Raw genomic sequence first — 43,942 nt, forward strand, 5'->3', positions numbered from 1 at the left:
TCTCGCGCAGGTTCGTCACCATGCTCTTCATGGCGATGCCCAGCGTGTCCTTGTCGGAGAGCGGCGCGACGTCGGTAGACAGGTCGCCGAGCGCGATCTCGTCGGCGGCGTGTGCGCTGCGGCGCAGATTGACTGTCATCATCTTGACGGTATCCGCGAGGTCGCGGATCTCGTCGTTAGAGCGGATTTCGACGGTCTGCTCCAGGTTGCCGAGGGCGACGGCGTCCGCGACCTGCTTGATCTTGCGCAGGCCGGAATTGATGTTGAGGGCCAGCCAGAAAGCCGCGCCGACAGCGGCCGCAAGGGCAACACCGGCAATGAGCAGCATCCAGAAGCTGGTATCGCCATAGAGCGCATCGGTGTCCCTGTCCGCCTTGACCATGGCCTCCTGCTGGATCTTGACCAGGCGCGAGATCGACTGGCTCAAATCACCATAGACTGCGCGGATTTCGCCGTTCGACAAGGCCGTGGCGGCAGGCCGGTCGCCCTGCTCGAGCAAGCTGTCGACTTTCTCCGACTGCGACCGGAAGATCTTGCTCTGATCGATGACAGCAAGCCAAACGGGGCGGCCAGCTTCACTTGCCATGGCCAGTCCTTCACTCGCTCTGTCAACTGCCGCGCCAGCGCTTTCAGCGGAGAGCTGAAGAAACTTGCGCACCTCTTGCCGATCGTCGGTCAGCAGAGCATTCTTCTGCGCCCGAATACTTTCAAGGGCAAGGACGTTGACCTGATAGGCAAGATCGAGCCGTTTTGCGGGACGGTTGATCACCTCCGTGATGGCCGAATTAAGAAGGTTGAGGCTATGAATGCCATAGACAGAAACACCTGCCATAAAGGCGATGATGATGCCGAAAGACAGGGCAAGTTTCAGCTTTATGCTCATACGCATCCTGGGTGTCCTCTAGACGTTGCGGCGTTTTACTGATCGCCCGTTGCCCACACGATAACGAGTTTTTGGGGTTATTTCCGCTGCACTCAAATATCCAGCAGATAGAATTTGAATTTTCGGCAAAATGTTTAAATAACGGTGCACGCCGAAATCGCAAAACCGTGTGCCGGGTACAAGTCACACATGTTTTTGCGCGTCGATAGAGGTCCTAGACCACGGTGAGACTGTGAAAAATTCGAGAGGCAGCAAGAAATAGCTACCTAGAACGACCGATCCGTCAGAAGAAAAAAACGTATTTTACTTAATTAGATAATTAAAGGTATCTTCTGGGATGCTGAGGCCTGGGGCGAGCCAAGGGCGGTCGGGCGTCGAACAAGGCGTGTTTTCACGCTCGGGCCTCCGGCGCTTTTGAAAGCAAGATGTTTGATCGTGCATTTGGAGAACCGACCGACGGGCAAGAAAAGCCGCTTGACGGAAAGGAGACAGGAGCGGGCAGAGACGGGCGCATGTCGTGCAAAGACACAGCCTCGTCCTGGCCAGCCCCGGCCTACCGCTTCCAGACTTTAAGCAGCATGTCCACAAACCTTTCTGCGGCCGGGGACAAGGGCGCGCTGCGGCGGCGGACGATGCCGATGGTGCGGGTCACCACGGGGTCGATGATTGGCCGCGTCACCAGAAAGGGATGCTCCTCCTGCGGCGTCGCCAGCCGGGGCAGGACGGAGATGCCGAGACCGGCCTCGACGAGGCCGAGCGAGGTGTTGAGGTGGGTGACCTCGTAAAACCAGTTGAGGCGGAGATTGTGTTTGGCCAGTGCCCCGTCGAGCAGCGCGCGGTTGCCGCTTGAGCGGTCGACGACCACGAGGGGATGGCCATCGAGCTGGCGCCAGTGGATCTCGTCATATTGCGCCAGCGGATGATCGCGGCGCATGGCCAGCACGAAGGGATCGTCCAGCAGCGGCTCGAAGGACAGGTCCGGATCGGAATTGCCCATCAGGTTGATGCCGAACTCCACCTCGCCGCGCGCGACCGCCTGCAGCCCCTCATTGGCCGTGAGGTCGCGGATGCGCAGGCGGATATGCGGATAATCCTCGCCGAAGCGCTTGATGACCGTCGGCAGGAAGTAGAAGGCGGCCGTGGGCACGCAGGCCATGGTGATCAACCCGCGGCGCTGCGATCCCCCGTCCTTCAGCGCAAACAGCGAACCGTCGAACTCCTCCAGCATGCGGCGCACCAGCGGCAGCAGTTCCTGTCCCGTCGCCGTGGCCGCCACGTGGCGCGTGGTGCGGTCCAGCAGCGGCGCGCCGATGGCGTTTTCCAGCTTCTGGATCCGCCGCGTCAGCGCCGGCTGGGAAATGTTGAGTGCCTCAGCCGCTCGGTGGAAGCTCTCGAGATCGACCACCGCCTGAAAAGCGCGCAGATCGAAGATCTCACAATTGATGCTCATTTCGCAATAAAACCTCCGAAAATTGCATTTCACAAATAAACCGTCATTGCTCATAGTGCAACAACTGATCCGATTGATCCAGAATTTGCATTACTTGAGGGGTTGATGATGAACGATCTGACACGCATACCCTGTGTCCTGATGCGCGGCGGCACGTCCCGCGGGCCGTTCTTCCTGGAACGCGACCTGCCGGCCGACCGCGCGGCGCGCGATGCGGCGCTGCTGTCGATCATGGGCTCGGGCCATCCGCTGCAGATCGACGGCATCGGCGGCGGCAATCCGGTGACGTCAAAGGTGGCCATCATCGGCCCCGCCACCGTGCCGGGTGCGGATGTCGATTATCTCTTCGCCCAGGTGCGCACCGACCGTCAGACCGTGGATTATTCGCCCAATTGCGGGAACATGCTCGCCGCCGTCGGCCCCTTCGCCATCGAAGCCGGCCTTGTGAAGGCGCAGACCGCCAGCACGCTGGTGCGCATCCACAATGTCAACACCGGCAAGATCATCGAGGCCAAGGTGCCGACGCGTCTCGGCGAAGTGATCTATCTCGGCGACGCCTCGATCGACGGCGTTCCGGGCCTTGCCGCCCCGATCGCGCTGACCTTTCTCGATGCGGCAGGCGCCAAGACCGGCAAGCTGTTTCCCACCGGCAGGCCGATTGATGTAATCGACGGCATCGAGGTGACGGCGATCGACTGCGCCATCCCGATGGTTCTGATGCGCGCCGAGAGCCTTGGCGTAACGGGCTATGAAGAGCCGGCGGCGCTGACGGCGAACCGCGACCTGATCGCCCGCCTCGCCGCCATCCGCATCGAGGCCGGCCGACAGATGGGCATGGGCGATGTTTCCGACATGGTCATCCCGAAACCTGTTATCATTTCGCCGGCTCGCAAGGGCGGCACGCTGTCCGTGCGCTATTTCATGCCCAATGACTGCCATCCCGCGCTGGCCACCACAGGCGCCGTGGGCATTGCGACAGCTGCCGCGACTGTCGGCACGGTCGCAGCATTCCCCGCCGGACCGGCCGCCCTGCCCGCGCTGATACGCATCGAACATCCGAGCGGGCGAATCGACGTGCAGCTGGAAAAGCGGAACGGCACCACCGTCGCCGGTCTGGTGCGGACCGCCCGGCGTCTTTTTGAAGGCTATGCTTTCGCCAAGCCAAACGAGCGCGTGGAACACGCGGCTTAAAACGCTCCGGGGAGGACCGGAGCCATAAAGGAGGAGATTTCATGCGCAATCTGTTGATGGCAACCGTATTCGGCCTGGCCATGGCCACAGCAGCCCAGGCAGAGCCCGTGCGAATGAGCGTCGGCTCGTACAATCTGAACAACCTGCCCTTCCCCGTTGCCGAAAGCCTCGGCTTCTACAAGGAAGAAGGGCTTGACGTGACCATCGAGAACTTTGCCCAAGGCGGATCGAAGGTTCTGCAGGCGCTGGTCGCCGGCTCCACCGATGTCGCGGTCGGCTTCTACGATCACACGATCCAGATGCAGTCGCAGGGCAAGCACGTCATCGGCTTCGTCCAGCTCGCCCGCAATTCCGGCCTGGTGCTGGCGGGCAAGAACGACACGGATTTCGACCCGGCAAAGCCGGAGACGATCAAGGGCAAGAGCGTCGGCATCACCGCGCCGGGCTCTTCCTCGGATTTCTTCATCCGCTATTATCTCAAGCAGCATGGCCTGACGGACAATGACATCTCGATCATCGGCGTCGGCTCGGGCGCTGCGGCCGTCGCAGCGCTGCAGCAGGGCAAGATCGACCTGCTCGTCAATTACGACCCGGCGGCCACGATCGTTGTGGAGCGCGGCCTCGGCAAGATCCTGATCGATGCCCGCAGCGACGAGGGCGCCAAGGCGGTCTATGGCGGCATCTACCCGACCTCGGTGCTCTATGCCAACCAGGACTTCATCGACAAGCATCCCGAGGTCATCCAGAAGGTGACCAATGCCACGCTGAAGGCCCTGCATTGGATGAAGGCGCATTCGGCCGAAGAGATCGTCGCCAGGCTTCCGGATGACTTCGTCTCCGGCGACAAGAAGACCTACATCAAGGCCGTGGACAACGCCAAGGCGATCTTCTCCGAAGACGGCAAGTTCGTTCCCGCCGATCTGGAAACGCCGCTCGCCGTGCTCAAGAGCTTCAACGACAGCGTCGCGAAGGCCACGGTCGATCTCAACACGACCTACACGAACAAGTTCGTCGAAGCCTCAAAGCAGACGGTCCAGAACTAAGGAGAGCCGACATGTCCATTGCAGCAAGGAAAATCTCCGCCGTGTCACAGACCAGCCTGCCGCCGATGGTCGCCATCGACAATGTGACCATGGCGTTCGGCTCCTTCGTGGCGGTCGAGAACGTCAATCTGAAGGTCGGCAACGGCGAGTTCCTGTCGATCGTCGGCCCGACCGGGTGCGGCAAATCGACCATTCTCAACGCCATTGCCGGCCTCTTGAAGCCGGCAAAGGGCGCGGTGTCGATCGATGGCGCCACCGTTGGCGGCGTGCAGAACACTATCGGCTATCTCTTCCAGCAGGATGCGCTGCTTCCCTGGAAGACGGCCTATCAGAATGTCGAGCTCGGGCTGATGTTTCGCGGCGTTGCCGCCGAGGAACGCCGGGCCAAGGTGATGGCCTGGCTGGAAAAGGTCGGCCTGAAGGGCTTCGAGAGCCGCTTTCCGCACCAGCTCTCCGGCGGCCAGCGCAAGCGCGTGCAGATGGCGCAGGCGCTGATCACCGAGCCGAAGGTAATCCTGATGGACGAGCCCTTCTCCGCGCTCGACATTCACACGCGCCACCTCATGCAGAACGAGCTTCTGCGCCTCTGGCAGGAGGACCGCCGCGCCGTGGTGATGATCACGCATGATCTGGAAGAGGCGATCGCGCTTGGCGACCGCGTCGCCGTTCTCGCCGCCGGCCCGCGCAGCCGCGTCATCGAAAGCTTCCCCGTCGATCTCGAGCGCCCGCGCAACGTCTCGGAAATCAAACTCGATCCGAAGTTCATGACCCTTTACCGCGACATCTGGGCGTCGCTCCGGGGCGAAGTGGAGAAGTCCTATGCAAGCCGTTAATGTTCGTCTCATCCAGATCGCGCTGCTCGCGCTGATCCTCGGCAGCTGGCAGATCGGTGTCACCTCAGGCGTCATCGACCGCTTCTTCTTCCCGGCGCCGCTCGATATCGTTCAGCAGGTCATCAGCTGGGTGGCCGATCCCAGCTTCTACAAGCATGTGGGCATCACGCTCAGCGAAACCGTGCTCGGCTATGTCATCGGCACCGGGCTTGGCGTTGCCGCCGGCGTCTGGCTCGGCCTCAGCCCCTATGTCGCCCGCGTGCTGGACCCGTTCATCAAGGCCGTGAACGCCATTCCCCGCGTCGTTCTCGCCCCGATCTTCGTGCTGTGGCTTGGCCTCGGCCTCTGGTCCAAGGTGGCGCTCGCCGTCACGCTGGTCTTCTTCGTCACCTTCTTCAATGCCATGCAGGGCGTGCGGGAAGTCAATCCGGTGGTGCTTTCCAACACCCGCATCCTCGGGGCAAGCCGCTCGGACCTGCTGCGCCACGTCTATTTCCCGGCGGCCGCAAGCTGGATCCTCTCCTCGCTGCGCACCTCGGTCGGCTTTGCCGTGGTGGGCGCCATCATCGGCGAATATCTCGGTGCATCGGCCGGCCTTGGCTATCTGATCGCCCGTTCGGAAGGCAATTTCGATGCCGTCGGCGTCTTCGCCGGGATCATCATCCTCGCCCTGTTCGTTCTGATCATCGACCTTCTGCTCGACGTGGCGGAAAAGCGGCTGATCACCTGGCGGCCGAAGGCTGGCGAGGAACGTCCGGCCTGACGCAGAGGACCATTTGAACACGATGCCATGGGCGGCCGAGAGGCCGCCCATTTTGCGTTGAGGTGCGCCCAGGCACAGGTGGCGAAGGACGCCGCAGCTGAAGTGCCCGACAACCCGAAATTGGAACGATCCAATTTTATACGAACAGAGGGCTGCAGGCCTGCGCATTTAACACTTATTTTTCGTCATAAATATCAGGCTTATATGCCAAAATTTTGTAGATGCGCCGAGATCGGTGCATTTTCCCGCTTGTGTTTTTGGAACGTTCCAATAAAGATCGGCGCCAAGGGAAGCGCGGGAGAACAGGGTGGGAAACGTGAGGGTCACGGTCGTCGACATTGCCAAGGCGGCGGGCGTCTCGAAGTCCACCGTGTCGCTGGTTCTGCAGGGCTCGCCGCTGGTCAACGAGGCGACGCGCGCCAAGGTGACGGCGGTCATGCGCGAGCTCGGCTATGTCTATAATCGCGGCGCCGCCAATCTGCGCCAATCGGGGGCGAACTCGAAGATCATCGGCGTTGTCGTCAACGATCTGACGAACGGCTTCTTCGCGGAACTGGCGGTGGGCGTTGACATGGTGGTGCAGTCGGCCGGCTTCGTGCAGTTCCTCGCCAATACCAGCGAGAATCTCGACCGCCAGCGCGAGGTGATCGCCTCGATGCGCGAACACGGAATTTCCGGCCTGATCGTCTCGCCGGCGCGCGGAACCAAGGCGTCCGATCTCAAGCCGCTGGTTGCGGCCGGCATCCCGGTGGTCGTCGCGGTTCGCCAGGTGCCGGGGGCGAAAGTGTCGTCGATCGTCTCGGACAATCATGACGGTCTCTTTGCCGCCGTGCGCCATCTGGTCGCGCTGGGTCACCGGCGCATCGCCTTTCTCGGCGGCTTCCGCGACACGGCCGTGTTCATGGAGCGCCTGCAGGGCTATCGCGATGCCATGGCCGGCTGTGATCTGACGCCGGATGAGGCGCTGGTGATCGATGCCGGACCCTCGCGGGCCGGCGGGTTCGATGCCATCGGCCGGGCGCTGGCGCTCGCAGACCCGCCGACGGCGGCCGTCTGCTTCAACGACGCGGTGGCCTTCGGCGCCTGCGACGGATTGAGGGCGGCCGGCATCGAGCCGGGCAAGAATTTCGCGCTGATCGGCTTCGACGATGTGATCGAGGCGAAGACGGCTGTGCCGGCGCTGACGACCATCTCGGTCGATCCGCAGGGCATGGGCCGGCGGGCGGCACAGCTGCTTTTGAAGCAGATCAGCGCCGGCAAGCCGGAGGCGGAAGCCATCGTCGCCTCCGTGCGCCTGGTGGTGCGCGAAAGCTGCGGCGCGCCGGCAAGGCCTGAAACGGCGCAGGCACCGCAGGCAGGATAGAACGACGCAACCGAGGGTCCATCATCCCTGCGGCACGATCCAGTGCAAAGACGAAAGCCAGTGCATCGCATGCGATGTTTTTGATGTCGAATGGAAAGCTTGGAATGACCATGAGCAAGCACATCACGCCGGCTGAGGCCGCCGCGCTCATTCCGGACGGGGCGGTGGTCTCCGTCTCCTCCTCCAGCGGGCTCGGCTGCCCCGACCTGATGCTGAAGGCGATTGGCGCGCGCTTCGAGGAGACCGGCCACCCGCGCGAGATCACCACGCTGCATCCGATCGCTGCCGGCGACATGAGCGGCATCAAAGGCGTCGACCATATCGCCCGCAAGGGACTTCTCAAGAAGATCCTCGGCGGCTCCTATCCGTCGGGCCCCTCCACCGCCGAGCCGCCGCTGATCTGGCAGATGATCACCGGCAACGAAATCCCGGCCTATAACATCCCCTCCGGCATCCTCTTCGACATGCACCGCGAGGCGGCGGCCAAGCGTCCGGGTGTGCTGACCAAGGTCGGCCTCGACACCTTTGTCGATCCTGCCCGCCAGGGCTGCGCCATGAACGGGCGCGGGGCAGAAGAGCCCGTGGTCAAGCGCGTGACCTTCGAGGGCGAGGATTACCTGTTCTTCCCGGCCATCGTGCCCGAGGTCGCCATCATCCGCGCCACCACGGCGGACGAGCGCGGCAACCTGACCTATGAGCATGAAGGCGCCTATCTCGGCGGCCTCGACCAGGCGCTCGCCGCGCGCAACAATGGCGGCATCGTCATCGCCCAGGTCAAGCGCATCACCAAGCAGGGTTCGCTGAAGCCGCATGACGTGCGCGTGCCCGGCATGCTGGTCGATTACATCGTCACCGATCCCGAACAGAAGCAGACCACCCAGACGCTCTACGATCCGGCGATCTCCGGCGAGATCTTCCATCCGCTCGATGGCTTCAGCCTTCCGGAGTTCAACATTCAGAAGGTCATCGCGCGGCGGGTGGCGCAGGAGCTTCAGGCCGGCAGCTGCGTCAATCTCGGCTTCGGCATCTCGGCCAATGTGCCGCGCATTCTCATGGAGGAAGGCCTTCACGGATCGATCACCTGGGTGATCGAACAGGGCGCGGTCGGCGGCGTGCCCCTGCTCGACTTCGCCTTCGGCTGCGCTTCCAATGCCGACGCCTATATGCCCTCGCCCTATCAGTTCACCTATTTCCAGGGCGGCGGCTTCGATGCCTCGCTGCTCTCCTTCCTGGAGATCGGCCGCGACGGCTCGGTCAATGTCTCCAAGCTCTCCTTCCGGCCGCATGTGACGGCCGGCGCCGGCGGCTTTGTCGACATCACCGCGCGGGCCCGCAAGATCGTCTTCTCCGGCATGTTCAATGCCGGCGCCAGGCTCGCCATTGCCGATGGCCGGCTGGTGATCGAGAAGGAAGGCAAGCTGAAGAAGCTGGTCGAAGCGGTCGAGCATGTCACCTTCTCCGGCCGGCGGGCGATCGAGCAGGGCCAGGACATCACCTATGTCACCGAGCGCTGCGTGATGAAGCTGACGCCCGAGGGCATCACGTTGACGGAGATCGCGCCCGGCATCGACCTGCAGCGCGATGTTCTCGACCAGTCGGAATTCCCGCTCCTGGTCGCGGACGACCTCAAGGTGATGGATGCGCGCCTCTTCGCCGAGGCGCCGCTCGGCCTGTCGCTGCCGCAAAAGCCGGCGCGCCGTCTGGCCCGGACCGAGCAGCGGGCTCTCGGGGAGGCCGTCCATGCCTAGCGGAAGCGTCGATATCGCCATTGACGGCGCGGTCGCCGTCCTGACCCTTTGCCGGCCGGACAAGCTGAACGCGCTCGACATCGACATGCTCAAGGCGCTGCATTCGGCGGCGGACGCCGTCGAGGCCGATGCGCGGGTGCGGGTCGCCATTCTCACCGGTGCGGGCAAGGGCTTTTCCGCCGGCGGCGACATCAAGGCCTGGGGCGGCATGCGGCCGGAGGAATTCGGCCATGCCTGGGTGCGCCATGGCCACCGCGTGTTCGAGCGGCTGGCAACGCTGCGCATGCCGCTGATCGCCGCGCTGAACGGCCATGCGCTGGGTGGCGGGCTGGAACTGGCCGGGATCGCCGATCTGCGCATCGCCGAGGAGCAGATCAGGATCGGCCTGCCGGAAACGGGGCTGGGCATGGTGCCCGGTTGGTCCGGCACGCAGAGGCTTGTCAGGCGTTTCGGCGCGCAGGTCGTCAGGCGCATGGCGCTGGGCGGCGAGGTCTTCACGGCGCGCGAGGCCTGCGCGCTGGGGATCGTCGATTCCGTGGCCCCGACCGGCGAAGCCCTGCAGGCAGCCAGGGAGCAGGCGGCGCGCATCGCCGCACGCGGACCCGCCGCCAATGAGATCGTCAAGCTGATGATCGCAAGCGCCAGCGGGGAGGACAATGGCGGGGCCGTGGAAGCCCTGGGATCGATCCTGGCGGCCAAGACCGGCGATCTCAGGGAAGGCGTCGCCGCCTTCTCGCAGAAGCGCGCCGCAGAATTCAAGGGAGAATGGTCATGACAGTTCTGGTGGCGCCCAAGGCGCTGGCGAACCACGCCGCACGCGATTTCAGGATGCTGATCGACGGGCGCTGGGAGAGTGGCGAGGGTCAGCCGATCGAGCGCGTGGCGCCGAGCCATGGCGTCGTCGTCAGCCGCTATCCGGCCGGCACGGCCGCCGATGCCGAGCGGGCGATCGCCGCTGCGCGCCGCGCTTTCGATGACGGCCCCTGGCCGCGCATGACGGCGTCCGAGCGCTCGGCGGCGCTGCTCAAGGCGGCCGATCTGATCGCCGCCCGCGCCGAAGAGCTCGCTTATCTCGACGCCATCGAGGCCGGCAAGCCGATCTCGCAGGTGCGTGGCGAAATCGCCGGCGCGGTCGATATCTGGCGCTATGCCGCGGCCCTTGCCCGCGACCTGCATGGCGAAAGCTACAATACGCTGGGCGATGGCACACTGGGCGTGGTGCTGCGCGAGGCGATCGGCGTGGTCTCCATCATCACGCCGTGGAATTTCCCCTTCCTGATCGTCGGCCAGAAGCTGCCCTTCGCGCTCGCCGCCGGCTGCACCACCGTCGTCAAGCCGTCCGAACTCACATCCGGCTCGACGCTGCTGCTGGGCGAAATCCTCGAAGAGGCCGGCCTGCCGAAGGGTGCCCTCAACATCGTCACCGGCACAGGTCCCGCCGTCGGCGCGGTGCTGACCGCGCATCCCGAGGTCGACATGGTCTCCTTCACCGGCTCCACCGGCGTCGGCCGGCTGACCATGGCCAGCGCCGCGCAGACGCTGAAGAAGGTTTCGCTGGAGCTCGGCGGCAAGAATCCGCAGATCGTCTTTCCCGATGCCGATCTCGATGCCTTCATCGATGCCGCCGTCTTCGGCGCCTATTTCAATGCCGGCGAATGCTGCAATGCTGGCTCGCGGCTGATCCTGCACAAGAGCATCGCCGCCGATGTGGTCAAGCGTGTGGCCGAGCTCTCCCGCCAAGTGAAGGTCGGCGATCCGCTCGATCCGGCGACGCAGGTCGGTGCGATCATCACGCCGCAGCATCTCGACAAGATCGCCGCCTATGTCAGCGGCGCCACGGGCAGCGGCGCAACGATTGCGCAAGGCGGGCAGACGCTCGATTTCGGCATGGGCCAGTTCATGGCGCCGACGATTCTGGAAGCCGTGACGCCGGACATGGCCGTCGCCCGCGAGGAAGTCTTCGGCCCGGTGCTCTCGGTGCTGACCTTCGAGACCACGGCGGAGGCCATCGCGATCGCCAATTCGATCGATTACGGCCTCTCGGCCGGCGTCTGGAGCCGCGATTTCGACACCTGCCTGACGATCGGCCGCCGCGTTCGGGCCGGCACGGTCTGGATGAACACCTTCATGGATGGCGCCTCGGAGCTGCCCTTCGGCGGATACAAACAGTCCGGCCTCGGCCGCGAGCTCGGCCGCCACGCGGTGGAGGATTACACCGAGACCAAGACGCTGAACATGCATATCGGCGCCCGCACAGGCTGGTGGATGCCGAGGAAGGAACAAATGGCCTGACAGTCTGTCCAAGAATCGCCGTTGGCCGCCTGCAAATGGCAATTTCTGCGCTTCCGGTGCTCACGTACCCTCAGTACGCTGCGCTCCGGTTCTCGAAATCACCATTTTCGTCAGACCAACAGCAATTCTTGAACAGACTGTCAGGCGTCATCCGGCCGGAAAGAGGACCGGCCGGATCTGCTTCGACCATAAGAGCCTCAGGCGCCCGGCCGGTGGGACGGCAGGGCGCATCAAGGCGAGGAGACACCGTCTGAGGAGGCGGCTGGTCGGCTGCGGGAAGGGCCCGCGCCGATGGACACGTGCACTGGGAGGAACAGTATGCGCAAGTTGATGACATCGACCGCCATGGCCGCGCTGGCTTTGAGCGGACTGGCCATGACCGGCCTGACCACGACGGCGGCCGCCGCCGACAAGGAAGTGCAGATGCTGCACTGGTGGACCTCGGGCGGCGAGGCTGCGGCGCTCAACGTCTTGAAGCAGGATCTGGCCAAGGAAGGCTTTGGCTGGAAAGACGTGCCGGTTGCCGGCGGCGGCGGCGACGCGGCCATGACGGCGCTGAAAGCCATGGTGGCGGCCGGCAACTATCCGACCGCCTCGCAGATGCTGGGCTATACGGTTCTCGACTATGCCCAGGCCGGCGTGATGGGCGACCTCACGGAAACCGCGAAGAAGGAAGGCTGGGACAAGTCCGTTCCCGCCGCCTTGCAGAAATTCTCGGTCTATGAGGGCAAATGGGTCGCGGCCCCCGTCAACGTCCATTCCGTCAACTGGCTCTGGATCAACAAGGCCGTGATGGACAAGATCGGCGGCAAGCAGCCGAAGACCTTCGACGACCTGATCGCGCTGCTCGACAAGGCCAAGGCGGCCGGCGTCACGCCGCTCGCCCTCGGCGGCCAGAGCTGGCAGGAAGCCACCATGTTCGACTCCATCGTCGAATCCACTGGCGGCCCCGAGTTCTACAAGAAGGCCTTCAACGATCTGGACGAGGCGTCGCTGAAGTCCGATACGATGAAGAAGTCCTTCGATAACCTCGCCCGGATCGTCAAATATGTCGATCCCAACTATTCCGGCCGCGACTGGAACCTTGCCACCGCCATGGTGATCAAGGGCGAGGCGCTGGTTCAGGTCATGGGCGACTGGGCCAAGGGCGAATTCGTCGCCGCCAAGAAGAAGCCGGACACCGACTTCCTCTGCTACCGCTTCCCCGGCACCGAAGGCAGCGTGATCTACAATTCGGATATGTTCGGCATGTTCAACGTGCCGGCCGACCGCAAGGCCGCGCAGGTGGCGCTGGCCACCGCCACGCTGTCGAAGAGCTTCCAGTCGGCCTTCAACGTGGTCAAGGGCTCAGTCCCCGCCCGCACCGACGTGCCGGACACGGCCTTCGATGCCTGCGGCAAGAAGGGCATCGCCGACCTCAAGGCCGCCAACGAGAAGGGCACGCTGTTCGGCTCGCTGGCGCAGGGCTATGGCGCGCCGCCGGCCATCGCCAATGCCTATAAGGACGTCGTCTCCAAATTCGTCCACGGCCAGATCAAGACCTCGGAAGAGGCCGTGACCCAGCTCGTTCAGGCCATCGACGACGCCCGATAAGCGCGCCGACCCGCAGTACCTTTCCGCTTCGGCTTGCCCGGAGCGGAAAGGACAGACGACACCCTTAGAGCGCCATCCGATCTAACGACATCAGATCGGCGCTCTAAGCCTTTTTATCTGCAGCATAATCTTATCGATCCTCGTTTCACTCGGATCGGATCATGCTCGAAGAAGGGACAGAGCGCCATGAGCAGCGTCGCGACCACCGAACCGATCCTGACCCCCGCCAAGTCGACGCCGATCCGCACGCGGCTGCAGAACGCCCTGCCGCAGATCGTGCTGGCGCCGAGCTTCGCCATTACCCTGGTCTTCGTCTACGGCTTCATCGCCTGGACGGCCTATCTCTCCTTTACCAATTCCAAGACCTTCCCGTCCTACGCGCTGACGGGCACGCGGGCCTATGAGCGGCTCTGGCGCTGGACCTTCGAGAACGACCCGCCCTCCTCCTGGTACACCTCGATCACCAATATGGGCATCTTCGGCGTGCTCTATGTCGGCATCTGCCTGGCGCTCGGCCTGTTCCTGGCGATCCTGATGGACCAGAAAATCCGCGGCGAAGGCGTGCTCCGGCCGATCTTCCTCTATCCGCTGGCGCTGTCCTTCATCGTCACGGGCGTGGCCTGGAAATGGTTTCTCGATCCCGGCCTCGGCCTGGAGCAGACGCTGCATCATTTCGGCTGGACCAGCTTCCACTTCGACTGGATCAAGAACAAGGACTACGTCATCTACACGGTGGTTATCGCCGGCGTCTGGCAGGCCTCCGGCTTCGTCATGGCCATGTTCCTGGCGGGGCTGCGCGGCATCGACAGCGAGATCATGAAGGCCGCGCAGATCGACGGCGCCACCACAGGCCAGCTCTATCGTCGGATCATCATCCCGCTTCTGCGCCCGGTCTTCCTTTCGGCCTTCATCGTGCTCGCCCATATGGCGATCAAGTCCTACGACCTCGTGGTGGCGCTGACCTCGGGCGGGCCCGGCGGCTCGGCCTGGCTGCCATCGAACTTCATGTATGAATACACCTTCAAGCGCAACGAGATGGCCGTCGGCTCGGCCAGCGCGATCATCATGCTGATGACGATCTCCGCCATCATCGTTCCCTATCTCTACTCCGAGCTGAAGGAGAAGGCCCGATGAGCGCCGCGACCCTTTCCGCGTCCGGAAACCAGAACCGCTGGATCGGCCGCGTGGCGATTTATGGCCTGCTGATCCTCTTCGCCATTCTCTATCTCATGCCGCTCTTCGTCATGCTGGTCACCTCGTTCAAGACCATGGACGAGATCCAGAACGGCAACATGCTCTCGCTGCCGCAGGCGCCGACGCTCGACCCCTGGTTCAAGGCCTGGGGGGAGACTTGCGTCGGCCTCACCTGCGCCGGCATCAAGGGCTATTTCTGGAACTCGCTGAAGATGGTGGTGCCGGCCGTGGCCATCTCCACCATTCTCGGCGCGCTGAACGGCTATGTGCTGACCAAGTGGCGCTTTCCCGGCCACACGCTGGTGTTCGGGCTGATGCTGTTTGCCTGCTTCATCCCCTTCCAGTCGGTGCTTCTGCCGATGGCCACCATTCTTGGCAGCCTGGGCCGCTTCGGCATGGCGCTGCAGGACCAGATCGGGATGACGCTCGGCTTCGGCAATCCCACGGTCAATCTGGTGATCGTCCACGTGATCTACGGCCTCGGTTTCACCACCCTGTTCTTCCGCAATTACTACGAGGCCTTTCCCAACGAGCTGGTGCGCGCCGCCCAGGTCGATGGCGCCAGCTTCTTCCAGATCTTCCGGCGGATCATGCTGCCCAATTCGCTGCCGATCATCGTGGTCACCGTGATCTACCAGTTCACCAACATCTGGAACGACTTCCTGTTCGCCTCCGCCTATGCCGGGTCGGGCGAGTCCATGCCGATGACGGTGGCGCTCAACAACGTCGTCAACACCTCGACCGGCGTGGTCGAATACAATGTCAACATGGCCGCCGCGATGATCGCCGCCATGCCAACCCTCCTCGTCTACATCGTCGCCGGCCGCTATTTCGTGCGCGGTCTGATGGCGGGCGCCGTCAAAGGATAAAGCCATGGCCTTCCTGCATATTTCCGGCCTGAGAAAGCGCTATGGCGCGCTCGAGATCCTCAAGGGCATCGACATTGAACTGGAAAAGGGCGGCTTTCTCGTCCTGGTCGGCCCGTCGGGCTGCGGCAAGTCGACCCTGCTCAACACGATCGCCGGGCTGGAGACGATCACCGAGGGCGATATCAAGGTGGATGAGCGCAGCATTGCCGGTCTCCACCCCTCCAAGCGCGACATCGCCATGGTATTCCAGAGCTATGCGCTCTATCCGAACATGACAGTGGCGGGCAACATTGCCTTCGGCATGGAAATGCGCGGCGTGCCGGCCGACGAGCGCAAGCAGGCGATCGACAAGGTGGCCAAGGTGCTGCAGATCGGCCATCTGCTGGACCGCAAGCCGAGCCAGCTTTCCGGCGGCCAGCGCCAGCGCGTGGCCATGGGCCGGGCGCTGGTGCGCGATCCCAAGCTCTTCCTGTTCGACGAGCCGCTCTCCAACCTCGACGCCAAGCTGCGCGTGGACATGCGCACCGAAATCAAGCGGCTGCACCAGACCACGGGCAAGACCATCGTCTATGTCACCCATGACCAGATCGAGGCGATGACGCTCGCCACCAAGATCGCGGTGATGAAGGAGGGGATCGTCCAGCAATTCGGCACCCCCGCCGAGATCTACAACAACCCCGCCAATATGTTCGTCGCCGATTTCATGGGCTCGCCGGCGATGAACCTCCTGTCCGGCCGCATCACCCGGGCAGACGACGGCCTTGCGGTCGCTCTGGAGCGCGCCGGCGGCGAGGCGATCCGGCTGCCCGTGGCCGCCGCCCAGGCCGCGCTCGCCCAATATGAAAACCGCGATGTCGTGTTCGGCATCCGGCCGGAAGCGCTGACCGACCCCGAGGGCGCGGATCGCAATGCCAGCGCGCTTGCGGAGAACGACTGCCTGATCGAGGTGGTCGAGCCTGCGGGCTCCGACACCTTCGCCGTCACCAAGCTCGGCGGGCGCGAGGTCGTCGCGCGCCTGAGGGCCGATGCCCGGATCAGGGCCGGCGAGATGGCGCGGCTCGCCTTCAATCTGGACAAGGCGGTGTTCTTCGATCCGCAGACCCAAGCGCGCATCGCCTGAGGCCCCGCATCGTCATGAGCCAAACAGCAGATATCGTCATCATCGGCTCCGGGATCGGCGGCTCGACCATCGCGGCCGGACTGGCGGCCACGGGCGCTAAGATCCTGATCCTCGAAGCCGGCGATCATATCGCCGATCTGCCCGTCAACCGCGACCAGCGCGCGATCTTCCAGCAGGGCCATTTCCGCCCGAAGGAAACCTGGTACGAGGTGGACGGCACCGGCTTCAATCCCGGCAACTATTATTATGTCGGCGGCAATTCGAAGTTTTACGGCGCGGTGCTCACCCGCTACCGCAAGGAAGATTTCGGCGTGCTCCAGCATCAGGAGGGCGTCTCCCCCGCCTGGCCTTTTGCCTATGAGGAGCTGGAGCCCTGGTACAGCTGGGCAGAACAGCTCTACCAGGTGCGCGGCGCGCTGGGTGACGATCCGACCGAGCCGGCCCATTCGAAGCCCTACCCTTACCCGCCTGTGCCAGACGAGCCTGCGATCGCCGATGTCAGGGCGCGGCTGAAGCGCGCCGGGCTGCATCCGGCCTCCCTGCCGCTCGGCGTGGATATCGACAGCTGGCTCGCCAAGGCCAGGACACCCTGGGATGCGCATCCCAATTCCCGGGATGGCAAGATGGATGCCGAGACGACCGCGCTGGCGCTGGCGCTGCGCCATGTCAATGTCCGCCTTCAGACGAAATCCCGTGTTGTGCGGCTGGAGACGGGCGAAGACGGCCGGGTGAACCGGATCGTCTATGTCAAAGACGGCCAGACCGCCTCGATCGCGGCGAAGAAGGTGATCCTCTCGGCGGGCGCTGTGCAATCCGCCGTGCTGCTGCTGCGCTCGGCCAATGACCGCTTTCCCAAGGGGCTGGCCAATGGCTCCGATCAGGTCGGGCGCAATTTCATGAACCACAATTCTAGCGCCGTGATCGCCCTTTCGCCGCGCTTCCGCAACACGTCGATCTATCAGAAGACCTTCGCCTTCAACGACTTCTACCTGACGGATGGCGAAGGCGGGCCGCCGCTTGGCAATGTCCAGCTTCTCGGCCGCGTGTCCGGCACGATCCTCAAGGGCACGATGCCGCGCGTGCCGCAATGGGCGCTCGACCGCTTCGCCCGCCACGCCATCGATTTCTACGCCATGAGCGAGGACATTCCCAACCCGGAAAGCCGGGTGATGGTGGATGGCGACAGGGTGGTGCTGCAATGGCGCCGGACGAACTGGAACGCACATCTGGCGCTGGTGGCCAAGCTCAAGGGCGTGCTGAAATCGATCGGCTTTCCCGTGGTGCTCGCCAAGGCCTTCGACAAGCGCACGCCCTCGCACCAGTGCGGCACGGTGAGGATCGGCACGGACCCTGCGGAAGCACCGCTCGACATCTTCTGCCGCGCCTTCGAGCACCGAAACCTCTTCGTGGTCGATGCCGGCTTCCTGCCCACCTCGGCGGCGGTGAACCCGGCGCTGACGGTGGCGGCCCAGGCGCTGCGCGTGGCCGACCACATCGCGGCGACGGATCTGCGCGCATGAGGCCGGCGGCCCGCAATTTCAGCCTTTCCTGCCTTCGATAGGATCGCGACATGCATTTCGATTACATCATCACCGGGGCCGGCCCCGCAGGCTGCGTGCTCGCCAACCGGCTGAGCGAGGATCCGACGGTCAAGGTCCTGCTGCTCGAAGCCGGCGGCGGCGACTGGAACCCGCTGTTCCACATGCCGGCCGGCTTTGCCAAGATGACCAAGGGCGTGGCCAGCTGGGGCTGGCAGACGGTGCCGCAGAAGCACATGAAGAACCGGGTGCTACGCTATACCCAGGCCAAGGTCATCGGCGGCGGCTCCTCGATCAACGCCCAGCTCTATGCGCGCGGCAATGCCGCCGATTACGATCTCTGGGCCAATGAAGAAGGCTGCGCCGGCTGGGACTATCGCTCGATCCTGCCCTATTTCAAACGGGCGGAGGACAATCAGCGCTTCGCCGATGATTACCATGCCTATGGCGGCCCGCTCGGCGTTTCCATGCCGGTTTCGGCCCTGCCGATCTGCGACGCCTATATCCGCGCCGGCCAGGAGCTGGGCATTCCCTATAACCCCGACTTCAACGGCCGCCAGCAGGCCGGCGTCGGATTCTATCAGCTGACCCAGCGCAACCGCCGGCGCTCCTCCGCCTCGCTCGCCTATCTCGCGCCGATCAAGGACCGCCGCAACCTGACCGTCCGGCTGAATGCGCGTGTCATGCGGATCGTGCTGGAAGGAACGCGCGCCGTCGGCGTCGAGATTGCCGGCAAGGCGGGAACGGAGATCCTCCGCGCGGAGCGCGAGGTGCTGGTTTCGTCAGGCGCGATCGGCTCGCCGAAACTGCTCCTGCAATCGGGCATCGGCCCGGTCGAGCATCTAAGCAGTGTCGGCGTCAAAGTGCTGCACGACCTACCGGGCGTCGGCGGCAATCTGCAGGATCATCTCGATCTCTTCGTCATTGCCGAATGCACGGGCGACCACACCTATGACGGCGTGGCCAAGCTCCACCGCACGCTCTGGGCCGGGCTGCAATATGCGCTGTTCCGCTCCGGCCCCGTGGCCTCCTCGCTCTTCGAGACCGGCGGCTTCTGGTATGCCGACCCTGAGGCCCGCTCGCCCGACATCCAGTTCCATCTCGGGCTCGGCTCCGGCATCGAGGCCGGCGTGGAGAAGCTGAAGAATGCCGGCGTCACGCTGAATTCGGCCTATCTCCACCCCCGCTCGCGCGGCACGGTGCGGCTTTCCTCCTCCGATCCGGCGGCCGCTCCCCTGATCGATCCGAACTATTGGGCCGATCCGCACGACCGGACCATGTCGCTCGAAGGTCTGAAGATCGCCCGCGAGATCATGCAGCAGGCAGCCCTGAAACCCTTCGTCCTGGCCGAGCGCCTGCCGGGTCCCAATATCAGGACCGATGCCGAGCTGTTCGACTATGGCTGCGCCAATGCCAAGACCGACCATCACCCTGTCGGCACCTGCAAGATGGGCACAGGACCGGAAGCGGTGGTCGGCCTCGATCTCAAGGTGCACGGGCTGGAAGGCCTGCGCGTCTGCGACTCGTCGGTCATGCCGCGCGTGCCCTCCAGCAACACCAATGCGCCGACGATCATGGTGGGCGAAAAAGGCGCCGACATCATCCGCGGCCTGCCGCCGCTGCCCTCGGCGATCTTTGCCCATGAGCGCAACGACGCACGGCCGCGCGCACGGGCCGAGATCCGCTAGGGCGGCGAGCGGGGAAGGCGTCTCGGTGCACGACATAAAGGTTTTGCCGTTTTGCACACCCTCGTCCGCCGCGAACACTGGCTTCAAGCTTTCGGAACGCGATGCAAAAGCCGCGCTGAACGCGCGCAAAGGAGAACGTCATGACCGATGTGAGGGTAGCCGTGCTGGGCGGCTCGGGCTGGATGGGCAAGGTGCACATCATGGCCTACCAGACCTTCCCGCATTTCTTCGGCACATCCCACGGCACGGCGCGCGTGGTGGCGGTCACCGACCGGGACCCGCGCCGCGCCGGGGATCTTGCCGCCCGTGCGCCTGAGGCAAAAATCCTTCAGGACTGGCAGGCGGCGATCGATGATCCCGAGATCGATCTGATCGACATCTGCCTGCCGGACAACCTGCATTTCGAGGTGGCGCATGCCGCGCTCCTGGCCGGAAAGCATGTCTTCTGCGAAAAGCCGCTGGCCGATACAGCAGCGCAGGCGCGCATTCTCGCCGATCTCGCGCGCGAAAAGGGCGTGATCACCCGCGTCGGCCACGCCTTTCCGCGCAATCCCGTCCATGACCTTGCCAAGGAGATCATCGAGGCCGGCGAGATCGGCGAGATCACGCTGTTCAAGGGCTGCCAGCATATCGATGTCTTCGGCGATCCGCTCGCCCCCTTCATGTGGCGCGCCGATGGCGATCTGGCGCCGACGGGCATCGTCGGCGATACCGGCTCGCATGTGTTCAGCTTCATGGAATTTCTCGTCGGGCGCGTGACGTCGCTGATCGCCGACAACATCATCACCAGCCCGCGGCGGCCGGTGGTGGAGGGCTCGGGCCTTGGCGGGCAGGCGAGGCTCACGGGCGAGGAGCGCTGGGCCGAAGTGACCAATCCCGACGCCACCAACCTCCTCTGCCGCTTCGAGAACGGCGCAGCTGGCCTTGTCGATTTCAGCCGCGTGGCGACGGGGCGCAAGTTCCGCCAGGGCTACGAGATCTACGGCACCAAAGGAAGCCTCCTTTACGATTATGACGAGGTGAACCGGCTGCGCTTCTACAGCCATGTCGATCGGCCCGGCCGCGCCGGCTTCCGCGCCATCGATGTTGGCCCGGAGCATCCCTCCTACCGCGCCTTCCTGCCGCTGCCCAATTTCGCCCTCGGCTACAATGAAAGCAAGATCATCGAGGCGGCGGAGGTAATCCGCTCGATCACCACCAACACGCCGATGTGGCCGACCTTCGAGAGCGGCCACCACATCTGCCAGATCGTCGATGCCTGCATGGAATCCTCCCGCCTCCGGCGCTGGGTCGATATCCCGCTGGCCTAACGAAATGCCCTCTAAAGTGTCGGACTGAAAATCGTGCTCAGTCCGGTGCTCTACTTTTTTGTTTGTGCATCGGATTCATCCGAAAACCGGTTCCCACTTTTCGGTCCGATGCTCTAGGAGAGCCGCAGGATGACGCTTGACGTTCCGCAAACCGTTCTCGACGCCTTGACGGATGTCGACATGCCCCGGCTCGCGCCGGTGGACCCCGCGTCGGAGACGCTGAGGCTTGCCGGTTTCGACGTGCCGGTCTACCGCGCCGGCTGCGTCGTGATCGGCTCCGGCGCTGCGGGCCTGCGCGCCGCCGTGGAGGCGAAGCGCCGCGGAAATCATGTGGTGATCGTCAGCCAGAGCGCCTGGGGCGGCACGTCCGCCTGCTCCGGTTCCGACAAGCAGACGCTGCACACCGCCAACACCGCCGATCGCGGCGATGATTTCAAGGCCATGGCGCGGGCGATCCGGGCCGGCGGCGCCATGGACGAGGATACGGCCTATGTCGAGGCGGTCGGCTCGGCGCGGATGATGGCCTCGCTGCAATTCATCGGCCTGCCCCTGCCCCAGGATGCCTATGGCGGGACGCTGCGCTACCAGACCGACCATGACGAGGTGGGCCGCGCGACGAGCTGCGGACCGCGCACCTCGCGGCTGATGGTGCAGGTGCTCGCCCGCGAGGCGCTGCAGCTCGCCATTCCCTTCTTCAACCAGACCACGGGCCTGCGCCTGCTGACGGAGGGCAGCGGGGACCGGCGCCATATCGTGGGCCTTCTGGCCACCCGCGCCGCCGAGCGAAGCCCAAACAATCCTTACGGCTTCGCGCTGTTTGCCTGCGGCGCCGTCGTGCTGGCAGCCGGCGGGCCGGGCGAGCTCTATCGCGACAGCGTCTATCCCAACGGCTGTTTCGGCGCGCTCGGACTGGCGCTGCAGGCCGGCCTGATCCTCACCAATCTCACCGAAAGCCAGTTCGGCATCGGCACCCGGCGCGAGGGCTTTCCCTGGAACCTCTCCGGCACCTATGTCCAGGCGCTGCCGCATATCTACGCGCTCGACACGGAGGGCCGGGAGCATCATTTCCTTGCGGATTACTATCGCACCACGCAGGAAATGGCGTCGAACATCTTCCGAAAGGGCTATCAATGGCCGTTTCACGCCGAGCGCATGCTCGATTTCGGCTCCAGCCTGATCGATCTCGCCATTGTCAGGGAGACCGCGCTCGGGCGACGCGTCCTCATGGATTTCAACCGCAACCCCCTGCCCGTTCCTGGCGACCTGCCCTTTGACCTTGGCCGGCTCGATGAGGATGTCCGCGCCTATCTGGGAGCGGCCGGCGCTACCCAGGCAAGCCCGATCGAGCGCCTTCGCCATATGAACCCGCTGGCGATCGAGCTTTACCGCCGCTACAAGTTCGACATTGCCGAAGACCCGCTCGAATTCGCCGTCAACAACCAGCACATGAATGGCGGCGTGATGGTCGACATCTGGGGCCGCAGCACGCTCTCCGGCTGCTATGCCGTGGGCGAAGCCGCGGGCACCCATGGGGTGACGCGGCCGGGCGGCGCAGCGCTGAATGCCGGCCAGGTCTTCGGCACGCGCGCGGCGGAGCATCTCGACGCCACCGGCTGGGCCAGACAGCCTGCCGCCCACGACCTTGCCGCATCTGGCGGCGCGGCGCTGGAGCAGTGTCTTGCCGTGCTCCGGCCGGAAAGCCCGCTCGACGTGAAGACCCTGCGCACCGACATTCAGGCCCGGATGAGCGACAGCGCCGGGCTGATCTGCCGGGCCGACGAGGTCGCGGCGGCTCTGGAGGAAGCCCACCGGCTGAACACCGCCATCCGCGAAAACGGCATCGCCTATGACCGCCCCGCGGAGATCGGCCGCGTGCTGCAATGGCATCAGATGGCGCTGGCCTCCGAAGCGGTGCTGACGGCGCTCGACCACTTCATCCGCAATGGCGGCGGCAGCCGCGGCGCGCGCGCCATCTGCGATCCGCAGGGCGCCTTGACGCCCCACACCCGCTCCGGCCCGCTGGAAGCCTTCCGCTTTCGCGCCGAAGAGGAGGCCCACCGCGGCGAACAGATCCTCGTCTTTCACGACGGAACCCGCCTGCATGTGGCCACCCGCCCCAACCGCCGCTTCGACGAAGCAGCCAAGCCCTTCTTCGAGCGCGACTGGCCGGCCTGGCTCACGGGCGCGCTGTTTGATGTCGAAAGGGAGAAGGAAGTGGATATCAAGTCGGGCTGACAGAGGCCTGGTGAAGTGAATTGCCAATTCTTTCGGCTGACGTCGCACGAATTGATACAATCAGAGAGTATCGTATGCCCTGGTTTTATGCAATCAATGCGGAGCACATCCGCATGTGAGACAGGAGCAGGACATGGGCGTGACACTGAAAGTGGGGTCGGACTACAGCATCGACATGGGCAACTATGATTTCGGTGGTGCGCCCACGGGTCATGCTCACGTCACCTCCTACACCAAGACCTCGATCACCGGTTACATTGACGATGTGAACGTGGTCATCACCGGCAAGGGTTTCACCTACAGCAGTCAGGGGATTGTCGGCGGAACCGTCACGGGGCTCGTCGTGAAAGAGGGCAGCGCGCTCCTTGCTTCCGTGTCTGGCCTCAACCTTTCCGTGAAGACTCTGAACAAGCTTGCCAGCAGCGGAAGCGACGCTGACTGGAAGGCTGCGACCGTCAACGTCTTCTCAGGCGCTGACAATGTCTCCGGCAGCAACCACGCCGACACGCTGCTGGGCTATAAAGGAAATGACACGCTTTCAGGCAACAGCGGCGACGACACGCTATATGGTGGCGATGGAAACGACACGCTGCTCGGCGGGCTCGGTGCGGACAATCTCTATGGTGGAGCGGGGAAAGACAGCTTCATCTACAAGAGCGTGGGGGAGTCGAACGCTTTGAACGGGATCGACACGATCCATGATTTCTGGGGCAAAGCCGGCGACCGCATCAATCTCTCGGCCATCGATGCCAACAGCCTGACGTCGAAGAACGATGCCTTTTCCTTCATCGGCGCGAAAGCCTTCTCGGGCAAGGCCGGAGAACTGCGCGTCGAGAAACAGGCGGAAGACACCTATGTCTATGCCGACACCGATGGAGACAAGGTGGCGGATTTTCAAATTCACCTCGATGGCGCGCTCACCATGAGCAAGGGATTTTTCGTTCTCTAGGCCTCGGGACCGAGAAGCGGGGACCGCTTTTCGGAAAAATCCGATGTAAAACAAGAGCCTCAAGCATCGGACTGCGCGGATCGCCAGTCCGATGCGCGATGAGTGCCTGTTCGCCTTTCGGCGCGCTTGCGATCAGCTGATCACCCGAACCCAGCCATGGGTGTCGGCTTCGGTGCCGCGCTGGATGCCGGTAAGCTTGTGGTGGAGCCGCTCGGTCACGGGGCCGATGGCGCCATTGCCCATGCGCAGGCTGCCGCCCTCGAACTTGGCCTCGCCGATGGAAGCGACCACGGCGGCGGTGCCGCAGGCGAAGACTTCCCGCAGGCGACCGCTTTCGGAATCGGCCTTCCAGTCCGCAAAGGCATAGGGGCGCTCGGACACCTCCAGCCCCTCCTCCCGCGCGAGCGTCAGCAGCGACTGACGCGTGATGCCGGGCAGGATGGTGCCGAGTTCGGGCGTGACGATGCGGTTGTCGTCGAACACGAAGAAGATATTCATCCCCCCAAGTTCCTCGATCCATTTCTGCTCCGCCGCATCGAGGAAGACCACCTGCGCGCAGCCTTCCTCATAGGCGCGGGCCTGGGCGGCGAGGCTTGCCGCATAGTTGCCGCCGCATTTGGCCGCGCCCGTGCCGCCGCGCGCGGCGCGCGAATAATCCTCGGTGACCCAGACGGTGATCGGCTTGGCGCCACCGCTGAAATAGGGGCCGACCGGGCAGGCGATCACGCTGAAAATATATTTCTGCGACGGGCGCACGCCCAGAAACGCCTCGGAGGCGAACATGAAGGGGCGCAGATAGAGGCTCGCCCCTTCCCCCGCCGGAACCCAGTCCGCATCCACGCGCACGAGCTGCTCGACGGCCTCGAGAAACAGCGCCTCCGGGATCGGCGGCATCGCCATGCGCTCGGCCGAGGCATTGAAGCGGCGGGCGTTTTCTTCCGGACGGAACAGCACCAGCTGACCCTCGCCATTGCGATAGGCCTTCATGCCCTCGAAGATTTCCTGCCCGTAATGCAGCACCGCGGCGGCCGGATCGATCTCGAAGGGCCGGCGTGCGGCGACACGCGCGGAGTGCCAGCCGGTTGCGGCATCCCATTCGATAATGGCCATGTGGTCGCTGAACAGCGTGCCGAAGCCGAGATGTTCGAGCGCCTTCTGGCGCTCCGCGGGCGGCATGGGATTGGGATTGCGGGAAATATCGAACGTGAGGTTCGCGGACATGTTTCTGTTACCCGATAGGACTGAGCTCAGCCGGAAAGATCCTTTGCGATCATCCCGTCATCATGGTGCTGACAAGACCACGATCGACGGGACGGTGCAAACGGTCATTATGCTTCTATAGCACTGGGCGAATAGCTGCAAAGTGCCTGCCTGAACTTGGATATCAGCCGCGCATGGCCCTGCCCGCGGGATCATAGGGCGAAGCCTCGATCACCACGGCGCTGCATTCTTCGCCGACGATATGCACCGCCAGCGCATTGCCGGGCACGGCCTGCTCCCGGTCGATCAGCGCCATGGCCAGGCTCTTGCCGATCGTGTGGCCATAGCCGCCTGAGGTGACGGTGCCGACCAGCCTGCCATCCTTCCACACCGGCTCGTAGCCGGAAGCATCCGCATCGCCGGCCTTAACCGCGAGCGTGGCGAGGACCCTTTTCGAAGGAGCCGCCCGCTCGGCAAGGGCGGCCGCGCGGCCGACGAAATCGGGCTTATCCCAGGCGATGAACCGGTCCAGCCCGGTCTGGCCCGGCGTGTAGCCCTGCGTGAACTCCGCCGACCAGATGCCGAAGCTCTTTTCCAGCCGCAGCGAGAGAAGCGCGTTGAAGCCGGTCTCGCGCAGGCCGAATTCGGCGCCCGCCTCCAGCAGGATCTCGCGCAGCGTCGCCTGCTCCAGCGCGCCGCAATTGATCTCGTAGCCGAGCTCGCCCGTCACCGACAGGCGCGCGACCTTCGCGCGGATCAGGCCCACATCGAGCCTGCGGCAGGTCATGAAGGGCATGGCCGCGTTCGAGACATCCTGATGGGTGAGCTTCTGCAGGATCGCCCGCGATTTCGGCCCGAAGATCGCAAAGCCGGTGACGCTGTCGGAAATATCGCGCACTGTGACCGCGCCGCGCGCGAGATCCTCGCGCTGATGGCCGGCGAACCAGCGCATGTGCCATTCGCGCAGATAATAGGAGCCCATGATCCACCAGGTGCCGTCGCCCCAGTTGAGAAGCGTCAGATCGCCCTTGAGCTTGCCGTTTTCGGCGAGCATCGGGGCGAGCGCGGCGCGCCCGGGCGCCGGCAGCTTCGAGGCGAACAGCCGGTCGAGCCAGGCCTCGGCCCCCGGCCCGCTGACCTCGTAGCGCGAAAAGGCGGTGATATCGAGCAGGGCCGCCCCCTCGCGGGCCGCGCGGGCCTCCGCGCCGATCAGGTCGAACGCATTGGAGCGGCGCAGAGTCGGCGTCTCCTTGAAGCCCTCGGGCGCGAAATAGAGCGGCTGTTCCAGCCCCCAGCGCGCACCCCAGCGGCAGCCGGCCCCGGTCATGCCCTCATAGGCCGCCGGCCGTTTCAGCACCCGGCCGGCCGGCAGGGGCTCGTTGGGATAGCTCATGACGAAGCGGCGGGAATAGAACTGGCCGGTCGTCTGGCGAATATATTCGCGGTTGGAGGCGAACGCGCCGTAGCGCGCAATGTCCATGCCGAAGATGTCGGCCTCGGCCTCGCCATAAATCATCCATTCGGCGAGGGACTTGCCGACGCCACCGCCCTGGAGGAAGCCCGCCATGACGCCGCAGGCGACCCAGTAATTGCGCAGGCCCCGCAAGGGCCCGACCAGCGGATTGCCATCCGGCGAGAAGGTGAAGGCGCCATTGACCCAGCGCTTGACGCCCGCCGTCTCCAGGCAGGGGAAGCGCCGGAAGCCGAGCGACAGCTCGCTTTCGATGCGGCCAATGTCTTCCTGAATGAGCTCGATCCCGTAATCCCAGGGAGCGCCCTCCATGTTCCAGTGCTTGTGATCGACCTCGTAAATGCCCATCAGCAGCCCTTTCTGCTCCTGCCGGGTGTAGGTGAAACCCTCGAGATCGACCATCAGCGGGATTTCGCCCTTCATCTCCACCAGTTCGGGAATGGCTTCGGTGACGAGGTAATGATGCTCCATCGGCGTGACGGGCAGATCGACGCCGACCATGCGCCCGATCTGCTTGGCCCAGAGGCCGCCGGCATTGACGACATGCTCGGCATGGACGATGCCCTTTTCGGTCACCACGTCCCATGTGCCGTCAGGCCGCTGTTTCAGCGCGTCCACCTTGGTGTGCTCGATGATCTCGGCTCCGCGCTTCTTGGCGGCGCGGGCATAGGCGTGAACCACGGCGGAGGGGTCGATATGTCCCTCGCGCTCGCTGTAGAGGCCGCCGAGAATATCCTTGGTGCTGAGGACAGGGCAGCGCGCCTTGATCTCCTCGGGGCCGATGAGCTCGACATCGTTGATCCCCAAAGACTGAAACGAGCGATAGGAGGCCTTGAGCCATTCCCAGCGCTCGGGCGCGGTGGCGAACGAGATGCCGCCGGTCATGTGCATGCCAATATTGATGCCGGATTCCGCACCGACCTCGGAGAGCAGGTCGATCGTATAGGCTTGCAGCGCGGCAATGTTGGGATCGGCATTCAGCGCATGGAAGCCGCCAGCCGCATGCCAGCTGGATCCGGCGGTCAGAACCTCGCGCTCCAGAAGCGCAATGTCCGTCCAGCCGAATTTCGCCAGATGATAGGCCACCGAGGCGCCAACCACGCCGCCGCCGATGATGACAACACGATAAGCATTCTTCATGGGACAGCCTCCAGGATCTGCCGCAGACTGCCATGGAGGTACATATGTGTCCATATCGGCCCGGCGAAAATCCGGCGATCGGAAGCCTGAAGGACGCCCGACGCTGCCAGCGGGCCGGGGCCGGTTTTCCGGGTCCGGCGCCGAGGCGTGGATTAGACCGGCTGGAAATCCGGATAGACCTGGCGGATCTTTGCGTGCAGCTCGGCGATCTGCCGCTCGTCGGGCCTGTGCCCGGTGAAGGCGTGAATATATTCGGCGCTATAGGAGAAGCGGATATTCGGCGCCTCGACCGTCTCGAGCGTGTCATGGCCGATCTGGGTGAAATAGACGACCCTGGCGCGCACGGTCGCCTCGGTCGGCGGCGTGCCGTAGCGCAGGAACATCTTCGTCAGCGCCTCCACTCGCATGGCATCTGCCTGCTCGACTACGGCATGCACCACCTCGGAGCGACGCGCCCAGAGCCGGACAGCAATGTCCAGCTTCGGATCGAACAACTGGCCGTCGAACCAGCATTCAAAGACGGAAGAGAGGGCGCGCACAATATCGGGCGCAGGGCGCATCGCCCGCTCCATGATCGGGCCGGTATTCTTCTGCAGCCATTCGTCCAGCATGGCCCTGTGCAGCGCCTCGGTGCTCTCGAAATGCCAGTAGAAACTGGAGCGCGCGACCCCGAGTCGCTTGGCCATGACCTGGATCTTGACCCGGTCGATACCCTCGGCCACGAGCGTCTCGAGCGCCAGCGCCAGCCAGTCCGACCGCGTGAGGGTCTGCGCCCGCGCGCCCGTCTCCACGCCGGCACCCGCGATCTGGCCGGCCCTGTCGATCGGCTGATCCGCCATGACGTCACTCCCTGATAGGGCTCCTGTGTAGCGGATTCGCCCGCACCGGTTCAACCATGTCCAGCCATCAGCAAGGTCACGGGTAAGGGCTGGGCGACGGCGGCAGAAGGACGGTGAAAAAGGCGGAAGTGATGCGCAGGCGATGGAGGCGGTAGCCGCCCACATGTAAAGAGTACAGTCGTGTACTACGCTTGTTGCCGCGTCGCTTCCGCCACGACCTGCCAGAGAGATCGCCCTGAAAACAACGGCTGACGCCATCGCCTTCAACCAGCCTCGTCATTCGCCTGCGGGTGCCCCCCGCACTAAGGGATGCGCCGCGTTGTCACGATACCCCGCGTTGGATGCACATCACGGTGTGGCGTCCTCGGCAGGCGGGGCAGTTGCGTCTTCGGGCGCGTTGTCCGTCGGGGTGAAGACCGGAAAGTCCTGGCTTTCGCCCCCGCGCGTCATCACCATCTCCGTGCCGTCGAGCGTGGCGACGGTCCATCCGTGAAACGTCTCGCCAGGACTTAAGGAATGGCGCGTCTCGTCGTCGAGATCGAGCACGAGCGCCGTCAGGCCCTCGGGCGTGCCGACAATGCCGAGAAGCCTTATGTTCAGCGGCGGGTCCGGCTCGGCCGCAGGCGCCGCCTCGGGTTCAGTTTCGGGCGCGGGGACAGGCTCACGCTCCGGCGCGGGCGGGCGCCGGCGTGTGGGCGAAAACAGCGGCCGGTCGCGAAAGCCCGTCAGCGAGGCGGGATCGAACGTCGACAGCAGATTGGCACCCGGTGACACGGGGGGCGACAGAGGAGGCGACAGGCGAGCGGCCTCCTGCGCCAGGACAGGGCCGCCGGGGACGCAGAGGCCGCCAGCGAGGCAGACCAGCACGGTCCGAGCGAGAAGGAGGCGCGGGGAAGCATGTGCGAGCACAGTCATGGCGCGGCCTCGCCTGCCGGTTTCCAGCGGGCGCTGACGCTCAGGTCAACGCGCAGCATAATGGGCTGCGTTCCGCCGTCCGCCCCCGTGCCGGCCCCCTCTCCTGCCGCCCCTCCCGCGCTGGGCAGCCGCCGGATGGAGAGACTGGCGACGTCCATCAGCGGCAATCCGCTTTCCACGCGATAGAGCAGCGTCAGCAGGCCGTCATTGTCGATGTCGAGCGTGGTCCTGACCGTGACCCGGCCGGCATCTGCCCCCTCGGCGGCGGCCTCGTCTGCAGCCGCGGTTTCCAGCACCCGGCCGCCGGCCTGCGCGATGGCATCCAAAAGGGCCTGCTGTAGACCGGCCATGGCGGCGGTGCGCGAGCCTGCCGCGAGGAACAGGGCCTGATCCGGCGTGGCGGCGCCAGAGACGGGCCGGCCGATGCGCTGTTCCAGGGCTGCGGCCTGCAGCGCGCTCTGGCCAAGCCTGTCGCGGTCTTCGGCGGCCTGCAGAAGATTGATCACCCCGAGCGCAAGGCACAGGGCCGGCAGGCCGACAAAGACCAGAACGGATGCAAGGCGCAGGAGCGGCGGATGAGCACGGGAGAAGGTCATGGCACGCCCCCCTGCGACGCGGCCACCCCGGGCGCGCTAACCTCCGGAGAGGCAACATTTCTTGTCGCCCCGCCATCGCGGGAGGCCGTAATGTCGAACCGGTCGCGGCCATCCGCCTGCCGTGTCACCGGCGCGGCGAAGCTTGCCCGGGAGAGGCCGGGCTGGGCTTCGAGAAGCGGAATGAGCGCCGGCGCCGCCATCGAGCTGCCCGCAAGCCTGATGGCATCGGGGGTGATCTCCAGCGCATCCAGAAAGGTATTGTCCGGCAGGATGGTGGCGATCCGGTCGATCAGCACGAAGCTGGCGGTCTGCGGCGTCTTGGCGGCAAGCGCTGCCAGGTCGTCCTGCCGCGCAGCGCCCGTGCCGGAGGCGCCGACGAGGCGGTGGCGCAGGGCGCCCAGGGCCGTATCGGCCTCCGCAAGCTTCCGCGTGCTCACCGTGGCGACCATCGCTGTTGCCGCAAGAAAGGCGAGACTGGCGGCCAAGAGGATCAGGCTCGCGGCGGCGATCCGTCTGCGGCGGCCCTTGCGCGCCCTGTCGTTTTCGCCCTTGAACAGATCGACGCGCAGCGGCTGATCGACAGGCTCGGCAGCCGAGCCGACCCGGGCGGGCGCCACGCCGAAGGGGACGAGCCTTGCAATGCCGCCGGCAACGATATCGCGCGCCGTGGCGACGACATCCACGGTGACCTGACCGTCCGGCCCGGCCTGCCGCGCAAGGGCGAAGCCGAAGAGCAGCCGCTCCGGGTTCCACGGCGTCAGCCTGTCGAGGCGGCTCTCGACGATCTGGGCCGCAAAGCCCTTTGCCTCCACCGGCACCTTGAGCTGGGCAGCAATTACGCTCTCGGCCCGAAGCCGCAGCTCCACATCCGCCGACCGCCGGCGAAGCGCGCGCCGGACAGGCTCGGGCAGAGCGCCGCCCTTGCCGACAAAGACGGCGGCGCGGCGGGAGACGCGGTAGAAGGCGAGATCGTCATCGGCCGTTTCCACCGCGATCCAGCGCGTGCCGGGGGCGAGCGCGGCCACCAGCGGCTCCATCACGGCGACGAAAGCACCGAGAAGGGCGGAGAACGGCTGCAGCAGGCGCGAGCCAAGGCTGCTCATGGGCATGCGGCCTGCAAGAGCGGTGCTGCTGGCTTATCGCACAGAGAGCGGAAATCGACGCCGCAAGACAGAGGCAAGGTGTTGGCGTAGCCCCCCTCATCCGACCCTTCGGGCCACCTTCTCTCCGCTGGGAAGAAGAGACGTGCCGCCCGGTCCTTTGTCGTCTTCAGCCCAAAAGACAGCGGTTCAGGCACTGTTTTCCGCCGGTTAAATTGAGGCTGTGCCCCGCCGTCCTGGTCTCTTCTCCCCAGCGGGGAGAAGGTGGCCCGAAGGGTCGGATGAGGGGGGTCCAGGCGCACGGCGTTTCGCGTTGCATCCTGTGAACTGGAGGTGGTCACAGCCTCTTGCAGCGCATGGCTCGGCCCATCGAGTGCGGCGTCCCGTCTCATCCTGTCGCTCTCAGCACTTCGTCCATGCTCGTCAGGCCAGAGGCGCATTTGATCAGGCCGTCCTCCAGCATGGAGGTCATGCCGCGGGCGCGGGCCTCCTCAGCGATGATGTCGGGATCGGGATCCCGGCGAATGACGCTGCGAAGCGCATCATCGACCGGCAGCACCTCGAAAATGCCGATGCGCCCGCGATAGCCGCTCTGCCCGCAGGCCTCGCATCCCACGGGTCTGTGAAACTGCGCCGCATCCGGCAGCCGGATGCCGCGCCTGCCGGCAAGGGCTGCCGCCGTTTCATGCATGTCGGGGTCTGGCGCCTTGCAGCGCTCGCAGAGGCGGCGCACCAGCCGCTGGCCAACAATGCCGCGCAAGGCTGCGCCGAGAAGATAGGACTCGACCCCCATGTCGATCAGCCGCACCACGGCATCGCTCGCGGTGTTGGTGTGCAGCGTCGTCAGCACGAGATGGCCGGTCAGGGCAGCCTGGATGCCGATGCCGGCGGTCTCGCGGTCGCGCATCTCGCCCACCATGATCACATCGGGATCGTGGCGCAGAAAGGCGCGCAGGGCCGAGGCGAAGGTGAGCCCGATCGCAGGCTTGATCTGCGTCTGATGGATGCCGGCGATCTGATATTCGACTGGGTCCTCGATGGTGACAATCTTGCGGCCGGGATCGTTGAGCATCGACACGGCGGTGGCGAGCGTCGTCGTCTTGCCGCTGCCGGTCGGGCCAGTGACGACCACGACGCCATGCGGCTCGGCCAGAAGCGCCTCGAAGGCGCGCCGGTCGCGCTCGTTCATGCCGATGCGGCCAAGCTCCAGCAGGCGCTGGTCGCGCAGAAGAATACGCAGGACCGCCGTCTCGCCATAAAGCGTCGGCATGACGGCGACGCGCAGGTCGGCCTCCGCCCGGCCGATCCGAATATTGGCGCGCCCGTCCTGCGGCAGGCGTCGATCGGCGATATCGAGCCCGGCGAGGATCTTCACGCGCGAGATCACGGCTGCCGCCATGGCGAAGGGCAGGCGCTGGTCGCGGCGCAGAAAGCCATCGACCCGCAGCCGCACCTGCAGATGATCGCGCCCGGTCTCCAGATGCACATCGGTCGCGCCCATGCCGACCGCGCGCTCCAGAATATCGTCGATCAGCCGCACCACCGGAGCGCCGCGCGCCAGATCCTCGATCGATTGCAGGCTGCCGCCGGCGGCCGCATCCTCTTCCAGCGTCTCCACCACCGTCACGCCACCGGCCGGGACGGCATCCTGCGCGGCACGTTCGAACAGAAGGCCGATCTCTTCAAAGGAGAGGATGCACAGCGGCAGGCGGGCACCGAGCGCCAGCTCCACCGCATGGATGGCATCCTGCCGCCCAGGATCGGCCAGCGCGATTGCCGGCGAACCATTCTGGTCGAAGGGATAAAGGTGAATCTCCCGCAGATAGCGGCGGGAGAGGTCGGCCATCCGATGCGGCCGGCCGGCGATCTCCTCGTAACGCCCTCTCGCGATGCGGTGGAATTCGGCCAGACCGTCGGCGATCTCGGCGGCCGTCGCCAGGCCGCTGCGCCACATTTCCTCGGGAGGAAGGGCCTTCGCGGGAGCGCCGAGACCCGTGGCGTCAGCCCCTGCGGGTGCCGTCCCTGCCCCGCGCGCGGCCATGAAGGCCTGAAATTCCGTCACGCCCCGTGTCCGCGTCCCTGTCGAGCCCTCTGCGAGCCCCGCAGTCGCGGAAACGGCAACAGGCCTGCCCGCCCGGCCTTTCGCTTCGCCACGCGGCCACATCTGCGCCTTCTCCATCGTCGCGCCTGAACTCCTGCGCATTTCATCCTGAAAGACGATGCTGTTCAAGCGCGGAAACACCCTTGTGGAAAACAGTCGCCTGTCTGATGAGACGCCCTGGTTGTGCGGCCTGCAAACCGCGCGTGATAAGCCGCCTTTTGCCGGACACATCGCCGGCCCGCACCGCGTGCATGCGTCCAGATGCCGGAGCGCGCAAAGGTGGTACGGCGCGAAAGATCTGTGGTCAGAGGCTGCATCGGATAGTTTCGCACTTGCGCAACAATGCAGTTTCGTTTGAGGTGTGAGCGGACAGGGATGGATGAACGATCGGGGCGAGGATGAGACTCGCTTCGGTCCTCTCAATGCCTGCTCCTGCATCGGATGCCCCGAAAACCGGTTCTCACTTTTCGGTCCGATGCTCTCGTTGCTCCGAGGGGTAGAAAACGGCGTGCTGGCATCCTGGCAAATTTGCCGCATCGTTCTGTGCTGCGTTCTGATGTGCCTCGCAGGATGTCAGACCAGTGAAGGCGAAGGCGACTCCGAGTCGGCCTTTGCAGGCGGGGTGTTCAGCGACCTGCAGGCCCGCAATCCGAAGGGGCATCCGGATGTGACCTCCACCGGCACCGCGCGCCCGAGGGCCGGCAGCACGCAGACCTTCGGGCCGGATCCGGGCCTGACGCCGGTCGGGTCGGGCGACAGGGCGTCATCAGGACAATATACGCTGAATTTCGACCGAACCGACATCAAGGATGTCGCCCGCGCCATTCTCAACGATGCGCTGCATGTGAACTATTCGATCAGCGGCGATCTCTCCGGCCCCGTCACCATTTCCTCGGCCCGTCCGGTCAGCCGCGAGCAGCTTCTCTCGACGCTTGAGACCTCGCTCTCCTCCTTCGGCTTTTCGCTGAACCGCTCGGGCGGCGGCTATACCATCGCCGCGAGCGGTGTTTCCGGCGGCACGGTCGATTTCGGCAGCCGGACGCGGGCGGGCTTCGGCGTCTCCATCATTCCCTTGAGCTTCGTCTCGGCCGCCACCATGATGCAGCTCGTCTCCGGCTTCGTTGCCGAGGCCGACGGGCTGCGCGTCAACGCAGCGGGCAACACCATCATCGTGCGCGGCTCCGGTCCGCAGCGCGCCGAGGTCGTCGAAGCCGTGCTGTCCTTCGATTCCGATTTCATGCAGCACCAGTCCGTCTCGATCTTCCGCCTGGCGCAGGCCCGGCCGGAGCAGGTGGTGCCGGAACTCGACCGGATCTTCAACAGCCAGGGCCAGGGCGGGGCGATCCAGTTCCGCGCGGTCAACCGGCTGCGCGGCATCATGGCGATCTCGCGCAATTCCGCCCTGCTGAAGCGGGCCGAGAGCTGGGTGCGCCGGCTCGACCAGCAGGATGGCCAGTCCGGCAACAATGTGGTGGTCTACAAGGCGCGCTATCGCAAGGCGGCCGAGCTTGCCACCGTGATGAACAATCTGTTCGGCGGCGCGTCCGGGTCCTCCGCCGCGCCGAGCAGCCGCCAAGCGCAGTCGCAGCCGATGGGCGACCCCACCCGTCAGGGTGCGTCGGGCAAAGACAATCCGGCCACCTCGGAAGCGGAAGGCTCCGGCACGGCCGTTCTGGCCAACAACCGCGTGGCCTCGGCCTTCGCCACGGCCAGCGACGACACGATCGGCGCGGCCTATGGCGGCATTCCCAATGTGGTGGATCTGACCTCCGGCGCGCAGGAGACACAGTCGCCCATGCGCATCAGCGCCGATCCCTCCAACAATTCGGTGGTGATCTATGGGGATGCCGACCGCGCGAGCGAGATCCTGCAGACGCTGAAGCGTCTCGACGCCACGCCGGTGCAGGTGGCCATCAACGTGACGATCGCCGAGGTGCGTCTGTCCAAGGATCTGAAATACGGGGTGCAATATTTCATCAACAGCAAGCATCTGGGGCTGGGCAACAATAACGGGTCGGTGAGCCTCGTGGATGAGGCCAGCAATGTGCTGAAGAAGCAGATCCCCGGCCTCAATTTCGTCATCGGCACCAATGCCGACCCGGATGTCATCATCTCCGCGCTGGATGTGATCGGCGATGTCGAAGTGCTGTCCTCGCCCTCCCTCGTCGTGCTCGAAAATCAGACGGCGACGCTGCAGGTCGGCGATGAGGTGCCGATCACCACGCGGCAATCGCAGAGCCTGGAAAATGCGGTCGCCCCCGTCGTCAACCAGGTCGAGTTCAAGAACACCGGCATCATCCTCAACGTCACCCCGCGCATCAGCCAGAACGACGCGGTGACCATGCAGATCGAGCAGGAAATCTCCAGCGTGGCGAGCGGGGCCAATACGCTGACGCCGACGATCTCCAAGCGCCGGCTCGCCAGCCAGATTTCCGTCAACGACCAGCAGACCGTGCTGCTCGGCGGCCTGATCAGCGCCAGCACGGACAATGGCAAAAGCGGCGTGCCCGGCGCCAACAAGCTGCCCGTCTTCGGCGGCCTGTTCGGCCAGACGAAGAAGAGCAGCACCCGCACCGAGCTGATCGTCCTCATCCGCCCCGTCATCATCCGCGACGCGCAGGATGCCGCCAATGTGGCCGAAAGCCTGCGCGCGCAGATGTCGGTGATCGGCGCGCGCGGTGGTGGACGGCTGAAGTGAGCCACGGCGCAACCGCTGCGGCGCGCGCAGGCATCCTTGCCGGCCTTGCGGCCTGCTGCGCCATTCCGACCATGCCCCCTGCATCCACGCCGGTCATCGTGGTGGCAAGTCTCGTGCTGGCCGTCATGACCGGCTGGATCGTTTGGCAGGATGCGAGCGATTTCACCATCCCCGACGGGCCGCTTCTGGTGATCGCCTTGCTGGGCGTGGCCCTGCGCATGAGCGCGGCCCAGGGAGACTGGCGCGAGGCGCTGTCAATCCTCGTCGATGCCGGGCTTTGCGGCGGCGCGCTTCTGGCCATCCGCGAGGCCTATTACCGGCTGAAGGGCATGGACGGCCTCGGCTTCGGCGATGTGAAGCTGGCGGCATCAGGCGGCAGCCTCTTGGGCATCACGGGCTTTGCCCATGCGCTGCTGGCGGCAAGCGCGCTTGGCCTTGCGGTCGTGCTCATGCTAATGCTCATAAAGCCGGCGCGCCGGATCGACCGGCTGCCATTCGGCGCCCTGCTCGCCCCCGCCTGCGCCCTCGTCTGGGCCCTGTCTCTGGTTGTGGCGTACAGGTGATGCGTCAGGCCTTTGCCCGTAACCGCCTTTTTTAGAAGGGACAGCCGAGCGGTGGCCGTTTTTTCCTATCGAGCGCTCGGGGCAAGCGGCAAGCTGATCGTCGGCACCATGGAGGCGCCGACGCCGGGCGCGGTCGCCGAACAGCTCGATCGCGCCAACGCCACCCCGATTTCCATTGAAGAAACCACCGGCACGCAGGCCCGCAGCTGGCGGGACCGCCTGACGATCGAGCCGAGCGCTGAGGACATTACCGGCTTCACCGTCGATCTCGCCATGCTGCTGAAAGGCGGGATCACGCTCAACGAGGCGCTGGCCATCTTGACCGAGATGGAAACGCGGCGCTGGCTGGTGACGCTGATCGCGCGGCTTCATGCGGATCTGTCCGCCGGCACGAGCTTTTCCAAGGCGCTGGCCCGGCATCCACGCCTCTTTCCGCCCGTCTATGTCAAGATGATCGAGGTGGCCGAGGTTTCCGGCCGGCTCGAACAGGCGCTGAGCGGCATTGCGCGCGAACGCCAGCGCAGCGAAGGCCTGCGCAAGCGGCTGATCGGCGCGTTGGCCTATCCCGCCTTTCTCGCGGTCGCGGCGCTCGGCGTGCTCGCCTTCGTTCTTCTGTACATCATTCCCCAGTTCGAAAGCGCCATTGCCGGCTTTCGCGACCGGATCGCGCCCTCCGCCCTGTTCGTTTTCGAGCTGTCGGAGTGGTTTCGCGGGCATGTCGATCTCGTGCTTGCGACCATCGCGGTGCTGCTCCTCACCTTCCTCCTGGTCAAGCGGCTTGGCCGGCACACATCGCTGCTGATCGAGATCTGCGCCTTGCTGCCCTTCACGGCGCGCATCGTCACCGATCACATGACGCTGACCTTCTGCCGGACGCTCGAAATCCTGCTCGTCAATGGTGTCGATATCTCCAGCGCGCTGCGGCTGATCCGGGGCGTTTACGGCCACCCCGGGGTGGCGGCCCGGATCGACGGCGTGATCGCCGAGGTGCGCGGCGGCAAGCGCCTGTCGCAGGCCCTTGCCGCGCAGACCCTGCTGCCCGGCCATGTGGTGCAGATGCTGCGCGTCGGCGAGGAATCCGGGCAGCTGGCCGAAAGCGCCGGGCGCATTGCCGGCTTTTACGAAACGAAGCTCGACGCGGCGCTCACCCGTCTCACCGCCGTGGCCGGGCCGGTGCTGATGATGGGCATCAGCATGCTCATCGGCTGGATGATCCTGTCGATCATGAGCGCGCTGATGAGCATCAACGACCTCCTGGTCCAATAGACAGATGAAATCGGAAGCTCCTATGAAACCTAGAGGATTTGAGGACAGACGTCCCGCCCGGCGCGACCGCAAAGGCGGGTTCACCCTGGTGGAACTCCTCGTCGTGCTGGTCATTCTCGGCCTTGTCATGGGCCTCGTCGGCCCGCGCGTTCTGAGCTATCTCAGCAGCTCGCGCACCCGCGCGGCGGCGCTGCAGATCAGCGCCTTCAAGTCCTCGCTGGACCTCTTCTATCTCGATATGGGCCGCTATCCCACCAGGGCGGAAGGGCTTGCCGCGCTCGTCACCCGCCCGGGCGGCGCGCAGGGGTGGAACGGCCCCTATCTGCAGCAGCCCTCGGTTCCGCTCGACCCCTGGGGCCATGCCTATCAATACAGCGTTCCCGGCACCAAGGGCCCCTACCGCATCCTCTCCTATGGCGCGGATGGCGTGGCCGGAGGAACCGGCGCCGATGCCGATATCGTCAGCGAGTAGATCGCCCCGGGGAAAGGCCTTTGCCGGACGTGACCGGGCCGGCGGCTTTTCCATGCTGGAGGTGGTGTTGGCGCTGGTGGTGCTCGGCCTTCTGGCAACGCTCGGACTGCCCTTCGTCCGCCCGCAGAGCGGAACGGCCGCGCTGCGGGCGCAGGCGCAGCAGATCGCCGCCCTGCTGCGGGCGGAAAGGAATGCGGCCATCGCCTCGGGCACCGCCGCGACGGTTCTGGTCGATCAAAAGGGCGGCTCGATCCGCTCCGGGCAAAGCTCGGGCGTCATCGTGCTGCCAAAGGCCGTCTCGCTACGTCTCTCCCCTGCCAATGCCGCCGGCATCCGCTTCGATCCGGACGGGCAGTCCTCGGGCGGGCAGGTGCTCCTCCAGTCCGGCCGCGAGACGGTCGAAATCGAGGTCTCAGCCCCGACGGCCCTGGTGCGGATCAAAGAGGCTGCCGATGCGCGACGCTAGGGGAGCGGCCCGGACAGGGACAACCAGCCTTCGTCAAGGCTTTACGCTGATCGAGGTTCTGGTCGCCTTCATCATTCTGGCGCTCGCCACCATGGTCATTCAGCGCGGCGTGATGACCTCGGTCGCCTCGGCGCAGCGCGCCGATGGCCGCCTGCGGGCGGAGATGGTCGCCCGCAGCCTGATGACGGCGCCGCTGAAGGACAGCGCGGCCGCTCTCGCGCCGGAAAGCGGCGTCATGGACGGGCTGCCCTGGACCCTGCGCTTCGAGACCGTCGCGCTGCCCTTCGCCACAGCCACGGACGCGCAGGGCAAGCCGCCGGGGTGGGTGCCGGTGCGCATGGTCGTCACCGTCGCGCTTCCCGAAGGGCAGAGCCTGTCTCCTGCGGGCGAAATCCGCATCGAGACGGTTCGGCTGATCAAGGCGTCACCACCATGAGGGCGACGCTGACGGGCGCGGTGCGGCCGGCGCGGCAAAGGGCTGCCAATGCCGGCTTCCTGCTGGTCGAGGCCCTGACGGCCATGGCCATCGGCGCGCTGCTGCTGCTTGCGCTCGCATCGCTGCTGTCGCTCGTGCTCCGGGCGTCCGATCGCACCACGGCGGCAGGCACCGCGGTGGAAGAGCGGGCCCGCATCGTCAGCGCGCTGATCGCCCGGATCGAGCCGATCACCCCGCAGCGCTGGGCCGGCCCGGGCGCCGGATTCGTCTTCGAGGGCACGGAGACGATGATGCTCTTCGCGCGGTTTCGTGCCGGCAGGGACGGGATTTTGCAAAGCCGCCTCGTGCGCCTCGCCAGTGCAGGACAGGTGCTCAGCGAGGACGAACGGCCGCTGCCGCCGGATGCGCGCGACAGCACCGCCGTGACCGGCGGCGACAGCCCGGTGGTTCTCCAGGACCGCTTCGTCGTGCGCTTCGCCTATTTCTCCCGCCTGGCCGACGGCACGGAAGCGCTGACGGACAGATGGTCGGCCACCACCGCCATGCCGGTTGCGATCAGGGTGACGCTGGCGGATCCGGACGGCACGCCGCGCGGCAGCGTGCGGATCCCCCTTCGCGTGAATGCCGAGCCCGGATGCGCGGCCCCGGGGCCGGCGCTGTGCAGCCTCGCTCCCCGCGCCGCCGCACCCGGCCCGCCGCCGGAAAGCCAGGCGCCGAACAAACCCGACGATAGCGGCGGATAGCCTCCCCGCCTAGACCTCCTTCGCACACCGATGCTCCAGCGTCTTGTTTCAGCACCGGCCTGTTCCCAAGGCCTGAGACAAGAGCATCAGACTGAAAATCATACACAGTCTGATGCGCTAGGATTTTGTTTTCGCATCGGATTTTCCGAAAACCGTTTCCCGCTCTTCGGTCCGATGCTCTGATTCTCCATCCGATGTTCCACCAGCGCAGGCGCAAATCATGAGGATCCTCACCGGAAGGCCGAAGGGGGACGGCTATATTCTGATCTCGGTCCTGGCCGTGGTCGCGCTCCTGTCCGGTCTCGTCGCAGCGCTTCTGCTCGTCGGGCGGGCCGCGGTCGATACGGCGGGGCTGGAAAGCCGCGCCTTGCGCCGGGAGGCCCTGCTGCAATCCGCCGTGACGGTGGTCGGCTACCAGCTCTTCGTGCTGAAGCGCCCGGAAGATGCCGTCAACGGGCAGCAGCTGCGCCTTGGCGAGGGCGTCGTCACCGTCACGGTCGCATCGGAGGCGGGCAAGGTGGATCTCAACGGCTCGGGCAAGGCGCTTCTGGAGGCGGCCTACACCGCCGCCGGGCTGCGATCCTTGAGCCCAGCGAGCCCGGAAATGTCGAGCCCGCAAAGCTTGAACCCCGAAGCCTTCGCCAGCAGGGTGATCGCCTGGCGCAGCGCCGGTGGCCAGACCGGCGCCGACACGGCGCAGGCGTCACGCGATCCCGGTCTCGGCCCAGGTCTCGACCAAGGTCTCGGCCACGGGCCACGCAACGGCCCCTTTCGCAGCCTTGACGATCTGCGCTTCGTCGCGGGCATCTCGGCCGGTGCGTTCGAACGGCTGCGCCCTTTCCTCACGGTCTACAATGCCCCGGGCCGGCTCTCGGCATTTTCAGCGCCGGCCGCGCTGGTCGCGGCGCTGCCCGGCCTGTCCGCCGGGACATTGAGGGAGGTGCTGTCGGTGCGTCAGCGGCGCAGCGCGGCCAGTGCGCAGCGGCTATCAGAGCTTCTCGAAGGGCAGGCCTCCCTGATCGACACGGCAATGCCGCGCACCTACCGGGTCGGGATCGAGATTCACGCGGATGAGCGCCTGGCAGGCCGGCGCCTGACGGTGGTGCTCTCGGCGGGCGCCACGGCCGACTGGCCCTATCAGGTTCTGAATTGGACGGATGGCGGCTGACAGCGGGTCCGGCGCCGCGCTTGCGTCACGACACGATGACGCGGCTGCCGGTCTGCACCCTGTCATAGAGATCGATCGCGTCCTGATTGATCAGGCGCACGCAGCCCGAGGAGGCGGCTCTGCCGATCGTCTGCCATTCCGGCGAACCGTGGATGCGGTAGAGCGTGTCGCGGCCGTTCTGGAAGATATAGAGCGCCCTTGCGCCGAGCGGATTGCTGAGGCCGGGCGCCATGCTGCCCTCGTCCGACACGTAACGCGTCAGGCCCGGCTTGCGGGCGAGCATCTCCGGCGGCGGGGTCCAGCGCGGCCAGGCCTGGCGCCGCCCGATCACGCCCTCGCCTTTCCAGGCAAAACCGGCGCTGCCGACGGCAATGCCGTAGCGCATGGCGGTTCCGCCGGGCTCGACGAGAAAGAGCAGCCGCGCCTGTGTCTCCACCACGATCGTTCCCGGCGCCGCGCTGCCTGAATAGGCGACCCGCTGGCGGTGGAACCGCTGCGGGATCTGCCGATAGGGAATGGCCGGCACGAGGTAGCCGCCATCGGCGCGCGCCGCATAGAGCGCATCCATATCCGCCGAGCCCGGGGATCGCGCAGCGCCATCCAGAGGCGCGACAAAGGCGCCGGCGCGCGCCCCCTTCTGCGTCACCTGATCGCAGGCGGCGAGGATGGAGGCCATGCCAACCATCAAAACTGCACGTCGGCTCTGAGCGCTCAAGCAGGGGTCCATCGTTGCGGAATGGGTTTCAAGCTTCGTATTTAGAGCATCGGACCGAAAAGCGGGAAGCGCTTTTCGCCGAAATCCGCCGCGAACATCAGAATCAGGGCGGCAGGGACCGAAATTGCACGCAGACCGGTTCCCAAGGCATCGGGAGTCACCTCTTACATTTATCGGGTTGTATATTATGCGCTTACATGTGTTTTCGTTGGAGAAGCCCGGCCTGATGATGTCATACCCCGTCTCGCTGATAGGAACCCATAGGTTTCTACCAGTGAGACTGGGTATGAGGGACGGGAAGGAAGCAGCGGGGCCTATGCGGAGGTGAACTGCGCCCCTTGCGCGGCGGCATGCGGGCATCGATATGAGGCCGGCAGCCTTTTCCTCCCGGCGCATCCGCCGCCGCCAAACGGGATCGACGTCATGTCACAATCGCTTCACCTGACGGCCTTCATGCGTCCCGTCAGCCTTCACACCGGCGCCTGGCGCTATCCGGGCGCCTATGCGGATGCCAATTTCAATTTCACCCATCTGAAAGCCTTCGCGCAGGCGCTGGAGCGGGCGAAATTCGATGCTTTCTTCATGGCCGACCATCTCGCCGTGCTCAACATGCCGGTGGAAGCGCTGAAGCGCAGCCATACGGTGACCTCCTTCGAGCCCTTTACGCTGCTGTCGGCGCTGGCGGCAGTGACGGAGAGGATCGGCCTTGCGGCCACCGCCTCCACCACCTTTGACGAGCCCTATCACGTGGCGCGCCGCTTCGCCTCGCTCGATCATATCAGCGGCGGGCGGGCGGCCTGGAACATCGTCACCACCTCCAACCCGGATGCGGCGCGCAATTTCGGCCTATCCGACCATGTGGAACATGGCGAGCGCTACAAGCGGGCCCGCGAATTCTTCGATGTCGTCACCGGCCTCTGGGACAGTTTCGCCGACGATGCGATGATCCGCGATCAGGAGAGCGGCATCTTCTTCGATCCCGAGCGGATGCATGTTCTGGACCACAAGGGCGAGGAATTCAGCGTTCGCGGGCCGCTGAACATCGCCCGCCCCGTGCAGGGCTGGCCGGTGATCGTGCAGGCGGGCCAATCCGAGCCGGGCAAGCAGCTGGCCGCGGAAACGGCCGAGGTGGTCTTCGCCGCGCCGCGCGATTTCGCCACAGCCAGGGCGCTCTATGCCGATATCAAGGGCCGCATGCCGGCTGTCGGCCGCAATCCCGACCATCTGAAGATCCTGCCGGCCGCGATGATCGTCATCGGTGAGACCGTGGAGGAAGCGCGCGACAAGCGCGCCCGGCTGGACAGCCTGGTGCATTACGACAGCGCCATTGCCTCCCTCTCCATCGCGCTCGGCCATGATGCCTCGGGCTTCGACCCGGATAGCCCCCTGCCGGAGATCCCCGAGACCAATGCCAGCAAGAGCGGGCGGGCGCAGGTGCTGCGGCTGGCGGAAGAGGAAAAGCTGACCGTGCGGCAGCTGGCCCAGCGCTATGGCGGCTATGCCGGCCTTGCTTTCGTCGGAACGAAGGAGACGATTGCCGACGAGATGGAGCGCTGGCTGCACGAGAAGGCGGCCGATGGCTTTACCTGCGTCTTCCCCTTCCTCCCGCAAGGGCTCGAGGACGTGACCGGCACGCTGGTGCCGGAACTGCAGCGGCGCGGCCTGTTCCGCACGGACTATGAAGGCGCCACCCTGCGCGAACATCTCGGCCTGCCGCGCCCGGCCAACCGCTTCTTCCCGTAACAGTCTGTCCAACAATCGCCGTTGGCCGCCTGCAAATGGCAATTTCTGCGCTTCCTGTGCTCACGTACCTTAAGTACGCTGCGCTCCGGTTCTCGAAATCACCATTTTCGGCAGACCAACAGCAATTCTTGAACAGACTGTGAGTCAAAGACGGGGCGGTCAGCCTGATCTAGGCTCAGGACTCATAAATCACAACCAAAAGATAACGGTTGCAGCGATGCATATGCTTGAGAAGAAGGTATGCGCGC

Annotated in this window: 36 protein-coding genes; 26 read left to right on the top strand and 10 right to left on the bottom strand. The window is 65.2% G+C overall.

Annotation, left to right across the window (positions count from 1 at the left end):
* Both BJF92_RS14785 and BJF92_RS14790 read right to left on the bottom strand, forming a co-directional pair.
* On the bottom strand, positions 1-883 hold an 883-nt coding region (locus BJF92_RS14785; protein ID WP_158032232.1), incomplete at its 3' end, for a HAMP domain-containing protein.
* 553 nt (positions 884-1,436) lie between these two features.
* Positions 1,437-2,333: a LysR family transcriptional regulator gene (locus tag BJF92_RS14790; RefSeq protein ID WP_075635493.1), complete on the bottom strand. Its 897-nt coding sequence runs from the start codon at positions 2,331-2,333 to the stop codon at positions 1,437-1,439.
* Between the two features lie 108 nt (positions 2,334-2,441).
* Between BJF92_RS14790 and BJF92_RS14795 the strand changes: the two genes are divergently transcribed.
* The 17 genes from BJF92_RS14795 (at position 2,442) to BJF92_RS14875 (ending at position 24,062) form a co-directional block, all read left to right on the top strand.
* Positions 2,442-3,524 carry a 4-oxalomesaconate tautomerase gene (locus BJF92_RS14795; RefSeq protein WP_075635562.1) on the top strand — a complete coding sequence of 361 codons (1,083 nt, stop codon included), beginning with the start codon at positions 2,442-2,444 and terminating at the stop codon, positions 3,522-3,524.
* Positions 3,525-3,565: 41 nt separating this feature from the next.
* On the top strand, positions 3,566-4,567 hold the full coding sequence (locus tag BJF92_RS14800) for an ABC transporter substrate-binding protein (RefSeq protein WP_075635494.1): 1,002 nt from the start codon (positions 3,566-3,568) through the stop codon (positions 4,565-4,567).
* Between the two features lie 65 nt (positions 4,568-4,632).
* Positions 4,633-5,400 carry an ABC transporter ATP-binding protein gene (locus tag BJF92_RS14805; RefSeq protein ID WP_075635563.1) on the top strand — a complete coding sequence of 256 codons (768 nt, stop codon included), beginning with the start codon at positions 4,633-4,635 and terminating at the stop codon, positions 5,398-5,400.
* On the top strand, positions 5,387-6,163 hold the full coding sequence (locus tag BJF92_RS14810) for an ABC transporter permease (protein ID WP_075635495.1): 777 nt from the start codon (positions 5,387-5,389) through the stop codon (positions 6,161-6,163). Before BJF92_RS14805 ends, BJF92_RS14810 begins: the two co-directional genes overlap by 14 nt.
* Positions 6,164-6,470: 307 nt before the next feature.
* Positions 6,471-7,526 (top strand): LacI family DNA-binding transcriptional regulator, encoded by a 1,056-nt coding sequence (locus tag BJF92_RS14815; RefSeq protein ID WP_075635496.1) that lies wholly within the window; start codon positions 6,471-6,473, stop codon positions 7,524-7,526.
* A gap of 110 nt (positions 7,527-7,636) precedes the next feature.
* On the top strand, positions 7,637-9,274 hold the full coding sequence (locus tag BJF92_RS14820) for an acyl CoA:acetate/3-ketoacid CoA transferase (RefSeq protein ID WP_075635564.1): 1,638 nt from the start codon (positions 7,637-7,639) through the stop codon (positions 9,272-9,274).
* Entirely contained in the window at positions 9,267-10,049 is a 783-nt protein-coding gene (locus BJF92_RS14825) for an enoyl-CoA hydratase/isomerase family protein (protein ID WP_075635497.1), read from the top strand. The genes BJF92_RS14820 and BJF92_RS14825 overlap by 8 nt, the downstream gene beginning before the upstream one ends.
* Positions 10,046-11,566 carry an aldehyde dehydrogenase family protein gene (locus BJF92_RS14830; RefSeq protein WP_075635498.1) on the top strand — a complete coding sequence of 507 codons (1,521 nt, stop codon included), beginning with the start codon at positions 10,046-10,048 and terminating at the stop codon, positions 11,564-11,566. The genes BJF92_RS14825 and BJF92_RS14830 overlap by 4 nt, the downstream gene beginning before the upstream one ends.
* 318 nt (positions 11,567-11,884) lie before the next feature.
* Entirely contained in the window at positions 11,885-13,159 is a 1,275-nt protein-coding gene (locus tag BJF92_RS14835) for an ABC transporter substrate-binding protein (protein ID WP_075635499.1), read from the top strand.
* 186 nt (positions 13,160-13,345) lie between these two features.
* The gene (locus BJF92_RS14840; RefSeq protein WP_075635500.1) at positions 13,346-14,293 is read left to right on the top strand and encodes a carbohydrate ABC transporter permease; all 948 of its coding nucleotides are present in this window, start codon (positions 13,346-13,348) and stop codon (positions 14,291-14,293) included.
* Positions 14,290-15,222: a carbohydrate ABC transporter permease gene (locus BJF92_RS14845; protein ID WP_075635501.1), complete on the top strand. Its 933-nt coding sequence runs from the start codon at positions 14,290-14,292 to the stop codon at positions 15,220-15,222. Before BJF92_RS14840 ends, BJF92_RS14845 begins: the two co-directional genes overlap by 4 nt.
* 4 nt (positions 15,223-15,226) lie before the next feature.
* The gene (locus tag BJF92_RS14850) at positions 15,227-16,342 is read left to right on the top strand and encodes an ABC transporter ATP-binding protein (protein ID WP_075635502.1); all 1,116 of its coding nucleotides are present in this window, start codon (positions 15,227-15,229) and stop codon (positions 16,340-16,342) included.
* Between the two features lie 14 nt (positions 16,343-16,356).
* Complete coding sequence (locus tag BJF92_RS14855) at positions 16,357-17,862, top strand: GMC oxidoreductase (RefSeq protein ID WP_075635503.1); 1,506 nt, start codon at positions 16,357-16,359, stop codon at positions 17,860-17,862.
* 50 nt (positions 17,863-17,912) lie between these two features.
* Complete coding sequence (locus BJF92_RS14860) at positions 17,913-19,568, top strand: GMC family oxidoreductase (protein WP_075635504.1); 1,656 nt, start codon at positions 17,913-17,915, stop codon at positions 19,566-19,568.
* 140 nt (positions 19,569-19,708) lie between these two features.
* Positions 19,709-20,878 (top strand): Gfo/Idh/MocA family protein, encoded by a 1,170-nt coding sequence (locus BJF92_RS14865; protein ID WP_075635505.1) that lies wholly within the window; start codon positions 19,709-19,711, stop codon positions 20,876-20,878.
* Positions 20,879-21,007: 129 nt separating this feature from the next.
* Positions 21,008-23,113, top strand: a complete 2,106-nt coding sequence (locus BJF92_RS14870) for an FAD-dependent oxidoreductase (protein WP_075635506.1) — start codon at positions 21,008-21,010, stop codon at positions 23,111-23,113.
* Positions 23,114-23,246: 133 nt separating this feature from the next.
* Positions 23,247-24,062, top strand: a complete 816-nt coding sequence (locus tag BJF92_RS14875; RefSeq protein WP_075635507.1) for a calcium-binding protein — start codon at positions 23,247-23,249, stop codon at positions 24,060-24,062.
* Between the two features lie 132 nt (positions 24,063-24,194).
* Here BJF92_RS14875 and BJF92_RS14880 read toward each other — a convergent pair whose 3' ends face one another.
* The 7 genes from BJF92_RS14880 to BJF92_RS14910 all read right to left on the bottom strand — a co-directional run bounded on the left by BJF92_RS14880 (position 24,195) and on the right by BJF92_RS14910 (position 33,385).
* Positions 24,195-25,283, bottom strand: a complete 1,089-nt coding sequence (locus BJF92_RS14880) for a branched-chain amino acid aminotransferase (protein WP_075635508.1) — start codon at positions 25,281-25,283, stop codon at positions 24,195-24,197.
* 163 nt (positions 25,284-25,446) lie between these two features.
* Complete coding sequence (locus BJF92_RS14885; RefSeq protein ID WP_075635509.1) at positions 25,447-27,873, bottom strand: GcvT family protein; 2,427 nt, start codon at positions 27,871-27,873, stop codon at positions 25,447-25,449.
* A gap of 152 nt (positions 27,874-28,025) precedes the next feature.
* Positions 28,026-28,712 carry a TetR/AcrR family transcriptional regulator gene (locus BJF92_RS14890; RefSeq protein WP_078058069.1) on the bottom strand — a complete coding sequence of 229 codons (687 nt, stop codon included), beginning with the start codon at positions 28,710-28,712 and terminating at the stop codon, positions 28,026-28,028.
* A gap of 348 nt (positions 28,713-29,060) precedes the next feature.
* Positions 29,061-29,627, bottom strand: a complete 567-nt coding sequence (locus tag BJF92_RS14895; RefSeq protein WP_143524040.1) for a hypothetical protein — start codon at positions 29,625-29,627, stop codon at positions 29,061-29,063.
* The gene (gene gspM / locus BJF92_RS14900; protein ID WP_075635511.1) at positions 29,624-30,223 is read right to left on the bottom strand and encodes a type II secretion system protein GspM; all 600 of its coding nucleotides are present in this window, start codon (positions 30,221-30,223) and stop codon (positions 29,624-29,626) included. Before gspM ends, BJF92_RS14895 begins: the two co-directional genes overlap by 4 nt.
* Positions 30,220-31,326, bottom strand: a complete 1,107-nt coding sequence (locus BJF92_RS14905) for a PilN domain-containing protein (RefSeq protein WP_075635512.1) — start codon at positions 31,324-31,326, stop codon at positions 30,220-30,222. Before BJF92_RS14905 ends, gspM begins: the two co-directional genes overlap by 4 nt.
* A 385-nt stretch (positions 31,327-31,711) precedes the next feature.
* Complete coding sequence (locus BJF92_RS14910; RefSeq protein ID WP_342585794.1) at positions 31,712-33,385, bottom strand: GspE/PulE family protein; 1,674 nt, start codon at positions 33,383-33,385, stop codon at positions 31,712-31,714.
* Between the two features lie 661 nt (positions 33,386-34,046).
* On the opposite strand from BJF92_RS14910, the gene gspD reads away from it, so the two are divergent.
* The 8 genes from gspD (at position 34,047) to BJF92_RS14950 (ending at position 41,236) form a co-directional block, all read left to right on the top strand.
* Positions 34,047-36,122 carry a type II secretion system secretin GspD gene (gene gspD / locus BJF92_RS14915; protein WP_158032233.1) on the top strand — a complete coding sequence of 692 codons (2,076 nt, stop codon included), beginning with the start codon at positions 34,047-34,049 and terminating at the stop codon, positions 36,120-36,122.
* Positions 36,119-36,685, top strand: coding sequence for a prepilin peptidase (locus BJF92_RS14920; protein ID WP_075635513.1), 567 nt, complete (start codon positions 36,119-36,121; stop codon positions 36,683-36,685). Before gspD ends, BJF92_RS14920 begins: the two co-directional genes overlap by 4 nt.
* 51 nt (positions 36,686-36,736) lie before the next feature.
* The gene (locus BJF92_RS14925) at positions 36,737-37,951 is read left to right on the top strand and encodes a type II secretion system F family protein (RefSeq protein WP_245294768.1); all 1,215 of its coding nucleotides are present in this window, start codon (positions 36,737-36,739) and stop codon (positions 37,949-37,951) included.
* Positions 37,952-37,973: 22 nt separating this feature from the next.
* Positions 37,974-38,423: a type II secretion system major pseudopilin GspG gene (gene gspG, locus BJF92_RS14930; RefSeq protein ID WP_075635514.1), complete on the top strand. Its 450-nt coding sequence runs from the start codon at positions 37,974-37,976 to the stop codon at positions 38,421-38,423.
* Positions 38,401-38,889, top strand: coding sequence for a GspH/FimT family pseudopilin (locus BJF92_RS25205; RefSeq protein ID WP_158032234.1), 489 nt, complete (start codon positions 38,401-38,403; stop codon positions 38,887-38,889). Before gspG ends, BJF92_RS25205 begins: the two co-directional genes overlap by 23 nt.
* Positions 38,876-39,325: a type IV pilus modification PilV family protein gene (locus BJF92_RS25210; RefSeq protein ID WP_075635516.1), complete on the top strand. Its 450-nt coding sequence runs from the start codon at positions 38,876-38,878 to the stop codon at positions 39,323-39,325. Before BJF92_RS25205 ends, BJF92_RS25210 begins: the two co-directional genes overlap by 14 nt.
* Positions 39,322-40,068 (top strand): hypothetical protein, encoded by a 747-nt coding sequence (locus tag BJF92_RS14945; RefSeq protein ID WP_075635517.1) that lies wholly within the window; start codon positions 39,322-39,324, stop codon positions 40,066-40,068. Before BJF92_RS25210 ends, BJF92_RS14945 begins: the two co-directional genes overlap by 4 nt.
* A gap of 220 nt (positions 40,069-40,288) precedes the next feature.
* Positions 40,289-41,236, top strand: a complete 948-nt coding sequence (locus BJF92_RS14950; RefSeq protein ID WP_075635518.1) for a type II secretion system minor pseudopilin — start codon at positions 40,289-40,291, stop codon at positions 41,234-41,236.
* A 25-nt stretch (positions 41,237-41,261) separates the two neighbouring features.
* Here the strand turns inward: BJF92_RS14950 and BJF92_RS14955 are convergent, their stop codons facing one another.
* Positions 41,262-41,912 carry a L,D-transpeptidase gene (locus BJF92_RS14955; RefSeq protein ID WP_245294769.1) on the bottom strand — a complete coding sequence of 217 codons (651 nt, stop codon included), beginning with the start codon at positions 41,910-41,912 and terminating at the stop codon, positions 41,262-41,264.
* 462 nt (positions 41,913-42,374) lie between these two features.
* On the opposite strand from BJF92_RS14955, the gene BJF92_RS14960 reads away from it, so the two are divergent.
* Positions 42,375-43,694 carry an LLM class flavin-dependent oxidoreductase gene (locus BJF92_RS14960; RefSeq protein WP_075635520.1) on the top strand — a complete coding sequence of 440 codons (1,320 nt, stop codon included), beginning with the start codon at positions 42,375-42,377 and terminating at the stop codon, positions 43,692-43,694.
* Positions 43,695-43,942: the final 248 nt, after the last annotated feature.

The organism is Xaviernesmea rhizosphaerae, from assembly GCF_001938945.1.
GTDB lineage: Bacteria > Pseudomonadota > Alphaproteobacteria > Rhizobiales > Rhizobiaceae > Xaviernesmea > Xaviernesmea rhizosphaerae.

What these genes read in the sequence shown, in the direction of transcription:
- BJF92_RS14865 (WP_075635505.1), top strand. Translation starts at nt 19,709, where the DNA reads ATGACCGATGTGAGGGTAGCCGTGCTGGGCGGCTCGGGCTGGATGGGC.
- BJF92_RS14830 (WP_075635498.1), top strand. Translation starts at nt 10,046, where the DNA reads ATGACAGTTCTGGTGGCGCCCAAGGCGCTGGCGAACCACGCCGCACGC.
- BJF92_RS14805 (WP_075635563.1), top strand. Translation starts at nt 4,633, where the DNA reads ATGGTCGCCATCGACAATGTGACCATGGCGTTCGGCTCCTTCGTGGCG.
- BJF92_RS14790 (WP_075635493.1), bottom strand. Translation starts at nt 2,333, where the DNA reads ATGAGCATCAATTGTGAGATCTTCGATCTGCGCGCTTTTCAGGCGGTG.
- BJF92_RS14845 (WP_075635501.1), top strand. Translation starts at nt 14,290, where the DNA reads ATGAGCGCCGCGACCCTTTCCGCGTCCGGAAACCAGAACCGCTGGATC.
- BJF92_RS14810 (WP_075635495.1), top strand. Translation starts at nt 5,387, where the DNA reads ATGCAAGCCGTTAATGTTCGTCTCATCCAGATCGCGCTGCTCGCGCTG.
- BJF92_RS14800 (WP_075635494.1), top strand. Translation starts at nt 3,566, where the DNA reads ATGCGCAATCTGTTGATGGCAACCGTATTCGGCCTGGCCATGGCCACA.
- BJF92_RS14960 (WP_075635520.1), top strand. Translation starts at nt 42,375, where the DNA reads ATGTCACAATCGCTTCACCTGACGGCCTTCATGCGTCCCGTCAGCCTT.
- BJF92_RS14945 (WP_075635517.1), top strand. Translation starts at nt 39,322, where the DNA reads ATGAGGGCGACGCTGACGGGCGCGGTGCGGCCGGCGCGGCAAAGGGCT.
- BJF92_RS14825 (WP_075635497.1), top strand. Translation starts at nt 9,267, where the DNA reads ATGCCTAGCGGAAGCGTCGATATCGCCATTGACGGCGCGGTCGCCGTC.
- BJF92_RS14905 (WP_075635512.1), bottom strand. Translation starts at nt 31,326, where the DNA reads ATGAGCAGCCTTGGCTCGCGCCTGCTGCAGCCGTTCTCCGCCCTTCTC.
- BJF92_RS14885 (WP_075635509.1), bottom strand. Translation starts at nt 27,873, where the DNA reads ATGAAGAATGCTTATCGTGTTGTCATCATCGGCGGCGGCGTGGTTGGC.
- gspM (WP_075635511.1), bottom strand. Translation starts at nt 30,223, where the DNA reads ATGACCTTCTCCCGTGCTCATCCGCCGCTCCTGCGCCTTGCATCCGTT.
- BJF92_RS25205 (WP_158032234.1), top strand. Translation starts at nt 38,401, where the DNA reads ATGCCGATATCGTCAGCGAGTAGATCGCCCCGGGGAAAGGCCTTTGCC.
- BJF92_RS14870 (WP_075635506.1), top strand. Translation starts at nt 21,008, where the DNA reads ATGACGCTTGACGTTCCGCAAACCGTTCTCGACGCCTTGACGGATGTC.
- BJF92_RS14840 (WP_075635500.1), top strand. Translation starts at nt 13,346, where the DNA reads ATGAGCAGCGTCGCGACCACCGAACCGATCCTGACCCCCGCCAAGTCG.
- BJF92_RS14835 (WP_075635499.1), top strand. Translation starts at nt 11,885, where the DNA reads ATGCGCAAGTTGATGACATCGACCGCCATGGCCGCGCTGGCTTTGAGC.
- BJF92_RS25210 (WP_075635516.1), top strand. Translation starts at nt 38,876, where the DNA reads ATGCGCGACGCTAGGGGAGCGGCCCGGACAGGGACAACCAGCCTTCGT.
- BJF92_RS14880 (WP_075635508.1), bottom strand. Translation starts at nt 25,283, where the DNA reads ATGTCCGCGAACCTCACGTTCGATATTTCCCGCAATCCCAATCCCATG.
- BJF92_RS14895 (WP_143524040.1), bottom strand. Translation starts at nt 29,627, where the DNA reads ATGACTGTGCTCGCACATGCTTCCCCGCGCCTCCTTCTCGCTCGGACC.
- BJF92_RS14860 (WP_075635504.1), top strand. Translation starts at nt 17,913, where the DNA reads ATGCATTTCGATTACATCATCACCGGGGCCGGCCCCGCAGGCTGCGTG.
- BJF92_RS14855 (WP_075635503.1), top strand. Translation starts at nt 16,357, where the DNA reads ATGAGCCAAACAGCAGATATCGTCATCATCGGCTCCGGGATCGGCGGC.
- BJF92_RS14850 (WP_075635502.1), top strand. Translation starts at nt 15,227, where the DNA reads ATGGCCTTCCTGCATATTTCCGGCCTGAGAAAGCGCTATGGCGCGCTC.
- BJF92_RS14890 (WP_078058069.1), bottom strand. Translation starts at nt 28,712, where the DNA reads ATGGCGGATCAGCCGATCGACAGGGCCGGCCAGATCGCGGGTGCCGGC.
- BJF92_RS14820 (WP_075635564.1), top strand. Translation starts at nt 7,637, where the DNA reads ATGAGCAAGCACATCACGCCGGCTGAGGCCGCCGCGCTCATTCCGGAC.
- BJF92_RS14955 (WP_245294769.1), bottom strand. Translation starts at nt 41,912, where the DNA reads ATGGCCTCCATCCTCGCCGCCTGCGATCAGGTGACGCAGAAGGGGGCG.
- BJF92_RS14795 (WP_075635562.1), top strand. Translation starts at nt 2,442, where the DNA reads ATGAACGATCTGACACGCATACCCTGTGTCCTGATGCGCGGCGGCACG.
- BJF92_RS14950 (WP_075635518.1), top strand. Translation starts at nt 40,289, where the DNA reads ATGAGGATCCTCACCGGAAGGCCGAAGGGGGACGGCTATATTCTGATC.
- BJF92_RS14875 (WP_075635507.1), top strand. Translation starts at nt 23,247, where the DNA reads ATGGGCGTGACACTGAAAGTGGGGTCGGACTACAGCATCGACATGGGC.
- gspG (WP_075635514.1), top strand. Translation starts at nt 37,974, where the DNA reads ATGAAACCTAGAGGATTTGAGGACAGACGTCCCGCCCGGCGCGACCGC.